The 57,025-nt window shown below is 72.6% G+C and carries 51 protein-coding genes and 1 riboswitch (1 of these 52 cut by a window edge); of the genes, 12 read left to right on the plus strand and 39 right to left on the minus strand.

Translation table 11 applies throughout. From position 1 onward, the window contains the following. Positions 1 to 172: 172 nt before the first annotated feature. Positions 173 to 1,144, minus strand: coding sequence for a 16S rRNA (cytosine(1402)-N(4))-methyltransferase RsmH (gene rsmH / locus ACFO60_RS31425; RefSeq protein WP_380847586.1), 972 nt, complete (start codon positions 1,142 to 1,144; stop codon positions 173 to 175). Positions 1,145 to 1,443: 299 nt separating this feature from the next. Further along, a complete protein-coding gene (mraZ, locus tag ACFO60_RS31430) occupies positions 1,444 to 1,875 on the minus strand; it encodes a division/cell wall cluster transcriptional repressor MraZ (protein WP_380847824.1) in 432 nt (143 codons plus the stop codon). A gap of 650 nt (positions 1,876 to 2,525) precedes the next feature. Here mraZ and ACFO60_RS31435 point away from each other — a divergent pair. Genes ACFO60_RS31435 through ACFO60_RS31445 form a run of 3 tightly spaced genes read left to right on the plus strand, consistent with a single transcriptional unit; the run spans position 2,526 to position 7,305 of the window. Further along, on the plus strand, positions 2,526 to 3,530 hold the full coding sequence (locus ACFO60_RS31435; RefSeq protein WP_380847589.1) for an AAA family ATPase: 1,005 nt from the start codon (positions 2,526 to 2,528) through the stop codon (positions 3,528 to 3,530). Then, positions 3,530 to 4,810, plus strand: a complete 1,281-nt coding sequence (locus ACFO60_RS31440; protein ID WP_380847827.1) for a DUF58 domain-containing protein — start codon at positions 3,530 to 3,532, stop codon at positions 4,808 to 4,810. The genes ACFO60_RS31435 and ACFO60_RS31440 overlap by 1 nt, the downstream gene beginning before the upstream one ends. Continuing rightward, on the plus strand, positions 4,807 to 7,305 hold the full coding sequence (locus tag ACFO60_RS31445) for a transglutaminase TgpA family protein (RefSeq protein WP_380847592.1): 2,499 nt from the start codon (positions 4,807 to 4,809) through the stop codon (positions 7,303 to 7,305). The genes ACFO60_RS31440 and ACFO60_RS31445 overlap by 4 nt, the downstream gene beginning before the upstream one ends. Before the next feature lie 185 nt (positions 7,306 to 7,490). Here ACFO60_RS31445 and ACFO60_RS31450 read toward each other — a convergent pair whose 3' ends face one another. From ACFO60_RS31450 to ACFO60_RS31505, 12 genes are all read right to left on the minus strand, one after another. Continuing rightward, entirely contained in the window at positions 7,491 to 7,880 is a 390-nt protein-coding gene (locus ACFO60_RS31450) for a DUF3040 domain-containing protein (RefSeq protein WP_380847595.1), read from the minus strand. Positions 7,881 to 8,027: 147 nt separating this feature from the next. Next, entirely contained in the window at positions 8,028 to 9,284 is a 1,257-nt protein-coding gene (dinB, locus tag ACFO60_RS31455) for a DNA polymerase IV (protein WP_380847598.1), read from the minus strand. 63 nt (positions 9,285 to 9,347) lie between these two features. After that, on the minus strand, positions 9,348 to 10,133 hold the full coding sequence (locus ACFO60_RS31460) for a methyltransferase domain-containing protein (protein ID WP_380847601.1): 786 nt from the start codon (positions 10,131 to 10,133) through the stop codon (positions 9,348 to 9,350). A gap of 43 nt (positions 10,134 to 10,176) precedes the next feature. Then, positions 10,177 to 10,587 carry a transcription antitermination factor NusB gene (gene nusB, locus ACFO60_RS31465; protein ID WP_380847604.1) on the minus strand — a complete coding sequence of 137 codons (411 nt, stop codon included), beginning with the start codon at positions 10,585 to 10,587 and terminating at the stop codon, positions 10,177 to 10,179. A gap of 1 nt (position 10,588) precedes the next feature. Further along, positions 10,589 to 11,149: an elongation factor P gene (gene efp / locus ACFO60_RS31470; RefSeq protein WP_380847607.1), complete on the minus strand. Its 561-nt coding sequence runs from the start codon at positions 11,147 to 11,149 to the stop codon at positions 10,589 to 10,591. Positions 11,150 to 11,196: 47 nt separating this feature from the next. Further along, positions 11,197 to 12,246 carry a M24 family metallopeptidase gene (locus tag ACFO60_RS31475; RefSeq protein ID WP_380847610.1) on the minus strand — a complete coding sequence of 350 codons (1,050 nt, stop codon included), beginning with the start codon at positions 12,244 to 12,246 and terminating at the stop codon, positions 11,197 to 11,199. 115 nt (positions 12,247 to 12,361) lie between these two features. After that, positions 12,362 to 13,402 (minus strand): LLM class F420-dependent oxidoreductase, encoded by a 1,041-nt coding sequence (locus ACFO60_RS31480; RefSeq protein ID WP_380847613.1) that lies wholly within the window; start codon positions 13,400 to 13,402, stop codon positions 12,362 to 12,364. Positions 13,403 to 13,432: 30 nt separating this feature from the next. Continuing rightward, positions 13,433 to 14,278: an SAM-dependent methyltransferase gene (locus ACFO60_RS31485; protein ID WP_380847616.1), complete on the minus strand. Its 846-nt coding sequence runs from the start codon at positions 14,276 to 14,278 to the stop codon at positions 13,433 to 13,435. Positions 14,279 to 14,385: 107 nt separating this feature from the next. After that, positions 14,386 to 14,979, minus strand: coding sequence for a nucleotidyltransferase family protein (locus tag ACFO60_RS31490; RefSeq protein ID WP_380847619.1), 594 nt, complete (start codon positions 14,977 to 14,979; stop codon positions 14,386 to 14,388). Further along, positions 14,976 to 16,091, minus strand: a complete 1,116-nt coding sequence (locus ACFO60_RS31495; protein ID WP_380847622.1) for an XdhC family protein — start codon at positions 16,089 to 16,091, stop codon at positions 14,976 to 14,978. The genes ACFO60_RS31490 and ACFO60_RS31495 overlap by 4 nt, the downstream gene beginning before the upstream one ends. Further along, the gene (locus tag ACFO60_RS31500; RefSeq protein ID WP_380847625.1) at positions 16,084 to 17,211 is read right to left on the minus strand and encodes a vWA domain-containing protein; all 1,128 of its coding nucleotides are present in this window, start codon (positions 17,209 to 17,211) and stop codon (positions 16,084 to 16,086) included. The genes ACFO60_RS31495 and ACFO60_RS31500 overlap by 8 nt, the downstream gene beginning before the upstream one ends. Beyond that, a complete protein-coding gene (locus ACFO60_RS31505; RefSeq protein ID WP_380847830.1) occupies positions 17,204 to 18,058 on the minus strand; it encodes an AAA family ATPase in 855 nt (284 codons plus the stop codon). The genes ACFO60_RS31500 and ACFO60_RS31505 overlap by 8 nt, the downstream gene beginning before the upstream one ends. Positions 18,059 to 18,245: 187 nt before the next feature. Between ACFO60_RS31505 and ACFO60_RS31510 the strand changes: the two genes are divergently transcribed. From ACFO60_RS31510 to ACFO60_RS31525, 4 genes are read left to right on the plus strand one after another with little or no spacing between them, the layout of a single operon-like run. Then, positions 18,246 to 19,109 (plus strand): ABC transporter permease, encoded by an 864-nt coding sequence (locus ACFO60_RS31510; RefSeq protein WP_380847628.1) that lies wholly within the window; start codon positions 18,246 to 18,248, stop codon positions 19,107 to 19,109. Next, entirely contained in the window at positions 19,082 to 19,834 is a 753-nt protein-coding gene (locus ACFO60_RS31515; RefSeq protein ID WP_380847631.1) for an ABC transporter ATP-binding protein, read from the plus strand. Before ACFO60_RS31510 ends, ACFO60_RS31515 begins: the two co-directional genes overlap by 28 nt. Continuing rightward, positions 19,831 to 20,868 (plus strand): ABC transporter substrate-binding protein, encoded by a 1,038-nt coding sequence (locus tag ACFO60_RS31520; protein ID WP_380847634.1) that lies wholly within the window; start codon positions 19,831 to 19,833, stop codon positions 20,866 to 20,868. Before ACFO60_RS31515 ends, ACFO60_RS31520 begins: the two co-directional genes overlap by 4 nt. A 4-nt stretch (positions 20,869 to 20,872) precedes the next feature. Continuing rightward, the gene (locus ACFO60_RS31525) at positions 20,873 to 22,018 is read left to right on the plus strand and encodes an LLM class flavin-dependent oxidoreductase (RefSeq protein ID WP_380847637.1); all 1,146 of its coding nucleotides are present in this window, start codon (positions 20,873 to 20,875) and stop codon (positions 22,016 to 22,018) included. A 158-nt stretch (positions 22,019 to 22,176) separates the two neighbouring features. On the opposite strand, the gene ACFO60_RS31530 is transcribed toward ACFO60_RS31525, so the two are convergent. The 6 genes from ACFO60_RS31530 to ACFO60_RS31555 form a co-directional block, all read right to left on the minus strand. Next, positions 22,177 to 22,632, minus strand: a complete 456-nt coding sequence (locus tag ACFO60_RS31530; RefSeq protein ID WP_380847640.1) for a PH domain-containing protein — start codon at positions 22,630 to 22,632, stop codon at positions 22,177 to 22,179. Between the two features lie 49 nt (positions 22,633 to 22,681). Next, positions 22,682 to 23,152 (minus strand): 6,7-dimethyl-8-ribityllumazine synthase, encoded by a 471-nt coding sequence (gene ribH / locus ACFO60_RS31535; RefSeq protein WP_380847643.1) that lies wholly within the window; start codon positions 23,150 to 23,152, stop codon positions 22,682 to 22,684. A 61-nt stretch (positions 23,153 to 23,213) separates the two neighbouring features. After that, positions 23,214 to 24,431 carry a bifunctional 3,4-dihydroxy-2-butanone-4-phosphate synthase/GTP cyclohydrolase II gene (locus ACFO60_RS31540; RefSeq protein ID WP_380847646.1) on the minus strand — a complete coding sequence of 406 codons (1,218 nt, stop codon included), beginning with the start codon at positions 24,429 to 24,431 and terminating at the stop codon, positions 23,214 to 23,216. Beyond that, positions 24,428 to 25,048 (minus strand): nicotinamide mononucleotide transporter family protein, encoded by a 621-nt coding sequence (locus ACFO60_RS31545; protein ID WP_380847649.1) that lies wholly within the window; start codon positions 25,046 to 25,048, stop codon positions 24,428 to 24,430. Before ACFO60_RS31545 ends, ACFO60_RS31540 begins: the two co-directional genes overlap by 4 nt. Continuing rightward, complete coding sequence (locus tag ACFO60_RS31550) at positions 25,045 to 25,653, minus strand: riboflavin synthase (protein ID WP_380847652.1); 609 nt, start codon at positions 25,651 to 25,653, stop codon at positions 25,045 to 25,047. The genes ACFO60_RS31545 and ACFO60_RS31550 overlap by 4 nt, the downstream gene beginning before the upstream one ends. 296 nt (positions 25,654 to 25,949) lie before the next feature. Then, positions 25,950 to 26,080, minus strand: a riboswitch (FMN riboswitch). Between the two features lie 173 nt (positions 26,081 to 26,253). After that, the gene (locus tag ACFO60_RS31555) at positions 26,254 to 27,063 is read right to left on the minus strand and encodes an oxygenase MpaB family protein (RefSeq protein ID WP_380847655.1); all 810 of its coding nucleotides are present in this window, start codon (positions 27,061 to 27,063) and stop codon (positions 26,254 to 26,256) included. A 401-nt stretch (positions 27,064 to 27,464) separates the two neighbouring features. Between ACFO60_RS31555 and ACFO60_RS31560 the strand changes: the two genes are divergently transcribed. The 5 genes from ACFO60_RS31560 (at position 27,465) to ACFO60_RS31580 (ending at position 33,463) form a co-directional block, all read left to right on the plus strand. Then, on the plus strand, positions 27,465 to 28,448 hold the full coding sequence (locus ACFO60_RS31560) for an ABC transporter permease (protein ID WP_380847658.1): 984 nt from the start codon (positions 27,465 to 27,467) through the stop codon (positions 28,446 to 28,448). A 41-nt stretch (positions 28,449 to 28,489) separates the two neighbouring features. Next, on the plus strand, positions 28,490 to 30,280 hold the full coding sequence (locus ACFO60_RS31565; protein WP_380847661.1) for an ABC transporter substrate-binding protein: 1,791 nt from the start codon (positions 28,490 to 28,492) through the stop codon (positions 30,278 to 30,280). A gap of 69 nt (positions 30,281 to 30,349) precedes the next feature. Continuing rightward, positions 30,350 to 31,330, plus strand: coding sequence for an ABC transporter permease (locus ACFO60_RS31570; protein ID WP_380847664.1), 981 nt, complete (start codon positions 30,350 to 30,352; stop codon positions 31,328 to 31,330). A 37-nt stretch (positions 31,331 to 31,367) separates the two neighbouring features. Further along, complete coding sequence (locus ACFO60_RS31575; protein WP_380847667.1) at positions 31,368 to 32,426, plus strand: ABC transporter ATP-binding protein; 1,059 nt, start codon at positions 31,368 to 31,370, stop codon at positions 32,424 to 32,426. A gap of 47 nt (positions 32,427 to 32,473) precedes the next feature. Then, a complete protein-coding gene (locus ACFO60_RS31580) occupies positions 32,474 to 33,463 on the plus strand; it encodes an ABC transporter ATP-binding protein (protein ID WP_465269893.1) in 990 nt (329 codons plus the stop codon). A gap of 81 nt (positions 33,464 to 33,544) precedes the next feature. Here the strand turns inward: ACFO60_RS31580 and ACFO60_RS31585 are convergent, their stop codons facing one another. The 19 genes from ACFO60_RS31585 to ACFO60_RS31675 form a co-directional block, all read right to left on the minus strand. After that, positions 33,545 to 33,922, minus strand: a complete 378-nt coding sequence (locus ACFO60_RS31585) for a GntR family transcriptional regulator (protein ID WP_380847673.1) — start codon at positions 33,920 to 33,922, stop codon at positions 33,545 to 33,547. Next, positions 33,919 to 34,752 carry a hypothetical protein gene (locus ACFO60_RS31590; protein ID WP_380847676.1) on the minus strand — a complete coding sequence of 278 codons (834 nt, stop codon included), beginning with the start codon at positions 34,750 to 34,752 and terminating at the stop codon, positions 33,919 to 33,921. The genes ACFO60_RS31585 and ACFO60_RS31590 overlap by 4 nt, the downstream gene beginning before the upstream one ends. Before the next feature lie 100 nt (positions 34,753 to 34,852). Continuing rightward, the gene (rpe, locus tag ACFO60_RS31595; RefSeq protein ID WP_380847679.1) at positions 34,853 to 35,518 is read right to left on the minus strand and encodes a ribulose-phosphate 3-epimerase; all 666 of its coding nucleotides are present in this window, start codon (positions 35,516 to 35,518) and stop codon (positions 34,853 to 34,855) included. Positions 35,519 to 35,665: 147 nt separating this feature from the next. Then, positions 35,666 to 37,765 carry an NACHT domain-containing protein gene (locus ACFO60_RS31600; protein WP_380847682.1) on the minus strand — a complete coding sequence of 700 codons (2,100 nt, stop codon included), beginning with the start codon at positions 37,763 to 37,765 and terminating at the stop codon, positions 35,666 to 35,668. Positions 37,766 to 38,066: 301 nt separating this feature from the next. Next, positions 38,067 to 38,675 (minus strand): Uma2 family endonuclease, encoded by a 609-nt coding sequence (locus tag ACFO60_RS31605; protein ID WP_380847685.1) that lies wholly within the window; start codon positions 38,673 to 38,675, stop codon positions 38,067 to 38,069. 91 nt (positions 38,676 to 38,766) lie between these two features. Beyond that, complete coding sequence (locus tag ACFO60_RS31610; RefSeq protein ID WP_380847688.1) at positions 38,767 to 39,390, minus strand: response regulator transcription factor; 624 nt, start codon at positions 39,388 to 39,390, stop codon at positions 38,767 to 38,769. After that, positions 39,387 to 40,517, minus strand: a complete 1,131-nt coding sequence (locus ACFO60_RS31615; protein ID WP_380847691.1) for a sensor histidine kinase — start codon at positions 40,515 to 40,517, stop codon at positions 39,387 to 39,389. Before ACFO60_RS31615 ends, ACFO60_RS31610 begins: the two co-directional genes overlap by 4 nt. A gap of 67 nt (positions 40,518 to 40,584) precedes the next feature. After that, a complete protein-coding gene (locus ACFO60_RS31620; protein ID WP_380847694.1) occupies positions 40,585 to 41,223 on the minus strand; it encodes a response regulator transcription factor in 639 nt (212 codons plus the stop codon). Then, positions 41,220 to 42,428: a sensor histidine kinase gene (locus tag ACFO60_RS31625; protein WP_380847697.1), complete on the minus strand. Its 1,209-nt coding sequence runs from the start codon at positions 42,426 to 42,428 to the stop codon at positions 41,220 to 41,222. The genes ACFO60_RS31620 and ACFO60_RS31625 overlap by 4 nt, the downstream gene beginning before the upstream one ends. Then, positions 42,407 to 43,210 (minus strand): ABC transporter permease, encoded by an 804-nt coding sequence (locus ACFO60_RS31630; protein WP_380847700.1) that lies wholly within the window; start codon positions 43,208 to 43,210, stop codon positions 42,407 to 42,409. The genes ACFO60_RS31625 and ACFO60_RS31630 overlap by 22 nt, the downstream gene beginning before the upstream one ends. Beyond that, on the minus strand, positions 43,207 to 44,112 hold the full coding sequence (locus ACFO60_RS31635) for an ABC transporter ATP-binding protein (protein ID WP_380847703.1): 906 nt from the start codon (positions 44,110 to 44,112) through the stop codon (positions 43,207 to 43,209). The genes ACFO60_RS31630 and ACFO60_RS31635 overlap by 4 nt, the downstream gene beginning before the upstream one ends. Before the next feature lie 8 nt (positions 44,113 to 44,120). Next, positions 44,121 to 44,435 (minus strand): hypothetical protein, encoded by a 315-nt coding sequence (locus ACFO60_RS31640; protein ID WP_380847706.1) that lies wholly within the window; start codon positions 44,433 to 44,435, stop codon positions 44,121 to 44,123. A 106-nt stretch (positions 44,436 to 44,541) separates the two neighbouring features. Next, complete coding sequence (locus tag ACFO60_RS31645) at positions 44,542 to 45,909, minus strand: SagB/ThcOx family dehydrogenase (protein WP_380847709.1); 1,368 nt, start codon at positions 45,907 to 45,909, stop codon at positions 44,542 to 44,544. Then, positions 45,906 to 48,158: a TOMM precursor leader peptide-binding protein gene (locus tag ACFO60_RS31650; RefSeq protein WP_380847712.1), complete on the minus strand. Its 2,253-nt coding sequence runs from the start codon at positions 48,156 to 48,158 to the stop codon at positions 45,906 to 45,908. Before ACFO60_RS31650 ends, ACFO60_RS31645 begins: the two co-directional genes overlap by 4 nt. A 15-nt stretch (positions 48,159 to 48,173) precedes the next feature. Next, positions 48,174 to 51,356: a type 2 lanthipeptide synthetase LanM gene (gene lanM, locus ACFO60_RS31655; protein ID WP_380847715.1), complete on the minus strand. Its 3,183-nt coding sequence runs from the start codon at positions 51,354 to 51,356 to the stop codon at positions 48,174 to 48,176. A gap of 1 nt (position 51,357) precedes the next feature. Then, a complete protein-coding gene (locus ACFO60_RS31660; RefSeq protein ID WP_380847718.1) occupies positions 51,358 to 54,105 on the minus strand; it encodes an ATP-binding cassette domain-containing protein in 2,748 nt (915 codons plus the stop codon). Beyond that, positions 54,102 to 56,273, minus strand: coding sequence for a cysteine peptidase family C39 domain-containing protein (locus ACFO60_RS31665; RefSeq protein ID WP_380847721.1), 2,172 nt, complete (start codon positions 56,271 to 56,273; stop codon positions 54,102 to 54,104). Before ACFO60_RS31665 ends, ACFO60_RS31660 begins: the two co-directional genes overlap by 4 nt. Next, the gene (locus ACFO60_RS31670; RefSeq protein WP_380847724.1) at positions 56,266 to 56,997 is read right to left on the minus strand and encodes a hypothetical protein; all 732 of its coding nucleotides are present in this window, start codon (positions 56,995 to 56,997) and stop codon (positions 56,266 to 56,268) included. The genes ACFO60_RS31665 and ACFO60_RS31670 overlap by 8 nt, the downstream gene beginning before the upstream one ends. Then, positions 56,994 to 57,025, minus strand: the 3' end of a protein-coding gene (locus ACFO60_RS31675) for a hypothetical protein (protein WP_380847727.1). 265 nt of this gene lie beyond the right edge of the window; only the last 32 of its 297 coding nucleotides appear in the window; the start codon falls outside the window, past its right edge; it ends in the stop codon at positions 56,994 to 56,996. Before ACFO60_RS31675 ends, ACFO60_RS31670 begins: the two co-directional genes overlap by 4 nt.

The following is a 57,025-nucleotide window of genomic DNA, read 5'->3' on the forward strand; positions in this document are numbered from 1 at the left end:
GGCGCGGCCTCGGGCGCCGGGCCGCCGGGCGGCGCCGTGCGCCGCACGGTCCGGTCGGGCCTCGGCGGCGCGGGGACCGCACGGGTGCCGCGCGCCGCGCGCACGGGCCTTTCGCCGACGGCGGTCGCCGCCTGGCCGCTGCCGGTCTCTTGCCTTGTCTCCTTGTCGATGCTCATTCCGGCTCCCGGATCCTCTCTGCCGCCCGCAACCTGGCCGAGGCGGCGCGCGGGTTGCGCGCCACCTCCTCCTCGTCTGGGAGCTCGGCTCCCCTCGTCACCAGACGGAACCGCGGCTGGTGGGCCGGCAGCGGGACGGGCAGCCCCTGAGGGCTGGTGTCCCTGGTTCGCGCCGTCAGGACCTGCTTGCTCAGCCGGTCCTCAAGTGAGTGGTAGGAGAGCACGACCACGCGCCCTCCGACCTTCAGTGCGTCGAGTGCCGCGGGGAGCGCCCGTTCGAGAGCGGTCAACTCCCCGTTCACCTCGATGCGTAACGCCTGGAACGTTCTTTTCGCGGGATTCCCCCCGGTGCGGCGGGTGGCGGCGGGGATCGCCTCGCGGACGATCTCGGCCAGCCGCTTGGTGGAGGTGATCGGCTCGGCCGCCCGCTCACGGACGAGGAACCGCGCGACGCGGGAGGCGAAACGCTCCTCGCCGTAGTCGCGCAGGATGCGGGTCAACTCCCCCTCGGAGTAGGTGTTGACCACGCCGCCGGCCGTGAGCTCCTGCTCGGGGTCCATCCGCATGTCCAGCGGGGCGTCATAGGAGTAGGCGAACCCCCGCTCGGCCTCGTCGAGCTGCGGGGAGGACACGCCGAGATCGAACAGCACGCCGTCGACGCGGGGATGGCCGACCTGCGACAGCACCTCGGTGAGCTCGTCGGAGACCGCCCGCACGAGGGTGGTGCGCGCCGCGAACGGCGCGAGACGAGCGGTGGAGCGCTCGATGGCGGTCGGGTCGCGGTCGATGCCCACCAGGTGGAGTTCCGGGTGCGCGGCCAGCAACGCCTCGGCGTGACCGCCCAGGCCGAGGTTGGCGTCGACCAGTACGGGGCTCGGACCGGACAGCGCGGGAGCCAGAAGCTCAAGGACGCGCTCAAGCATCACCGGAACGTGCCCGCCCGGCTCCGCATGATCATGGACATGCATGGTCAAACCCCCTTTGCCGCCTCGGTCGTGTCCATCGATTCCCCCCGGACACTTCCCCTGCTCGCGGATTTCGCGGCCTTGCGTATTTCGGCCTTCTCACCGGTGGGCTCCGCCCCCGCGCCATGTGAACGGCTCGTCCGGCCAGGTCCCCATCCGCGTCCCCTCTTCGCGCCCCGCCACCTGACACCGGGGAAGGTGCATCAGCTGACGGCGGCGCGGCGGTGACCGGAAGCTGCCCGGCACCATGGGAGCGGGTGGAGACCTCGCCGAACGACGTTTTCACCGACGAGTCGACCTGTTCAAAGAACTCCTGGCAGCACCTCCTCCGATAGCTCGGAGAACGCCTGCTCTTGGTCGGCCAGATAGGTGTCCCAGGCCTTCGCGTCCCAGATCTCCAGCCGGGTGTTGGCCCCGATGACTACACAGTCTCGGCGGAGGCCGGCGTACTCGCGCAGGCCCTGGGGGATGGTGATACGCCCTTGTTTGTCGGGCGTCTCGTCTGAAGCGCTGGCGAAGAAGACGCGACTGTAATCGCGGACGGCCTTGGCTGTCACGGGGGCGGTGCGCAGCGCCTCGGTGATGCGCTGGAACTCCTCTACAGGAAAGACGTAGAGGCACCGCTCCTGGCCCTTGGTGATCACAAGACCCTCCGCCAGCTCCTCACGGTACTTCGCCGGCAGGAACAGTCGTCCTTTCTCGTCCAGACGCGGTTGATGGGTGCCGAGGAACACCGGCCCCACCTCCCGTGCCATGTGGAAAGACTGGTCGCTACTACCCCAGCCCCTCCACTGCGCACCACCATACTCCACTTCTCCCCACCGTCAACTGATTCAAAGCGTGTCGCGTCGATATGGCGACCGCGTTTCCGCAGGTCAGCGCCGGTGGAGCGAAGTGGAGCGCCCCGAGTCGCACCACACCCCTACGGGCGTGTCGAACGCCCCTTATCGCCACTTCCGCGAACCGCCGCCGCGCGGCCCGCGGCGCCGCCGCCGAAGGACGAGAGCGGAAGCGCCCGGCGGCCGGCCTCGCGGTGGAGGAAAGTGGAGTGGCCGGCGGCGCGCGGAAATGGAACGGGGCGGACAGAGGGAAGCGGGGTGCACGGCCGCACGGCGGGGAGGAGGAAAGCCGTGACCTGGACGCCCGCACGGCGGGACGGGGAAAGCGGTGCGCCCGGAGCGGCGCGCGTGTCACGGGATTCGCACATCGGCGGGACATGAACGCGACCACGGAGAAGAACACTGGGGCTGTTCATCCTGAATATGACGGAAAGTCGCCCTGGAACCCACGGCACCGTAGTGTCGGTACGCACAATGGAAAAGGAAAGCAAAGCCCCCCGCAAAACGAACCCGGCGCGGGGCTGCCACACCCTCATGGAGGCCCGGTGGGAATAACCCACGATGTCGGACAGGAGCTGGAAGGTCTGGTCGCCACGGCGCACCGGATCCGTGAGGCGATCGAATCTGTCATCGAGGGCAAGGACGACGTCGTCCGGCTGACCCTCACAGTTCTCCTCGCCGAAGGGCACCTGCTCATCGAGGACGTGCCGGGCGTCGGCAAGACCATGCTCGCCAAGGCGCTGGCCCGGTCGATCGACTGCCCCGTACGCCGCGTCCAGTTCACCCCCGACCTGCTTCCCAGCGACATCACGGGCGTCAGCGCCTTCAACCAGCAGTCCCGCGAGTTCGAGTTCAAGCCCGGCCCCGTCTTCGCCAACATCGTCGTCGGCGACGAGATCAACCGCGCCTCCCCCAAGACCCAGTCCGCGCTGCTCGAGTGCATGGAGGAGCACCAGGTCACGGTGGACGGCACCACCTACCGCCTCGAGACGCCGTTCATGGTCATCGCGACCCAGAACCCGATCGAGATGGAGGGCACCTATCCCCTCCCCGAGGCCCAGCGCGACCGCTTCACCGCGCGCATCGCGATGGGCTACCCCGAGCCCGCCGCCGAGCTGCAGATGCTCGACGTCCACGGCGCCTCCTCGCCGCTGGACAAGCTGGAGCCGGTCGCCACCACCGCCGAGGTCAAGGCCCTGATCGACGCCGTGCGGACCGTCTACGTCTCACAGCCGGTGAAGAAGTACGCCATCGACATGGTGTCCGCCACCCGCCAGTCCCCGGACCTCAGGCTGGGCGCCTCCCCGCGCGCCACCCTCCACCTGGTGCGCGCCGCCCGCGCCCACGCCGCGATCGCCGGGCGCGACTACGTCATCCCCGACGACCTGCAGGAGCTGGCCGTCCCGGTGCTGGCCCACCGCCTGCTGCCGAGCCTTGAGGCCCAGGGCCGCCGCCGCCGTCCCGAACACGTCCTGGCCGAGCTGGTACGCCGCGTCCCGGTGCCGGACAGCCGGGAGAGGGGGTTCGACGGGGAGGGATCGCAGCGGTGATGGCCGGGCTCCGGGCGCTCACCTCGCGCGGCCGCTCGTTCCTCGCCTCGGGCTTCGCCGCCCTGCTGTGCGCGTTCTTCCTCGGCGAGCACGACCTGCTGCGGGTGAGCGTGCTGATCATCGCCCTGCCGCTGCTCGCCGCCCTGGTCGTGGCCCGCACCCGTTACCGGCTGAGCTGCGCGCGGCGGCTGGACCCCGCCAGGGTGAAGGTCGGCTCCGACAGCACGGTCACCGTGCGGCTGGAGAACGTCACGCGCCTGCCCACCGGGCTGCTCCTGGTCGAGGACACCGTCCCCTACGCCGTCGGCACCCGCCCCCGGTTCGTCCTGGACCGGGTGGAGTCGCGCGGCATCCGCGAGATCGACTACAAGGTCCGCTCGGACCTGCGGGGCCGGTTCCCCATCGGGCCGCTGTCGGTGCGCATCGCCGACCCGTTCGGCCTGGTCGAGCTCACCCGCGCGTTCACGGCCACCGACACGCTGATGGTGCTCCCGGAGGTCGTGCCGCTCCCCCACGTGCGCCTGTCGGGCGAGCTGACCGGCGGCGGCGACAGCCGCAGCACCAGCGTGGCGGCGGCCGGCGACGACGACATCGGCCCGCGCGAGTACCGGCAGGGCGACGACCTGCGCCGGGTGCACTGGCGGTCCACCGCGCGGTACGGCGAGCTGATGGTGCGCCGCGAGGAGCAGCAGTGGCAGAGCCGGGGGGCGCTGCTGCTGGACACCCGCAGGCACGCCCACCGCGGCGAGGGCCCGCGCTCGTCGTTCGAGGTCGGCGTCTCCGCGGCCGCCTCGATCGGGATGCAGCTCGCCCGCGAGGGCCTCGGCCTGCGGCTGGTCACCGACCAGGGGGCCCAGCTCCTGCCCGACACCGGAAGCGGGCACTCCCTGCTGGACGCGCTCGCCGTCGTGCGGCAGAGCACGGCCCGCTCGCTGGAGTCTGGCGTCACGGCGCTGCGCCAGGGCGGCGGGGACGGCCTGATCGTCGCCGTCCTCGGCGACCTCGACGCCGAGGAGGCCCACACGCTCGCCCGGCTGCGCACCGGCGGCGTCACCGGCGTCGCCGTCATGCTGGACGTGCGCGGCTGGCAGCAGACCCCCGCCCACCACCCGGAGGTCGACGAGTCCTTCGAGCTCGCGCGGGCCGTGCTGGCCGGGGCGGGCTGGCGCGTCGTGCGGCTGCCCGCGGGCACCTCTCTGGCGGCCGTCTGGCAGGACGCCGGCCAGAGCAGCCGGTACGCCGGCCCGCCGGACACGATCACGGCAGGAGACGCCGCATGAGACTCCCGATCGCGGCGGGGCTCGCCACGGCCGCGGCCTCGCTCACCCTCTACCCGCTGTTTCGGGGGGGCACCTGGTTCTGGGCCGGCATGGGCGCGATCATCGTGGTCGCCACCGTGTCCGTCCTCACCGCCCGCCACACCACCCCGCGATGGCTCGGCCCCCCGGCCGAGCTGTTCGCGCTCTTCGTCTACCTGACCGTCGTGTTCACCCTCGACGACAACTGGGCCTGGGTGGTGCCCACCAAGGAATCGGTCCTCGCCATGGCCGGCCTGCTGGGAGACGGCTTCAAGGACATCCAGCGCTTCGCCGCCCCGGTGCCGGACAACCCGCCGATCGCGCTGCTCGCCGTCGGCGGCATCGGGCTGATCGCCGTGCTCGTCGACCTGCTGGCCGTACGAATGCGCCGCGCGGCGCTGGCCGGGCTGCCGTTGCTGGCCCTGTTCACCGTCCCGGCGGCGGTGCTGCCCGACCCGATCGGCTGGCCGGCGTTCATCATCGGCGCGCTCGGGTACGTGGGGCTGCTCACCGCCGACGGGCGCGAGCGCGTGAGCCACTGGGGCCGCGCCGTGCTGGTGCGCCGATCGCGCGGCGTCGGCGCCGGCGCCCGCATGCAGGCCGACACCGCCCCGCTGTCGCTGACCGGCAAGCGCATCGGCTTCGCCGCGATCGCCCTGGCCATCACGCTGCCGGCGCTGCTGCCGACGCTGGAGCCGAGCCCGCTGTTCGGCTTCGGCGTGGGGTCCGGCGACGGCAGGGGCGGCAACACGATCACCATCCCGAACCCGATCGCCAGCCTGCGCGGCCAGCTCACCCAGCCGCGGAACGCCACGGTGCTGACCTACGGCAACACCGACAACGTCCCGCGCTACCTGCGCATGTACGCGCTGGACACCTTCGACGGCGAGCAGTGGACGATGTCGCAGCCCAAGGGGCGGCCCGAGGACCGCGTCTCGGAGGGGCCGATGCCGCCGCCGCCGGGACTGTCCACGCTCGTGCCGCTCAGGCCGATCCGCACGGTGGTCACAGTGAGCGACGACGTGGAAGGGCTCAGTTTCCTGCCGCTGCCCTATCCGTCGTCGTCAGTGGAGGTGGAGGGCGACTGGCGCGCCGACCGAAGCTCGCTCATGGTGTTCTCCACGCGGGAGACCGCCGGCGGGCAGACCTACAGAGTCACCGGGCAGGAGCCGCAGCCGTCGGCCGAGGCGTTGCGGACGATGCCCTCCGCCACCGACGACCGCGAGATCCTGACGCGCTACCTCGCCCTTCCTCCCGACCTGCCGCGGCAGATCCGCGTGATCGCCCACGAACGGGTGGCGAGCACCGACACGCCCTACGAGATGGCGGTCAAGCTCCAGTCGTGGTTCACCGGCGGCGACTTCGTCTACAGCCTGGCCACCCAGGGCAACGGAAGCGACGCGCTGGCCGACTTCCTGCGCAACCGCACCGGCTACTGCGAGCAGTTCGCCGCGGCCATGGCGGTGATGGCCCGCGTCCTCGGCATCCCCGCCCGCGTGGGCATCGGCTACACCGGCGGCGCCTTCATCGGCGGGTCGTGGCAGGTTCGCACGCACGACCTGCACGCCTGGCCCGAGCTGTACTTCCAGGGCGCCGGATGGCTGCGGTTCGAGCCGACCCCGGCGGGCGGCCTCGGCCAGGCCACGGCCCGCGTTCCCGACTACAGCCGCCCGGTGGCCGCCACCAGCGCGCCCGGGGACGGCCCGAGCGCGAGGCCGAGCGGCGGGACGGACGCCACCGACCCGGCCGACACGCTGGGGCCGCGCGCGCGTGACCCCCGCGACCCCGACGCCGGCCTGGCCGCCGGCACGCTGGGCGTGGACGCGGGCATGCCGCTGCCCGTCAAGATCGGCATCGGCGTGGGCGCCCTGCTGCTGATCGGGCTCATCCCCGCCGCCGCGCGGGCGGTGGTGCGCTATCGGCGCCGCCGCGCCTGGACGCAGGTGGGCGCCGCGGATCCGGGTGTCGCCGGCGCCCAGCTGCAGCCCCGCGCGCCTGAGCGGTCACGGGCGCCGGCGGCGCACCTCGGGAACGCGGTGCACGCGTCGTGGCATGAGCTGATCGACACGCTGTACGACCTGAACCTCGGCCACGAGGCCAGCGAGAGCCCGCGCGCCCTCGCCGCGAGGGTCGTGCGGCAGTGCGAGCTGGACGAGGCCACCGCCGCCTCGATCACCGCGATCGCCTCGGCCGAGGAGCGGATGCGCTACGCGCGCACGCCTGGACGGGTCCAGGCGCTGGAGGGCGAGCTGAGGCGCGTGCGGGACGCGCTGTACGCCGGCGTGACGCGCGGCAGGAGGCTGCGGGCCCGGCTGCTGCCGCCCTCCACTCTGCGCAGGCTGAAGGAGGCCGGCGAGAAGGTGCTCGACGGGTTCGACAGGCTGGAGACGCTGCGCCTGTGGCCACGACGCCGCGACGCCGAACCCATCGGTGACGAGCCCGCGAAGGAGCACGCGCTGACCGGCACGCGCCACTGAGCGCACCGCCCCGCATCGCCGAAGGCCCGCAGAGATCTGCGGGCCTTCGGTGTCGGCGAACCGACAGCGCTCGCGTGCCGTGCGTACGGAAGAGGCCTTACCGCCGTGCAGGAGGGACCATCCTGCCGATCACCGGGTGCGGGCCGTCCACCGAGGGGATCGCGATGGGGGCCCGCCGCGGCGGATCAGCGTTCTTCGCCCCGGCGGCGCCAGCGCTCTTCCATGCGCTCCATGAAACTCGGCTTCGCGGCACGCCGGCGTTCGGGCTTGCCGGTCGCTCCCGGCCTCGCCTCACCGCCGAACCCGTTCATGCGTTTCCAGCTGGACAGGCCCCACAGACACGCCGCGAGCATGACCACAAAGCCGCCGACACCGAGTGGGATGATCGGTGCCACGACGCCGACCATCAACAGCACGACACCCAGGACGAAGCCGATCGAGGCTTTCACCAGGCGACGCTTGTAATGGTTGCGCGGATCACTGATCCGAACGGTATTGGCCCACTTCGGGTCCTCGGCGTAGAGGGCCTGCTCGATCTGGTCGAGCAAGCGCTGCTCGTGCTCAGAGAGCGGCACGGCGCCTCCCAAGGACGGCCCCTTGTCGGGGAAGACGGCAACGGGCACCACAGGGTGTCCGGACCTCGCGGTCGGTTATCCCCAGAATACGAGGCTGTAGACGTAGGCGAAAGAAAACGTCCAACGTAGACCAAACCGGAGGTGACGTCATAGATCCATTCCATCAAACCTAGGGCGAACAAGCGAGGCCGGGCGGACCGCCTCGGGACCGAACCTCCGCGTGGCCTTGTCCATCGCCATTTCGGCCTCCCGCCAGCCCGTTTCTCGTTCGCCGAGGCCGAGCTGGCGGGTCGCCGTGCCCGCGGGGCGCAGATTTTCGACCCGCACGCCGACCAGACGGAGCCGCACGCGGTCGAGCCCGGCGGCCCCGTAGAGCTCACAGGCAGTGGCATATATCTCTTTCGCCACATCGGTCGCCTCGCGGAGCGTGCGGGCCCGGGTGATCGTCGTGAAGTCGGAACGGCGGAGTTTGACGCTCACCGTGCGGCCGATGTGACCCCCGGCGCGCAGCCGGGCGGCGACCCGCTCGGACAGCCGCAGCAACTCGCGCCGGATGGCGTCTGGATCGTCCACGTCGGAGGAGAAGGTCTCTTCGGCGCCGATGCTCTTGTCGGGGACGTGCGGGGTGACCCTGCGCTCGTCGCGTCCCCAGGCGAGCGCGGCCAGGTGGGCGCCGACCGCGCCGAACTCGCGCTGGAGGGTCGAGGCGGGCACGTGGGCCAGATCGCCCACGCTCTTGATGCCGAGCCGCACCAGGGCCTGCTCGGTGCGCTCGCCCACGCCCCACAGGGCGGCGACCGGGAGCGGGTGGAGGAACTCGACCACCCCGTCGGCGGGGATCACCAGCAGGCCGTCGGGCTTGCACTGCCGGGAGGCGAGCTTGGCGACGAACTTGCTGCTCGCCACGCCCACCGAGCAGGTGATGCCGTGGCGCTCGGCGACCTGGGCGCGGATCAGCGCGGCGATCTCGGCCGGGGACCCGAGCCTGCGCACGGCGCCGCGCACGTCGAGGAACGCCTCGTCGGAGGCGATCGGCTCGACCTCGGGGGTGATCGCGTGGAAGATCTCCATGACGCCCTTGGAGACCTCGGAGTATTTGCCGTGGCTGGGCGGGATGACCACGGCCCGCGGGCACAGGCGGCGGGCGCGGGTCATCGGCATCGCCGAGTGCACCCCGAACCGCCGGGCCTCGTAGGTGGCGCTCAGCACGACGCCGCGGGCCCCCGTGGCGCCGATGATCACCGGGGTGCCCTTCAGCTCGGGACGTTCGAGCAGCTCGACACTGGCGAAGAAGGCGTCCATGTCGACGTGCAGGATCGGGCAGCCGGTGTCGTCGGCCAGCGGGGCCCGCGCCGAGCCGGGGCGCAACCCCGCCTCGGACCGCAGAACCTGCTTGCGCGACACAGGATCATCCTACCCGAACAGGCGTTCTACCGGCGAGGGGCGCCGACCGGCCGGCCGGGACCCTCATCGGTGCCCGAGGAAGTGGAGCTGGGTGGCGATGTCGCGCAGCACCGGGTGGGCGGCGGCGGCCTGTTCGAGCGCGATGAGCGCCCGCGCGGCCCCCGGCTCGCCGTCCAGCAGCCGGCCGGGCACCAGATCGGCGAAGACGCGCACGCCCCTGGCCTCGCCGGGGGTGAACCCCGCCGCCGACAGCAGGCCTGCGACCGCCTCGCCGCTGAAGCGCCGGGGCGTGGGATCTTGATCGCCCCATCTGCCGGACGGATCGGCGAGAGCGTGGCGGGCCTCGTCGAAGTGGCCCGAGAGCGAGCGGTGGATCGCGGTGGCGACCGGGTTCGCCGCCAGAACGCTGACCACCCCGCCAGGCCTGAGCACCGCCGCGACCGCGTCGAGGGCGCTCGCGGGGTCCTCGACGTATTCGAGGACGCTGTGGCACAGCACCAGGTCGGCGCAGCCGGGCTCGAGCAGCTCGCGCAGGTCGGAGGCGTCGCCCTGGATGCCCTTGACGCTCACCCCGGCCTCGGCCGCCCGTCGTTCGAGGGCGGCCAGGGAGTCGGGGCTGGGGTCGACCACGGTGACCGCGTGGCCCCGCTCGGCGAGCGGGACGGCGAACCCGCCCGTGCCGCCGCCGGCGTCGACGATGTCGAGCCGCTCACGCCCCGTGGCGCCGACCCGGCCGGCCAGCGCGGCCAGCAGGGCGTCCCACACCACGGCGGTGCGCACCGCCGGAGAGGTGGCCGCCTGGCGTGCGGCGCCTTCGGTGCGCAACTTCAGCTCGCCTCCTAAAAGCATGTCGGTCGTCCCCAGCCTACGCCGTGCGGGCGGCTCGCCCGCCTCAGAGGGCGAGGGACGGCTTGAGCTGCTTGAACCGGGCGAGCAACCCGTTGACGAACTGCGGCGACTCGTCGGTGGAGAGCTCGGAGGCCAGGTGAACCCACTCGCTGATCACCACCGCCTCGGGAACGTCCGTGATCCACAGCAGCTCATAGGTGCCGGCCCTGAGCAGGTTGCGGTCGACGGCGGGCATGCGGTCGAGGGTCCACCCCTCGGCGTAGGTCGAGATCAGCTCGTCGATGCGCGGCCGGTGCCGGCTCACGCCCTCGACCAGTGTCGCGGTGTATTCGTTGACCGGCGGCTCCGCCCGTTCCATCCGTTCCGCGAGCACGCCGACCGGCGGCTCGCCGCGCAGCTCGGCCTCGAAGAGGATGTCCAGTGCGCGCCTGCGAGCCTTTCCCCGAGCCGACACCTCAGGCCCGGCCGAGGTACTCGCCGGTGCGAGTGTCGACCTTGACCTTCTCACCCGTGGTGATGAACAGCGGGACCTTGATCTCGGCGCCGGTCTCGAGCGTCGCGGGCTTGGTGCCGCCGGTCGAGCGGTCGCCCTGCAGGCCGGGCTCGGTCTGGGCGATGTTCAGCTCGACGGCCGCCGGGAGCTCGACGTACAGGACGTTGCCCTCGTTGACGGCCACCGTGGCCAGGGTGTTCTCCAGCAGGTAGTTGGCCGCGTCGCCGACGGTGACGCGCGGGACGTTCAGCATGTCGTAGGTCTCGGTGTCCATGAAGACGAAGTCGTCGCCGTCGAGGTAGGAGAACTGCATCTCGCGCCGGTCGACCTGAGCGACCTCGACCTTGACGCCGGCGTTGAACGTCTTGTCGACGACCTTGCCCGAGAGCACGTTCTTGAGCTTGGTGCGGACGAACGCACCGCCCTTGCCCGGCTTGACGTGCTGAAAGTCCACCACGCTCCAGAGGTCACCGCCTTCGAGCTTGAGCACCAGGCCGGTCTTGAGGTCGTTGGTCGTCGCCACTCGTTACTCTCCTGCGTCGTCATGGTCGCGCTGAGCGCCGTCCTGCCTCACAGGACCAGCAGCTCCTTGGTGGTGCGGGTGAGGAGCTCCGGGCCGCCGGCACGCGTCACGAGAGTGTCCTCGATCCGGACGCCGCCCCTGCCTGGCAGGTAGACGCCGGGCTCGACGGTGATCGGAACCCGATCCTCAAGTCTACCGGCACCCGCGGGACGCAGGAACGGATCCTCGTGGATCTCAAGGCCGACGCCGTGGCCCAGGCCGTGCCCGAAGTGCGCGGCGTGCCCGGCGGCGGAGATGACGTCGCGCGCGGCGGCGTCCACCTCGGCCGCGGCGGCTCCGGGCGCGAGCGCGTGCCGCCCGGCGCGTTGCGCGGCCCGGACCAGATCGTACAGCTCCCGCTGCCAGCCGGACACGGCGCCGACGGCGACGGTCCTGGTCATGTCGGCGTGGTAGCCGCCGTACAGCGCGCCGAAGTCCATGGTGACCAGGTCTCCGCGCTCGATCGGGCGGTCGCCGGGGACGTGGTGCGGGACGGCGCCGTTCGGCCCGCTCGCCACGATGGTGTCGAAGGCCGGCTTGTCGGCGCCGAGCTCGACCATGCGGGCCTCGAGCGCGCGGGCGATCCGCCGTTCCGTCATGCCCGGCGCGATCGTCGCGACCACGTCGGCGAAGGCCCGGTCGGTGAGGTCGCAGGCGGTGCGCAGCGCCTCGATCTCCGGCTCGTCCTTCACGACGCGCACGGACTCCACCAGGCCCTCGACCGGCGGGAGGTCGCCGCCGAGCCGCCGGTAGCGGGCCACCGACATGTCGTGGGCCTCGATGGCGGGCCGGCCCGCCCGGTCCACCAGGCCGCGCGTCACGTCGCGTTCTTGGACGACCTCCATACCGGAGCAGTCGCGGCGCGCCGTCTCGATGTAGCGGGAGTCGGTGGCGAGGACCGCGGAGGCGTCCTCGCGCACCAGCACGGCGGCGTTCGAGCTGACCAGGCCGGTCAGGTAGCGGACGTTGACGCCGCGGGTGACCAGGAGGGCGCCGAGGCCGTGCTCGGCGAGCAGGGCGGCGACCCTGGCCCGCCGCGATTGGTACATGTCGGTCATGTAGCGAACTTTACGGTCAGCGGGCGGACGTGCGACGCGGCCGGTGGCCGGCAGGTGCGCGACGCCGGCGAAGATCGGCGGCGGTCTCGCGACGGGAGACGTCGCGCCCCTGCGGTCAGGCGGCCAGATCCCTGATCTTCTCGATCAGCGCGAGGCGCTCCTTGTGCGAGCCGGCGATCGGGGTGACGTTGATCGTGGTGACCCCCGACTCCCTCAGGGCGGCGACGCGGTCGCGGACGAAACCCTCGGAGCCGATCAGCGACATCTTCTCCAGAAGCTCCATGGGCACGAGCGCGGCCGCCTCGTCCTTCTTGCCTTCCAGGTAGAGGTCCTGGATGCGCTCGGCCTCCCGCTCGTAGCCGTAGCGGCGGGCCAGGTCGTTGTAGAAGTTCTTGCCCTTCGCGCCCATGCCGCCGATGTACAGCGCCGCCATGGGCCTGCCGAACTCCAGGTAGCCGGAGACGTCGTCGCCGATCGCCAGCGAGGCCTGGGCGATGACGTCCAGCTCGCCGAGCGCGGGGTCGCGCTCGGCCCGGCCCGCCGCCAGGGAGGCGCCCCACACGTCGGCGGCCTTCTCAGGGACGTAGAAGATCGGCTCCCAGCCTTCGGCCAGCTCGGCGGTCAGCTCGACGTTCTTCGGGCCGATGGCCGCGATCACGATCGGGATGCGCGGCCGGACGGGGTGGTTGATCAGCTTCAGCGGCTTGCCGAGGCCGGTGCCCTGCCCCGCGGGCAGCGGCATCGTGTAGTGCCTGCCCTCGTGGGTGAGCCGCTCGCGCCGCCACACCTTGCGGCAGATCTCGATCACCTCGCGGGTGCGGGCCAGCGGCGCGGTGTACGGCACGCCGTGGAAGCCCTCGATCACCTGCGGGCCCGACGCGCCGATGCCCAGCACGAAGCGGCCGTCGGAGACGTAGTCCATGCCCGCCGCGGTCATGGCGAGCAGCGTGGGGGTGCGCGAGTAGATCGGCAGGATGCCCGAGGCGATCTGCAGCCGCTCGGTCTTGGCGGCGATGTAGCCCATCTGGCTCACCGCGTCGAAGCTGTAGGCCTCGGCGACGAAGACGATGTCGAGCCCGGCGCTCTCGTAGTCGGCCAGCTCGGCGACGGTCTCCTTGAATCCCCCGGCGTAGTTCAGTGCCATGCCGATGCGCATCCCGCGACCTCCTACTGATTGGTAACCGAACTATATTCTCTCGGTTCGGTCACCAAGGCCAGCCGGCGGCGCCGTCCGGACCACCTGGCCCACGCCTCCCAGCACCGGCAGAAACTCCGCGCGCAGCGGCAGGGCGTCGGGATCGGGCCGCCACTCGTTGAGCGGGACGACGCCCGGCGCCGCCACCCGCAGCCCGTCGAACAGCCGCCGGATGGACTCGCCGGTGCGGGCCTCGAAGGAGGCGTTGGCATCCTTGTACGCGTCGCGGCCCCGGGCCATCACCTCAGGGAGCGAGTCGGAGCTGACGTGGGAGATGACGATGTGGCTGCCGGCCGGCAGCGCCCGGGCGTACGCGGCGACCAGGCCCCAGGGGTCCTCCTCGTCGGGGACGAAGTGGAGGCACGCCACCATGAGCAGGCCGACCGGCCGGTCGAGGGTGAAGGCCTCGGGCAGCGCGGAGATGATCTCGCCGGGGCGCCGCAGGTCGGCCTCCAGGAAGGAGACCTCCGGGGTCGTGACGAGCAGCGCCCTGCCGTGGGCGGCCACCACCGGGTCGTTGTCGACGTAGACGACCCGGGCGTCCGGCGCCGCCGCCAGCGCGGCCTCGTGCACGTTGCCCTTGGTGGGCAGGCCGGCGCCGAGGTCGAGGAACCGCCGGACGCCGTGCTCGTTCGCCAGATACCTGACCGCCCGGCCGAGGAAGTCGCGGTTCTCGCGCACGGCCTCCCGCACGCGGCCGCCGGAGATCTCGATGACCTTCTCGGCGGCGGCGCGGTCGGCCGGCAGGTGGTTCTTGCCGCCGAGGTAGTAGTCGTACATCCGGGCGACGTTGGGACGGTTCACGTCCAGCTCCCGGGGGGGACGCTCGTCGTCCACCGTGTCCTCCTCCACCGCTAGACCTGGATGATCATAGTGCCCCGGACGGCATGCGGGGAAGGCGACGAGCGCGCCATCACCTGCCGGGACGCTCGCGCTCCCGCCGGTCAGGAGCGGCCGAGGGCGTCCAGGTCGCCGAGGGTGTCCAGGTCGCCGGGGGTGTCGACGTCGGCGGGGTCGCCCGCGTCGTCGCAGGGCACCATGGTCACCAGCTCGGGGTGGGCGCGCAGGAACGGGCGCGCCCCGACGTCGCCCTCGGCCAGCGCCCGCACGCTGTGGAAGTGCTCGCGCGCGATCAGCACGGGGTTGCGCGGCGCGCCGCCGTAGGAGGCGACCGCGACGGCGGCCCCCGCGCGGTAGGCGGCCACCAGGCGGCGCACGGCCTCCGGGCGGATCAGCGGCTGGTCCACCAGCGCGATCACCACCGCGCCGGCCTCCCGCGGCACCGCCGACAGGCCGGCCCGCAGGGACGACCCCATGCCCGTCGCCCAGTCGGGGTTGTGCACCGCCAGGGCGCCGGGGACGCCGGCGCGCGCGGCGCCCAGCACCACCACGACCGGGTCGCACCCGCCGTCCCGCAGCAGCCGAACCCCGCGATCGGCGAGCCGCTCCCCCGCGTACTCCACCAGCGCCTTCGGCGCGCCGAACCGCCTGCCGCCGCCGGCGGCCAGCAGCAGGCCCGCCACCCCGGGCGCGGTCATGCCCCCTCGCCGGCGGGCTCGCGGCCGTGGATGCGGCCGCTGGTGTCGGTCAGCGCGCGCCCCGAGCCGCCCCAGCGCAGCTGGATGAGCTCGGCGGCGATCGACACGGCCGTCTCCTCCGGGGTCCGGGCGCCGAGGTCCAGACCGATCGGGGAGCGGAGGCGCGCCACCTCATCCTCCGTCAGGCCGGCCTCGCGCAGCCGCGCCAGGCGGTCCTCATGAGTGCGGCGCGAGCCCATGGCGCCCACGTATCCGGCGGAGGTCCGCAGGGCGACCTCCAGCAGCGGGACGTCGAACTTCGGGTCGTGGGTGAGCACGCAGATGACGGTGCGCCCGTCGATGTGCGCGGTGGACAGATAGTCGTGCGGCCACTTCACCACCACCTCGTCGGCCTCGGGGAAGCGCTTGGCGGTGGCGAACACCGGGCGGGCGTCGCAGACCACGACGTGGTAGCCGAGGAACTTGCCGATGCGCGCGACGGCGGCGGCGAAGTCGATGGCGCCGAACACGAGCATGCGCGGCGGCGGCGCGAAGGAGTGGACGAACACCGCGAGGTCGTCCAGCCGCCGCTCCCCTTCGGCGCCGTACCTGCGCACGCCCGTGAGGCCCTGGGCGAGCATGCCGCGCGCGTCGTCGTCCACGGCGGCGTCCAGCCGGGCCGGGCCGAGCGACCCCGACGCCCTGGCGGGCCAGGTGACCCGGCGCGCGCCCACCCGCCCGGGACCGGACATGACGGTCGCGACCGCGACCGGCTCCTGCCGCCGCACCGACGCGGCGATCTCGCCCAGTTCGGGGAAGGCCTGCCTGGACACCGGCTCGACGAGGACGTCGATGATGCCGCCGCAGGTGAGCCCGACCGAGAAGGCGTCGTCGTCGCTCACCCCGTAGCGCTGCAGCACCGGGCGGCCGGTGGCGACGACCTCCCGGGCCAGCTCGTACACCGCGCCCTCGACGCAGCCGCCGGACACGCTGCCGACGACCTCCTCCCCGAGGACGGCCATGGAGGCTCCCGGGGGCCGCGGCGCGCTGCGGAAGGTGCCGACGACCGTCGCCAGGCCGAAGCGTTCCCCGGCCTCCCACCACCGCAGGATCTGCGACAGCACGTCACGCATGCGACAGCCTTTCCGCGAGTTCCTCGAAGGCCGCCAGGCTGTGCCCCGCGACGAACGCGCCGACGTGGGGCAGGGCGGCGCGCATGCCGCCGGTCAGCGGCCGGTAGCCCTCGCGGCCCTTGTGCGGGTTGACCCACACCACCCGGCGGGCGAGGCGGGACAGCCGCGCCATCTGCTGCCCGAGCAGGGAGGGGTCTCCGCGTTCCCAGCCGTCGGAGGCGATCACCACGACCGCGCCCCGCGCGCAGGACCAGCGGTCGAGGAACTCCTTCAGCTCCTCCCCGAGCCGGGTGCCGCCGCTCCAGTCGGGGATGGCCGCCGAGACCCGGAGCATCGCCGTGCCGGCCTCGCGATGGCGCAGCTCGGAGGTGAGGCGGGTGAGCCGGGTGCCGACGCTGAACACCTCGGTGGCGCGCGGTTCGCACCGCACCAGCGCGTGGGCGAAGCGCAGCAGCGTGTCGGCGTAGGGGGCCATCGACCCGCTGACGTCGACGAGCAGTACGACGCGGCGCGGTCGCGAGCGGCGCGCGCGGCGCCGCAGGCGGGCGGTCTCGCCTCCCCTGCGCAGGGTCTCGCGCATCGTGCGGCGGGGGTCCAGGCGGCCGCGGGCGGCCGGGGCGTACCGCCGGGAACGGCGCTGCTCGCGCCGGGCGCGCAGCATCGCGAGCAGGCGGTGGATCTCCTCGCGCTCGGCGGCGGTCATGCGGGCGACGTCGCGCCGCCTGAGCACCTCGGTGGCGCTGGCGGTCGCCGCGAGGGCCTGCCGCTCGGCGGGCTCGCGCGTCCCGGCGCCGTCGGTCGCGGCCGTGTGCCGGACGACGGTCACGACCGGCGGGGCCGTGCGGCCCGCGCGGGCGCGGTCGCCGCCGAAGTAGGCCGCGAAGCACCGGTCGTAGCGGGGAAGGTCGTCGGGGCCGGCGCACAGGGTCAGGCGGCCGGCCCAGTAGACGGCGTCCGGGTCGGCGGCGCCGAGGTGGCCCGCGGCGCGGACGAACGCCTGGGTGCGCTCGTGATCGGCGGGGACGCCCGCCGCCCGCAGCGTGCGGGCGAACCCCGTCATGGTCGCGGTGACCTCCCCCATGGCCTGCGCGTCACGCCCCAAGGCCTTCGCGTCACGCATGGCGCAGCAGGCCGTTCGCCAGGGCGGCCTCCTGGTCCTCGCGGTACTTCAGCACCGCGCCGAGGGTCGCGGCGGCGAGCCCGGGATCGAGGTCGCGGGCGCCGAGGGTGAGCAGGGCCTCGGTCCAGTCGAGGGTCTCGGCGACGCCGGGCGGCTTGAGCAGCCCGGCGCCGCGCAGCCGCCCCGCGGCGGCGGCCACCTGGCCGGCGAGGGTCTCGGTGCACGCGGGCAGCCGCCGGCGCAGGATGGCGACCTCGCGGTCGAAGGCCGGGTGCTCCAGCCAGTGGTACAGGCAGCGGCGCTTGAGCGCGTCGTGCACGTCGCGGGTGCGGTTGGAGGTCACGACGACGACCGGGGGCGTCGCGGCGCTGATCGTGCCGAGCTCGGGGATGGAGATGGTGAAGTCGGACAGCACCTCCAGCAGGAACGCCTCGAACTCGTCGTCGGCCCGGTCGATCTCGTCGACCAGCAGCACGCTGGGCTGGGTCTCGAGCGCCCGCAGCAGCGGGCGGGCGATCAGGAAGCGCCGGTCGTACAGCTCGCCCTCCAGGCGGGCGGCCTCGCCCGCGCCGGTCGCCCCGGTCGCCTCGGCGGCCTTGAGGTGCAGGAGCTGCCGGGCGAAGTCCCAGTCGTAGAGGGCCTGGGCGGCGTCGAGGCCCTCGTAGCACTGCAGGCGGATGAGCGGCGCGCCCAGCACGGCGGCGAGCGTCTTGGCCAACTCGGTCTTGCCGACCCCCGCCTCCCCTTCCAGGAAGAGGGGGCGGCCCATCTTGAGCGCGAGGAAGCACGCGGTCGCGAGCCCCTCGTCGGCGATATAGGCCCGCTCGTCGAGCAGTTCGGCGAGCATGGCGGGGTTCTCGACGTCGGACGCCCGGAGTGTCTCGTGCCGCACTCCCTCAGATTACGCGTCCCGGCGCCGGCGGGCGCCGCGGCGGGACGGGTGATCGCGCGGCGAAATACCTATTGACTTGGTAGGAATTGAAGGCAACTATGGGGGGACGGACGCCCCACGCGACGACTTTGCGAGGTCCCCCATGTCCACCCCCGCACTGGATGCCCAGCCGGTACGCGGGCCGGTCCCCGCCCCCCTGGTGACGGCCCGCCGGCCGCTCCGCACCCGGCCGGCCGCCGCGCCCGGCCGGACCAGGGCATGGCGACGGTGGGTCAGCCCCCTGGCCGCCGTGGCCCTCTGGCAGGCGGCCAGCGCCACAGGGCTGCTGCCCGAACGCCTGCTCGCCTCCCCCACCACGATCGCCGTCACCGCCGCCGACCTGGTCACCAGCGGCACGCTCCCCGAGGCCATCGCCGTCTCGCTCCAGCGAGTCGTCGCCGGGTTCCTGCTCGGCGGCGCCTTCGGCGTGCTGCTCGCCCTGGTCGCCGGGCTCAGCAGGGCGGGCGAGAACGCCGTCGACCCGCTCATGCAGATGCTCCGCGCGCTGCCGTTCTTCGGCCTCATCCCGCTGTTCATCCTGTGGTTCGGCATCGGCGAGACCCCCAAGGTCGCCCTCGTGGCGCTCGCCGTCTCCTTCCCCCTTTACCTCAACACCTTCGCGGGCATCCGCGGCGTCGACGGCAAGCTCGCCGAACTGGCGCGGACGCTGAAGCTCGGCCGCGCCGCGCTCATCAGGCACATCGTGCTCCCCGGCGCGCTGCCGCAGACGCTGGTCGGGCTGCGCCAGAGCCTCGGCGTCGCCTGGCTCGCGCTCATCGTGGCCGAGCAGGTCAACGCGGACGCCGGCCTCGGCTTCATGATCAACAACGCGCGGGAGTTCCTGCGCACCGACGTCATCCTCGTCGGCCTGCTCGTCTACAGCGCGCTCGGCCTGCTCACCGACGCGGCCGTGCGGCTCATGGAAAGGAGGGCCCTGACATGGCGACGCGGGTTCCTGGGCGAGTAGCCGTCATCCGGGGCCTGACCCGGCGGTTCGGCGAGCGCGCCGTGCTGGACGGGCTCGACCTCGACATCGCTCCCGGCGAGTTCATCGCCCTGCTGGGACGCAGCGGCTCGGGCAAGTCCACGCTGCTGAGGGCGCTGGCCGGCCTGGACGGCGGCGCCGAGGGCGAGCTGGAGGTGACCGGCTCGGTGGCCGTCGCCTTCCAGGAGCCGCGCCTGGTGCCGTGGAAGCGGGTGCTGGCCAACGTGGCGCTGGGCCTGGCCGCCCCCGACGCCGCGCAGCGCGCGCGGCGGGCCCTCGCGGAGGTCGGGCTGACCGAGCGGGCCGGCGCCTGGCCCCTGACGCTGTCCGGCGGCGAGTCCCAGCGCGCCAGCCTGGCGCGCGCGCTGGTCAGGGAGCCCGGCCTGCTGCTGCTCGACGAGCCGTTCAGCGCCCTGGACGCGCTGACCCGCATCACCGTCCACCAGCTCGTCCTTCGGCTGTGGGAGGCGCACCGGCCCGCCGTCCTGCTGGTCACCCACGACGTGGACGAGGCCCTCATCCTCGCCGACCGGGTGCTGGTGCTCCAGGACGGCAAGATCGCTCACGAGGAGCTCATCGGCGCGGCCCGCCCTCGGCACCGCGACCATCCCGACCTTGTCTCCATGCGCGACCGCCTGCTCACCGCCCTCGGCGTCGGCTCCGAGGCCGGCACCGCCCACCAGACCGTCCCCGGAGGCCGGCGATGACCGCCCTGCCCCGCGTCTCCACGAAAAGGAACACGATGATCACCAAGGCCGTACGGCTGCTGACGGCCCTGGGCCTGGCGGCGGCGCTCACCGCCTGCGCGGGCTCGAAGCCGGACGCCACCACCGGCGGCGCGGCGGAGGCCGGCTCGTCGGAGGTCACTCTCAAGATCGGCGACCAGAAGGCCGGCTCCCAGGTGCTCCTCACCGCGGCAGGAGAGCTGAGCGGATTGCCGTACAAGATCACCTGGGCGCAGTTCACCTCCGGGCCGCCCCTGCTGGAGGCCGTCAACGCCGGAGGCGTCGACCTCGGCGGGGTCGGCAACACCCCGCCGATCTTCGCGGCGGCCGCCCGCTCGAAGATCGCCGTGGTGGCGGCCGAGAGGCAGAACGTCACCGGGCAGGCCGTCCTGGTGCCCTCCGGGTCGGCCATCACCTCCCCCGCCCAGCTCAAGGGCAAGCGCGTCGCCGTCGCCAAGGGGAGCTCCGCCCACTACCACCTGCTCGCCGTGCTGAAGAAGGAGAACCTGTCCTTCAAGGACATCACGGTGAGCTACCTGCAGCCCGCCGACGCGCTGGCCGCCTTCACCTCCGGGCGCATCGACGCCTGGGCCGTCTGGGACCCCTACACCTCGCAGGCGCGCATCGGCAACGGCGCCAAGGTGCTCATCGACGGTAACGGCTACGTCAACGGCTACGCCTTCCAGGTCGCCGGGCGGGCCGCGCTCTCCGACGCGGCCAAGGCCGGGGCCATCCGCGACTACCTCGCCCGGCTGCAGCGGGCGAAGGTCTGGGCCAACACCCACCAGGCCGAGTGGGCGAAGGTCTGGGCCAAGGAGACGGGCCTGCCGCTTCCGGTCACGACGGCCGCCGCCGCCAACCGCACCACCACGCCGGTGCCGGTCGACGACACCGTGATCGCCTCCGAGCAGGAGATGGCCGACGCCTTCACCGCCGAAGGGCTGATCCCGGGCAAGGTCGCCTTCGCCGACTACACCGACCGCCGTTTCAACGACATCGTCACGAAGGACGCCTAGAGTCATGACGCTGAAATTCCACTGGTTCCTGCCCACCTCCGGCGACAGCAGGGCGATCATCGGCGGCGGCCACGGGCTCTCGCGCGGGCACGGCCGCACCGCGGCGAGCGCGTACCGGCCGCCGTCCATCGACTACCTGGGGCAGATCGCCCGGTCCGCCGAGCAACTCGGGTTCGAGGCGGTGCTCACCCCGACCGGCACCTGGTGCGAGGACGCCTGGCTGGTCACCGCGGCGCTCACCCAGCAGACCACGCGGCTGAAGTTCCTGGTCGCCTTCCGGCCCGGCTTCCTGTCCCCCACCCTGGCCGCCCAGATGGCCGCCACCTACCAGCGCATCTCCGCCGGGCGGCTGCTGCTCAACATCGTGACCGGCGGCGAGGGCGCCGAGCAGCGCCGGTTCGGCGACCACGCCTCCAAGGACGAAAGGTACGCGCGCACCGACGAGTTCCTGTCGGTGGTGCGCGGGGCGTGGAGCGGCACCCCCTTCGACTTCGCCGGCGCCCACTACCGGGTGGAGGGCGCGACGGTGGCCGAGGTCCCGGACCCGGTGCCCGAGCTGTACTTCGGCGGATCCTCCGCGGCGGCGGGCGGCGTCGCCGCGCGGCACGTGCAGACCTACCTCACCTGGGGCGAACCGCCCGCCCAGGTCGCCGAGAAGATCGCCTGGGTGCGCGGCCTCGCCGCCGAACAGGGGCGCACGCTGCGGTTCGGCGTCCGGCTGCACGTGATCACCCGGGACACCTCCGAGGAGGCGTGGGCGGAGGCCGGCCGCCTGCTGTCGCGCATCGACCCCGCCGACGTCCGCACCGCGCAGCAGACGCTGGCCCGCAGCGAGTCCGTCGGGCAGAAGCGCATGCTCTCGCTGCACGAGGACTACCGGCGCGACGGCGGCGGCGTCCACGACCTGGAGGTGTACCCGAACCTGTGGGCCGGCGTCGGCCTGGTGCGCGGCGGCGCGGGCACCGCGCTGGTCGGCAGCCACTCCGAGGTCGCCGACCTCATCGAGGAGTACGCCGCCCAGGGCATCACCGAGTTCGTCCTGTCGGGCTACCCGCACCTGGAGGAGGCCTACTGGTTCGGCGAGGGCGTCCTGCCCGAGCTCCAGCGCCGCGGCGCCCTGGACCGCGCCCTCGTCCCCGTCACCGCCTGACCCACCCGCCTTCCCACTCCGGGGCGCCCGCCCACTCTGTGAGGTTCGTCCCTCCGGGAGCTGAAGGTCGTACCCGTGGATGCGCCCGTCCCCGGTGGCCCGGGCCGGTCGTTCGCGTCCGGCCTGGGCCACCGGCATGGCGCCCCGGCGCGAGGAGTTCAGCCGCGGTCGGGGGCCTCGCCGTAGGCGTGGATGAGGGCGCGCAGTTCGGCGACGGCCTTGCGGGAGCGGGCCTTCTCGGCGCCCTGGATGCCCATGGCGCCGACGCTGGAGCCGTCGGCGAGGTCGAGCTTGGGCCACGGCTCGCCCTCGGGCATGGTGACGCCGAGCACCTCGGGCCACTCGTACCGGTGGGTGCGGACGGCGTTGACGACGGTGACGCCGCAGTCGTCGGCCTCCACCCGCAGCCGGCCGAGCAGGTGGAGGATGAAGGCGACCAGGCACCCGAAGGCCACCACGCCGATCTTGTCGGGCAGCTGGAACGGGTGGGGCAGCAGCACTGCCAGCACGATGGACCCCAGCACCATCACCGTGGCGATGCCGTACGCCAGGACCATGGCGCGCCGCGGGCGCCAGGTCACCGGCAGGGGCGGCGGAAGCTCGCTGTCAGGCACGGCGGCCCGTCCTGTGGCGGCGGCGGGTGGATCGGCGCGGCAATTTCGCTCATCCCTTCAGGTCACGCAACACCATCGCTGTCTCGATCGCCGCGACCGTGGCCTCGTACCCCTTGTCCTCATGGCTGCCGGGGAGGCCCGCCCGGTCGACGACCTGATCAAGGTTGTCACATGTCAGCACCCCGTTGCCCACCGGAGTCGACTCGTCCAGGGACACCCGGGTCAGTCCCGATGTGACCGAGTCGCAGACGTACTGGAAGTGGGCGGTCTCACCCCGGATGACCACGCCGAGCGCGACGACGGCGTCGCACCGCCGGGCCAGGGCCTGGGCCACGACGGGGACCTCCAGCGAGCCGGCCACCCGGACGGTGACCCATTCGGCCCCGCAGTCCTCGGCGGCCCGCTCGGCGCGGGTCACCAGCTGGTCGGTGATCTCCTGGTGCCAGCGGGCCGCGACGATGCCGACCCTCATCCCCTCGGCGACGACGGGGGCGGCCTTGGGCCGTCCGGTACCGCTCACCGGTCCTCCTCTCCTGCCGCGCCGCGCGCGGATCCGCCGGCGGCGCCGGCCCGCGTGCGGCTCATCGGACTCCTTCGATCTGGTGGCCGAGGCGGTCGCGCTTGGCCGTCAGGTACTTGATGTTGTGCTCGTTGGCCGCGACGGGCATGGGCACGCGGCCGAGCACCTTGATGCCGTACCCGTCCAGCCCGCGCAGTTTGGCCGGGTTGTTGGTCAGCACGCGCACCGACTTCACGCCGAGGTCGGCCAGCATCTGGCCGGCGTTCGAGAACTCCCGGGCGTCCACCGGCAGGCCGAGCTCGAGGTTGGCGTCGACGGTGTCGCTGCCGTTGTCCTGGAGGCTGTAGGCCTTCAGCTTGGCCAGCAGCCCGATGCCGCGCCCCTCGTGCCCGCGCAGGTAGACGATCACTCCCTGGCCCTCGGCGGCGACGGCGCGCATGGCGTGGTCGAGCTGCACCCCGCAGTCGCAGCGCAGCGAGCCGAGCACGTCGCCGGTCAGGCACTCGCTGTGCGCGCGCACCAGGACGTCCTCCCCGTCGCCGAGGTCCCCGTACACCAGGGCCAGGTGCTCGCCGCCGTCGATGCCGCTGGCGAAGCCGTACGCCCGCCACACGCCGTACTTGTTGGGGATCTCGGTGACGGCGACCCGCTGCACGACCCGTTCGGTGCGGCGGCGGTACTCGGCGAGCTGCTCGATGGACACCAGCGCGAGGTTGTGCTCGTCGGCGAACACCCGCAGCTCGGGCAGGCGCGCCATCGTCCCGTCGTCGTTGACGATCTCGGCGAGCACCCCGGCGGGGGTGAGCCCGGCCAGGCGGGCGAGGTCGATCGCCGCCTCGGTGTGGCCGCGCCGGGCGAGCACCCCGCCCTCGTGGTAGCGCAGCGGGAAGATGTGGCCGGGGCGCGCCAGCTCGAACGGCTCGGTGGCCGAGTCGGCCAGGGTGCGGATGGTCTGGGCGCGGTCGGCCGCGGAGATGCCGGTGCTCACCCCGTCGCGGGCGTCCACGCTGATCGTGTACGCCGTGCGCAGCCGCTCGCGGTTCTGGTGGACCATGAGCGGCAGGCCGAGGCGGTCCAGGTCCCGGCCGAGCATGGGGACGCAGATCACGCCGCTGGTGTAGCGGATCGTGAAGGCCAGCAGCTCCGGGGTGGCCTTGGAGGCGGCGAAGATGATGTCGCCCTCGTTCTCCCGGTTCTCGTCGTCGACGACGAGAACCGGCCTGCCTTCGCGGATGTCGTCGATCGCCCGCTCTATCGGGTCCAGCGTGATGTCGCTCATGCCGTTGCCACCTCCAGCCGGCGGCCGTACTGCCGCCGCCATTCACGAATGCCGAGCAGGACCATGACGAAGAAGATCCCGTACACCACGCCGGAGACGACGAGGCCGGAGTTGAACGCCAGGGGGACGCCCACCAGGTCGACGGCGATCCAGATCCACCAGAAGTCGATCAGGGCCTTGCCCTGGGCGTAGGTCGCGATGGCGCTGCCGACGAAGATGTAGGCGTCCGGGAGCGGCGCCCACGACCAGCCGGTGTAGGAGAAGAACAGGGCGACGAGCGCCGTGGCCGCGACCATGACGGCGACCAGCGTGAGGCGCTCGCCGGCGCGGCCGGGGCGCACGGCCAGCGCTTCGCCGTGCTTGGTGCCGCGTATCCAGCGGATCCAGCCGTACACCGCGAGCAGGCCGAACATCGCCTGCTTGAGCGCGTTGCCGGTGATGTGCGCCTGCACCGAGGCGACGAACAGCAGCACCGAGCCGACGAGCTGCACCGGCCAGGTCCAGATGGTGCGCTTCATGGCGAGCAGGACGGTCGACAGGGCGCAGATGTTGCCGATCAGGTCGGTCCACAGCAGGTGCTGGCCGAACAGGTCGAACCCGGCCTTGGTCCAGTTCACGACGCCACGCCCTGCCCGCGGGCGGCGACGAGCTTCTCGATGTACTTGGCGATCACGTCGACCTCGAGGTTGACCGGGTCGCCGGGCTTCTTGCGGCCGAGGGTGGTGAGCTGCAGGGTCGTCGGGATCAGGCTGACGGCGAACTCGCCGGGCGGCACGCCGGTGACGGTGAGACTGATGCCGTCGACGGCGATCGAGCCCTTCTCGACGACGTACCGGTCGAGCTCGGCGGGCAGGGACACCCGCACGACCTCCCAGTGCTCGGCGGGCTCGCGCGAGAGCACGACGCCGGTGCCGTCCACGTGACCCTGCACGATGTGGCCGCCGAGGCGCTGGTCGGCGCGCACGGCGCGTTCGAGGTTGACCGGGTCGCCGGGCACGAGGGAACCGAGCGAGCTGCGGACGAGTGTCTCTTTCATCACATCCGCCGTGAAGACGTCCCCGCGGGCCTCGACGACGGTCAGGCAGACGCCGTTGACCGCGATCGACTCTCCGTGGAGGGCTCCGGGGGCGACGGCCGGGCCGCGGATGGCGAAGCGCGCCGCGTCGGGCAGCGCCTCCACGGCGGCTATCTCGCCGAGTTCCTCGACGATTCCAGTGAACATCAGATCTCCTTGTGCGACGCGGCCGGCGCCAGGCCGGAGCGCGGGCCGATCGGTGACGTGCATGAGGAGGCAACTCGCCGGGACGTGTGCGTCTTCCGCGGAGCACGGGAGATCCACGCCGGGACTGTCACGGCGGGTGACGGCGCGGCGCGCTCGACGGCGCGGCACGCGCGAACTAACGATCGGCCCACCCGGTCCCCTCCTACTCGCCAGTAGCTTTCTTGCCACGGCGGGCCCCGGGGTGATCGGGTGCGACATGCACCACAGAGGCGTGCGGCGACGGATCGCCGGACGCATCGCGCGCTTCCTCCCATCCGGACTTTAACCGTCGGTCCTGGAGTTCCACCAGGTCAACCGGCCGATGGACTCGGCCGGGTCGCGGACTGTCACCGCCGGTTCGGAATTTCACCGACCCCGGAGCACGCTGCTCAGCTATCAGTGTGCCACGCCCGGCAAAGCGGACGTAACCCGCGATGACCCCTACGGCAAGCAAGCACTTGCTACATGGGGTACCCCCAGCTCTCGCCAGGTCCAGGCCCCGTCAGGCGCCGACATGAGGCCTGGACGCCGTCAGGCGGCCGGCATCGGGCCCCGCCGCCGTCAGGCGGCCGACATCAGCCGCCGGGCCCGCCTGGCGTCCGGGCCGTAGCGAAGGCCCTCTGGGATGACCCGGGTGCCGCGGTACAGCGCCTTGAGCGAAGCGCCGGCCCACAGGTCCTCGAGCGGCGTCGCCGGCAGCCCGTACAGCCTGCGCGCCCAGCGCGGCAGCGTCGCGAACGCGAGCAGGGTGATCATCGGGACGGCCGCCCTGAGCGCGGCGAGCCGCAGGGGCACCGGCGCGTTCAGCGACAGCAGCAGCGGGTGGGACGCCTCGGGGACGAAGTACAGGCCGGGGCGCTCGGCCTCGATGTAGGCGCGCATCTCGGCCACCGAGCCGGGGACGTCGCCCGCGCGCAGTCCGACGAGCCGGGCCGAGCGCCGCTGCTCGGCCACGAACCGGTCGGCGTCCTCGCCGCTGAGCGCCACGCCGGCGCGCCGGGCCACGGTCAGGTAGGAGTCGACCTCGCCCACGTGCACCCAGCGCAGCGCGCCGGGGTCGTCGAGCCGGAAGTCCTCGCCGGTGTCGGGGTCGTGCGCGGTGAGCGAGGCGTGGATCCTGCGGACCCTCGCGCCGGCCCTTTCGGCCTCGGCGCGGGTGCCGTAGGTGCGGACCCGGACGAACTCGGTGGTGCGCAGGAAGCGCGCCCACGCCTCGTGGGGGTCCAGGAGGGCGGAGTTCTGCACCAGGCCGCGCATCGCGCGGGGATGCAGGCCCTGCATGAGGAGCGCGCGGAAGCCGCCGACGAACTGGACGGGCTCCCCCATCACCCGCCACGTCACCGACCGCGGACCGAAGAGGCCGTAGTCCATCGCGCGCCACCCCCGCCGAACCTGTAAGTGATGCCTTACCCCGCAATCCGCCGCACACACGGGGGATGCGGCGGACGGGGAGCCTTTGGTCAAGGCGGCTATGCGGGCGGTCGTGTCATGACCGCGTCTTGGTCGTGTCACAGAATCGTGACACAGCGAATGATGGAGGTGAAGTAGTCTGTCGTACGGCATCGCCGCAGGTCAATGGGGTAGCGGACACAACCTGATTGATATTGCACAACGAACGTCGAAAAGGCGTCTCAAAAGCGTCCCGGAGATTGACCAACGGGTCATTCATTGCCAAAGTTCCCTCTAGTAACGATTTACTGCGATCCGATCTCTGGGGTGGCACCCGCACAATGGCTCTCCCCTCTCCGGCCGGGACGGGCGTTTCCGATCCCGTGGACACCGTTCAGGCCGCGACCGCCGGCACCGGCGAGACCTCCCTGGTGGGCCGTTCCCCGGCCCAGCTCATGTGGCGGCGTTTCCGCCGCGACAAGACAGGCATGGTCTCCGCCGTCATCGTGCTGTTCTTCATCCTGGTGGCCCTCGCGGCGCCGCTGATCTCGGCGGTGTACGGCAAGGACCCCTACACCACCTACGGGCTGGACGACCCCGGGCTGCTCAACGCCTACGGCTTCCCGATCCTGCCGAACGGCGGCATCAGCTCGCAGTTCTGGTTCGGCATCGAGCCCGGTCTCGGCCGGGACGTGTTCACGCAACTGGTGTACGGCATCCGCACCTCGCTGCTGATCGCACTGGCCGCCACGGCCATCACGACGGTCCTCGGCATCGTGGTCGGCATCGTCGCCGGATACGTGGGAGGGCGCACCGACTACTTCATCGGCCGCGCCATCGACGTCCTGCTGTCCTTCCCCTCGACGCTGTTCATCATCGCGTTCATGCCGGTGCTGGAGAACCTCCTGGTCAAGCCCGAGGAGGAGACCCCGGTCTGGCTGCGCGCCGCCGCGCTCATCGTCTTTCTGACCGTGTTCGGCTGGGCGGGGCTCGCCCGGCTGCTGCGCGGCAACGTGCTGTCGCTGCGCGAACGGGAGTTCGTCGAGGCCGCGAAGGTCACCGGAGCGTCGCCGGCCAGGATCATCTTCAAGGAGCTGCTGCCGAACCTGTGGACCCCGATCCTCATCCAGTCGACGCTGCTGCTGCCGGCGTTGGTGACCTCCGAGGCGGCGCTGTCGTTCCTCGGCGTCGGGATGATCGAGCCGGTGCCCGACTGGGGGCGCATGTTCCTGCGCGGGACCGAGGTCTACCAGACCGACATCACCTACCTGATGTTCCCCGGTGTCGCGCTCCTCATCTTCGTCGTCGCCTTCAACCTCCTGGGTGACTCGGTCCGGGACGCCTTCGACCCCAAGATCAGACATTGACCCGGCCACGCACCCTGCACACATCTATGACCAGGAGAGAAATGTCAGCACGAACGCGGTCCGCTCTGGCCGTCGTCGCCATCGGATCCCTCGCGCTCACCGCGGCGTGCTCCCAGGGCAACGCCGGCGCGCCAGCCACGAGTTCCGGCCCCTCCGCGTCCGCGTCCGCGACCAACCTCACGGATCTGTTCGCCCCGCCGAAGGTCTCCATCGGCACCGCGGACGACTCCAAGGGCCCCGCCATCCCGCCGGAGGGCGTGGTCAAGGGCGGCACGGTCAACATGATCGACCGTGACGACTACCCGCACCTCGACCCGGGCCGGGTCTACGACAACGTCACCGCCAACTTCCACGAGATGATCACCCGCCAGCTGACCGGCTACAAGCGCGTGGCGACGGGCGAGTACAAGGTCGTCGGCGACCTCGCCACCGATGCCGGCCAGGCGTCCGACGGCGGCAAGACCTGGAAGTTCACCCTGAAGGACGGGGTGAAGTGGCAGGACGGGTCCCCGATCACCTCCGGTGACGTCAAGTGGACCATCGAGCGGCTGTTCGCCCCCTTCATCACCGAAGGCCCGCCCTACATCCAGCAGTGGCTGACGGAAGAGGACTACAAGAAGGCCTACGGGGGGCCCTACAGCGGCAAGGAACTCGACACCATCGAGACCCCCGACGACAAGACGGTCGTCTTCCACTTCACCTCGCCGCACGCGGACGCCAACTACGCGCTGGCCATGACCGGATACGGCATCGTGCCCAAGGCGAAGGACACCAAGGAGAAGTACGACCAGGAGCCCGTCTCCAGCGGTCCGTACATCATCGCCAAGCACACCGTCGACAAGTCGATGGACCTGGAGCGCAACCCCAACTGGGACCCGGCCAGCGACCCGCTCCGCGGCGCCTACCCCGACAAGTGGCACCTGGAGTTCGGCTTCCAGGCGCTGCAGGTGACCGACCGGTTCATCGCCGACACCGGCGACGACAAGAAGACCCTCAGCTTCTACGGCCACGTCGCCGCCGAGCGCACCCAGCAGGTCGTCCAGGACGCGAAGCTGCAGGAGCGCCTGCTCAAGCAGCCCTCGCCGTACGGGGACTACTACTACTTCAACCTTGACCGGGTGAAGGACATCAAGATCCGCCAGGCGATCAACTACGCCTGGCCGACCCAGCAGATCATGCAGATCAGCGGCGGCCCCGCCAGCTCGGTGATCAACACCACGATCCTCAACCCGAGCGTGTCCGGGTGGCAGGACTACGACGCGTTCGGCATGAAGCAGCACCCCCAGGGCGACATCGCCAAGGCCAAGGAACTGCTGGCCCAGTCGAGCGACCCGACGCCGACCATCGTCTACGGGTTCAACGACACCCCGACCGAGCAGCGCATCACGGTCGCCATCAAGAACCAGCTCGCCAAGGCCGGCATCAAGGTCGTCTCCAAGCCGATGAACACCAAGACCTGGTACGACGCGACCGGCAAGGTGGACAACGGCCTGGACATGTACTGGGGCGGCTGGGGCGCCGACTGGCCCACCGCGGCCACCGTCTTCCCGGTGATCTTCGGCCCGGTCCACGACGGCGGCTACAACCAGTCGCACCTGAAGGACCCGGCCATCACCGCGGAGATCAAGCGCATCGAGGGCCTGTCCGACGCCACCGAGGCCAACCAGGCATGGGGCGCGCTCGACAAGAAGATCATGGAGACGGTCACCCCGCTGGTGCCGGCGCTGAACAACGTCGGCCTCCAGCTGCACGGATCGCTGGTGGGCGGCGCCGAGATCGACCCGATCAGCTGGGTCATCTCGCCGAACACCATCTTCGTGAAGTCCTCGTAGCAGTAGCACCTCCCGGCTCCGGGGCGCCCGCGCGGCGCCCCGGAGCGCCTCAACTGAGATCGACAGGCCATGCTCAGATTCCTGACTCGCCGGACCCTCGGCGCAGCGGTCATCCTCGTGATCATCGCCGCAGTGACGTTCTTCCTCTTCTTCGCCGTACCCGCCGACCCCGCGCGGCTGGCCTGCGGAAAGGTGTGCCCGCCCGAGTCGCTCGCGCAGGCGCGGCACAATCTGGGCATGGACCAGCCGATCTTCGTCCAGTTCGTCACCTGGCTGGCCGGCATCTTCGTCGGGCGGGACTACGAGGGCCTCGGGCACTGTCCCGCGCCGTGCCTTGGATACTCGTTCGTCAACCACGCCCCGGTCTTCGCCACGATCATCGACCGGATGCCGGTCACGATCTCCCTGACCCTGGGCTCCGCCGCCATCTTCCTGGTCTTCGGCGTGGGCGCGGGCATCATCGCGGCCCTGAACCAGGGCAAGCCGCTCGACAAGATCGCCAGTGTCGCGTCGCTCATCGGCGCCTCGGTGCAGATCTACTTCGTCGGCACGCTCGCCATGTACTTCCTGGTCTTCCAGTGGCACATCATCGAACGCCCGCAGTACGTGCCGTTCACCGACAACCCCCTCCAGTGGGCGTACGGGCTGCTGCTGCCCTGGATCGTGCTCGCGATCATCTTCACCGCCAACTACACCCGCATGGCCCGCTCCACGATGGTGGAGCAGCTGTCTGAGGACTACGTCCGCACGGCGCGGGCCAAGGGCATGCCGGCCCGCACGGTGATCCTGCGCTTCGCGCTCCGCGGCACGCTCACCCCCATCGCCACGATCTTCGGCATCGACGTCGCCACCCTCATCGGAGGCGCGATCATCACCGAGACGACGTTCAGCCTCCAGGGCATCGGGCGGCTGTCCATCCAGGCCGTCCTCAACTCCGACCTGCCCATGCTCATGGCGACGGTCCTGCTCGCCGCGGCCGCGATCGTCGTGTTCAACGTCATCGTGGACGCGCTCTACGCCGTCATCGACCCGCGCGTCCGCCTCAGCTAGGTGTCACCCGCTAGACCGCTCGACTAGGAGCCACCGCTTGACCGCCGTCACACTCTCCGACGCAAGCCCCGGCCGACGGGGCGACTCCTTCCTGTCCGTGCAGGACCTGCGCGTCTCCTTCCAGACCGAGGACGGCGTGGTGAGAGCCGTCAACGGGCTGTCCTTCGAGGTGGAGAAGGGCACGACGCTCGGCATCGTGGGCGAGTCCGGCTCGGGAAAGTCGGTGACCAACCTGGCCATCCTGGGCCTGCACGACACCGAGCGCACCGAGCTCCACGGCGAGATCTGGTTCGAGGACCAGGAGCTGATCGGCGCGAGCCGCACGGCCATGGAGCGGCTGCGCGGCAACCGCATCGCCATGATCTTCCAGGACCCGCTGACCTCGCTGTCGCCCTACCACACCGTGGGCCGCCAGATCTCCGAGGTGTACCGCAAGCACAAGGGCGCGAGCAAGAAGGAGGCCCGCGACCGGGCGATCGAGATGCTGGAACGCGTCGGCATCCCGCACGCCAGGACCCGGGTGGACGACTACCCGCACCACTTCTCCGGCGGCATGCGGCAGCGCGTCATGATCGCCATGGCGCTGGTGTGCGACCCTGACCTGCTGATCGCCGACGAGCCGACCACCGCGCTGGACGTCACCGTCCAGGCGCAGGTGCTCGACCTGCTCAAGGACCTGCAGCAGCAGATGGGCACCGCGATCATCCTGATCACCCATGACCTCGGCGTGATCGCCAGGACCGCGCACCAGGTGCTGGTCATGTACGCGGGCCGGGCCGCCGAGCGGGGCACCGTCCGCGAGGTGCTGACCGAGCCCCGCCACCCGTACACCTGGGGGCTGCTCTCGTCCATCCCCCGGCTCGGAGCCTCGGTGGACGTGCCGCTCACGCCGATCAGGGGAACCCCTCCGAGCATGCTCGCCCCGCCGCCCGGGTGCCCGTTCCACCCGCGATGCGACTACGTCAAGGCCGCCGGGCCGGAGCTGTGCACCGGCGAGCGGCCCGACCTGTCGCCCGCCACCGGGCACGGGGACGCGTGCTACCTGACGATCGCGCAGAAGCAGGAATTCCTCGGACAGATCAAGGGACGACCGTGACGACGCCGCTGCTGGAACTCGAAGGGCTGACCAAGTACTTCCCGGTCATGGGCGGCTTCGTCCTGAAGCACCAGGTCGGCAAGGTGCACGCCGTCGACGGCGTCGACCTCGCGGTGAACGCCGGCGAGACGGTGGGGCTGGTCGGCGAGTCAGGGTGCGGCAAGTCCACCCTGGGCAGACTGGTCGCCCGGCTGCACGAGCCGACCGACGGCAAGATCCTCTACCAGGGGAACGACATCGCGCGCAGCTCGCGCCGCGAGCTCAAGCCCATCCGCCGCGACATCCAGATGATCTTCCAGGATCCCTACAGCTCGCTCAACCCGCGCCAGACCGTGGGCGCGATCGTCGGCGGCCCCATGGAGATCAACGACGTCCGGCCGGAAGGCGGCGTCCAGAAGCGCGTCCAGGAGCTGCTGGAGATCGTCGGCCTCAACCCCGAGCACTACAACCGGTTCCCGCACGAGTTCTCCGGCGGCCAGCGGCAGCGCATCGGCATCGCCCGCGCGCTCTCCCTGTCCCCCAAGCTGATCGTCGCCGACGAGCCGGTGTCCGCGCTGGACGTGTCCATCCAGGCCCAGGTGGTCAACCTGCTGCAGCAGCTGCAGCGGGACCTCGGCATCGCGTTCCTGTTCATCGCCCACGACCTCGCGGTGGTCCGCCACGTCTCCCAGCGGGTGGCCGTGATGTACCTCGGCAAGATCGTCGAGGTGGGCGACCGGCGATCGATCTACGAGCGTCCGCGCCACCCGTACACCCACGCCCTGCTGTCGGCCGTCCCCGAGGTGGAGCTGCCCGAGGAGGGCGCCCAGCCGACCGAGCGGATCCGGCTGGCCGGCGACGTCCCCTCGCCGATCGACCCGCCGTCGGGCTGCCGGTTCCGCACGCGCTGCTGGAAGGCCAAGGAGAAGTGCGCCGCCGAGGCGCCTCCGCTGCTGCAGATCAGCGGCAACCGCGACGGCCACCTCACCGCCTGCCACTTCCCCGAGGAGCCCACCGTCCACGGCCACGACGTCGTCCTCGACCCCGCCCTCGCCTGACCCGCGCCTGACCCGCGCCTGACCCGGCGTGAGGCCGCTCACGGGGAGGCGGGTCACGAGGAGGCCGGTCAGGGAGGCCGGTCACGAGGAGGCGGGCGCCGCCAGGCCGGGGGTCAGGGCCGCCCGGACGATGCGGATCGCCTCCTCCGGGTCGATGCCGACGCTGGACACCACGGCCGCGTACTCGGCGGCGGCGCGGCGCGCGCGCTCGCGCCCCTGCTCGCCGGCGGCCGCCACGAACGTGCCCGCCCGCCCGCGGGTCTCGATCAGTCCCGCCTCCTCCAGCTCCCGGTAAGCCCTGCCCACCGTGTTGACGGCCAGGCCGAGATCGGCCGCGAGGTTGCGGATCGTCGGCAGCCGGGACCCCACGGCCAGCGTGCGGTCCTGGATCTGCCTGGCGAACTGGGCGCGCAGCTGCTCGAACGGCGGCACGGGCGAGGACCCGTCGATGACGATCATCGGGCGCTCATGGCTCGCCGTGCCGCCGTCGCGCTCGGAGGAGTCTTCGCGTGGAGCACCGCGAGCGCGACGACGCCCAGGAGCACGGCGGCGATCGAGGCGGCGCTCAACCATCCGGGCGAGGTGCCGAACAGCAGCACCACGGGCAGCGACCATGGCACCCCCGGCGCGGTGATCTCGCGCGCGTCTTCGATCCGCATGATGACGTCGGCCATCAGAGACACCTCGTCCTCGGCCACGACCGGGCGGGCCAGCAGATCGCGCAGCCGCAGGGCGGCGCCGGCGGCGACGCCCGCCAGGCCGATCAGCAGGACCAGGGCCGCGTACCGCACGGCGGAGTCCTGGACCGTCAGGGCGCTCACGGCCAGCGCCATCGCGACGGCGTACGTGGCCACCGCGAAGGCCGCGAACGGCCGGCCGAGCACGGCCCGCCATCCGGGCTGGACCGCGTGGGCCGCCCGTCGCGACAAGGCGGCGCCGGCACGCCGGTCGACGCTCCGCACCCACCGGTCGAGCAGCCACCGGACCACCAGCAGTCCGGCGATCAGCGCCGTCAGGATCAGCAACGGCGCCGGCTGGCGCGGCTTCGCGCCGATGAGCGCGGCGGTGGAAAGCCCGCCGTAGGCCTGTGTGAGCGCGGCGGCGATGATCAACACGGCCAGCGTGACGCTGTCGGCGATGCGCGCGCGTCGCCGCACCACCAGACGCGCGGCCAGCAACGGCGTCGGCCGGGCGTCCGCCAGACCATGCCGCGCCAGCCAGTCGCCCGCCTCCCGGAGATCGTCTGGACGTTCCTGCGGGGCGGCCCCCGATAACGGTCCGCTCGTCATGGACCCTCCCTTTGTCGCAATGCTTGTCGCAACATAGTGCGTCATACCTTGCGACAAAGTCAACCGACCGGTCGGCGGGCGCGTGGGGCGGGGGCGCGTGTCAGGCTCCGGCGCGTTCGGCCTGGGCGCGCAGGTCTCGGACGGTCTGGGCCGGGTCGTCGGAGCCGTAGACCGCGTTGCCGGCGACGAAGACGTCGGCCCCGGCCTCGGCGCAGCGTTCGATGGTCGTGGAGGAGACCCCGCCGTCGACCTGCAGCCAGATCTCGCCGCCGTGCTTGCGGATCAGCTCACGAGCCTTGCGGATCTTGGGAAGCATGATGTCGAGGAACGACTGCCCGCCGAAACCGGGCTCCACCGTCATCACCAGCAGCATGTCGATCTCACCGAGCAGGTCCTCGTAGTCCTGCACGGCGGTCGCCGGGTTGAGCGCGAACCCCGCGCGGGCCCCGGCCTTGCGGATCTCGCGCAGCGTGCGCACCGGAGCCCTGGCCGCCTCGGCGTGGATCGTGACGCTGCCCGCCCCGGCCTCGGCGTAGCCGGGCGCCCAGCGGTCGGGGTTCTCGATCATCAGATGGCAGTCGAGCGGCAGGTCGGTCGCCTTGACCAGGGACTCCACCACCGGCAGCCCGATGGTGAGGTTCGGCACGAAGTGGTTGTCCATGACGTCGACGTGCAGCCAGTCGGCGGCGCCCGCGACCTTCGCGGCCACGTCCGCCAGCCGGGCGAAGTCGGCGGTCAGGATGCTGGGTGAGATCTGTACGGCCATGATGCCGCAGTCTAGAACCCCGGCTCCCCGGCCCGGCACACCCCCGGCGGCGCGGGCGGGCAGGGCCGCCGGTCACGCGCCCTGGCACCGCCGGTCATGCGCCCCTGGCACCGCCGGTCGCGCGCCGGGCGCCGGCGCGCCGTCCGGTCAGGCCTTGTGGCCGGCCGCCCGGGTGGCGATGGCGTCCAGGTGAGCGGGATCGATCCGGCCCAGCCCGTCGGTGAGCGAGGCGAAGAACTCCATCAGGGACCGGTGGACGAAGATGTACCCTTCGCCGACCGAACGCAGGAACAGGCACTGCACGGCGTGGTCGAGGAACGGCCTGCTCGGCAGGGGGAACAGGCCCTCCCGGCGGAGTACCCGGCGGACCCTGGCCTGCTGGAGTGCCGCCCAGCCGCCCAGCAGGCCGACTCCGTACAGCGTGACCGCGAAGACGACCAGCCCGGCGAACGCCAGACCGTGATCCACGCCCGCCGTAGTCGTCACGACCAGACCGGCGAACGCCCCGCAGGCGGCGCCGAGAGCGAGAGCCGCCCGTGAGCCGGCCGCCAGCACCGACCACACCATCGGGCTCGGCACCTCGCTCCACCGGGCCTGAGGCTCGGCGCGGCGCACCGGGCCGGCGAACTGCCGTACCGCGGCCGCGGCCACCGCCGTGACGACGGCCGTGGCCGCCGCGTATCCCGCCATCGCCACCCCGCCCTGCCCGAGGCCGAACAGCGGGCCCACCGCCGCTCCCAGCCCGAAGGCGACGAGATGCGGCCGCCAACGCCGGCCCCCCCGCCCGTAGAAACTGACCGGCAGGTGTCTCTCGATCCCGATGTACCACCCGAAATCATGCCTGAGCTCCATGAAGGCGTACCTCCAAGCGGAGCGGACGGACCCGCCCCGCCCATCGGGCCGCCGCGCCATGTCCTGTTCGACGGAGAGACTGAGCAGGTCCAGCGGTAACGGGGCGAACGTGTCCCGGCGCTCCCGGCCGAACAGCGCCCCGAGGAAGGCGGCGGCGAGCGCCCCGGGCCAGCCGGACACGACGAAGGCGGGGATCACCAGGGCCAGGCTCCCGGCGAAGCCCAGAATCTGCGCTTTCATGAAGCGGATGTCCCCACCCGCGCCCCACAGGTGGTCGACCCGGTCGGGGGTGAAGAGCACCTGCGCGTCAGCGCGCATCCGGTTCGCCAGGTACGCCAGCCAGGTCACCGTCTGGTGGACGCTGAACCGAGGGCTGCTCCGGTGACGCAGCATGGTGACCGTGTAGGCGGAGAAGAGCGTGGCCAGACGCTGCTCGTCGCTGAGCGGCCCGGTGTCCGTCGCGGGCGCGCCGTCGCGATAGGCCAGCGCCATGACGCTCAGCAGCAGCGGCGAGTCCAGCATCCGCCACAGCCCGGGGTCGACGTCCAGCGCCGCCCGCATCCCGGCCAGCCCTACGCCCGCGCGGACCAGGAAGTCCTCGACCGCGGCACGTTCCAGAGGCAGGATCGTGAGCGTGCCGTACAGCTCCAGGGTCGCGTTCAGCTTCTGGTGGTCGGAGGTGCGGCAGCAGACGACGAGCGGCGTGAAGCCGTGCTCGCGCCGGAACCCGTTGATCTCCCGGACGCACTCGTCGCGGTGCTCGGCCGCCACCTCGTCCAGGCCGTCCAGCAGCACCGCCAGCCGGTCGTCCGCGACCCACGCCTCGGCGTAGCGCAGCGGGATGTCGTAGCGGGAGCCGATCTCCCGGGCCACCCACGCGGCGAAGGGCTCACGCGTCACGGCCCAGCCGGGCAGTTGCAGGACGACCGGTATCGGCTCACGGTCGTCGGCGGCGGCCCGGCCGAGCAGCTCGCGCAGCAGCTCCAGCAGCAGGGTGCTCTTGCCGGCGCCGGGCGCGCCGAGGATCAGCATGACCTTGCCGAGCTCGTCGTACACCTTGGGGACGGCACCGGCCGACCACGGCCCGTGATCCCGTCCGGAGCGCGAGGCGGTCGTCCGCCAGGGGTGCGGCAGGTCGGCGGACACTTTCAGCCCGAGCTCGACCCGCGCCTCCTGGTAGAGGGAGTGGTCGAGCACGCCGTCGATCCAGCTCCGCCGCATGCGCTCCAGCAACGCGGCTCTGCCCTGCGCGTGGTCCCCGGTGTACCCGGTGGCGGGCGTCCCGGTGAGGCCGAGAATGATCAGGCCGGCCGCCAGCAGCAGGAACCACGCCGGCCACACCACCCATCCGGACAGCCCGAGCGAGTCCAGCAGGCTCGAGGCGAGATTGGTCACCAGACCGAAGATCCCGCTGACCAGAAGGGCCGCGACGGCCAGCAGGACCGGTTTGGGACCGGTCCACCTCCGGAGGCGTCGCCGGATCACTGCGGATAATCGGGGCCGGACCACCGGGGCAGCCTCCAGGACAGACGCTCCGACAAATGAACCGCCCGATGCTACCGCGCCCCCATTCCCCACACCGCCCGAACGACAACTCACCTCGTCCCGGACATCGGAGCGGCCGGTTGTGGCCCGGACCCTCCATCCAGCAGGGCTCGACCGCCACGGCGGCTCGCACCGGCCGTACGGCACCGGGTCAGACGCGTTCGAGGTCGGCGAACGACGTCTCGATCTTCATTCCTTCGGGAAGCTCGGTGACCAGCGTCCCTCTGTGCACGGCGGCCAGCTGATAGTTGCGGTTGCTCCAATCGAGGCGATACTCCTCGACAGAGCCGACCCGGTCGCCGTCCATGACGACGATGAGATAGACCGGTATGCCCTGGGCGGCGTACTCGGCGCGTTTGTCGTTGAAGTCGACCTCGTCATCGGAGGATGTGATCTCGACGGCGACCAGGACGTCGCCGGACCACAGACGCTCGCCGGGATCCAGGCAGTGGAGGACGCTGATGTCCGGTCTCCGGAAGGTGAATCTCTTCCCGGCTTGGGTGACATGCGGGTTGCGATGGCGGTAGCGCATGTCGGTGTCCTGGAGGACGTCGATGCAGGGATGCGAGGGGCGAGCCGCCAAGAGCGCGAAGGTCAGATTGCGGGAGACGCGCTGGTGCCCCGGTGTCGGCGACTCACAGAACACCACGCGGCCGTCCACGACCTCGATCGTCTTGCAGATCTCCTCCGGCAGCGCCTCATACTCCTCCTCCGTGATGAGCAGGCTGGACGGATCGGTGGCCCAGGCTGGGAGGGGCATGTGAGACTCCTTCGGAAGGGCCGGGCTCCGCCGAGGTCGATCCTAGTGTCCCATCGGACGCACGCCCCGGCGTTCGACCTCGCCTGGGGTGTCAGTTGTGGCGGGGGCCTTCCATCCAGCCGGACTCGACGGCGATGCGGACGGCGTCGGTCCTGTTCCTGGCGCCGGTCTTGGTGATGACGCTGGAGATGTAGTTGCGCACCGTCGCCGCCGACAGGTGCAGTTCGGCGGCGATCTCCCCGGTCGTGGCGCCGGACCCGACCAGGCCCAGCACGGCGGCCTCGCGGTCGGTGAGCGGGGTGGCCGTGGCGCTCATCGCGGCCAGGGCCATGGAGGCGTCGATCACCCGCTCGCCCTGGTCGATCCTGCGGATGCTCTCGGCCAGCCGCTCGGTGGGGGCGTCCTTGAGCAGGAAGCCGCTCGCGCCCGCCTCCATCGCCCGCTTGAGCAGCCCGGAGTGGGCGAGCGCCGTGAGGATGAGCACGCGGCAGGCGGGCATCGCCCGCTTCAGGCGGACGGTCGCCTCGATGCCGTCGATGCCCGGCATCTCGATGTCGATGACGGCCACGTCGGGGGCGGTGACGAGGGCGTGGGGGACGACCTTGTCGCCCCTGTCGATCTCGGCCACGACCTCGATGTCGCCCGTCAGGTTCAGCAGGGCGGTCAGGGCGCCTCTGACGACGCCGTGGTCCTCGGCCAGCAGGACGCGAATCATCGGTGACCACTCTCCCGATCGTGTACGGCGGGCAGCCACACCCGCACCTCGAACTCGCCTTCCCCCGTGCCGCCCGCCTCCAGGGCCCCGCCCAGTCTGCCCACCCTCTGACGCAGCCCGGCGAGCCCGGATCCGCGTCGCGGGCCCGCTTCGCGGCGGGCGCCGTCGTTGCGCACCAGCAGGTGGACACGCCCGCCGGACTCGTCCAGCTCGATCACGCAGTGCCGGGCGTCGCTGTGCCTGACGATGTTGGTGGCCGCCTCGCGCACCATCCAGCCGAGCGCGTCGCCCGTCTCCTCGTCGATCTTCTTGATCCCCAGACGCAGGTCGCAGCTCGCGCCGGTCAGCTCGATCAGCGCGACGGCCGCCGACAGCTCGGCGCCGAGGTCGAGCGAGCGCCGGGCCGCCACGACGTCGCCGATCTCCTCGCGCGCCTCGCTGGCGATGGCGATGGTGGCCTCGACCTCGCCCGCGGCGCGCTTCCTGTCCACGTCGGCGAGGGCCAGGGCCAGCTCCGTCTTGAGGGTGATCGACGCGAGCGTCTGGCCGAGCAGGTCGTGCAGCTCCCCCGCCATGCGGATGCGGTCCTGGTCCACGGCCACCTCGGCCAGGGCGACCCGCAGCTCGCGCAGCTCGCGCACGAACCTGGCGTAGTGCACGATGCCGGCGGCGACCACCGAGGCGACGAGCACTCCGGCGCTCCTCTGCAGGGCGGGCACGGGCACAGGGGCCCACCCCGCGAGCGTCAGGGGGTACTCGGCGGCGGCCACGGCGAGCAGGACGCCGACGCCGTACCGGAAGCGCAGCAGGAGCAGCCCGGCGGTGGCGACGATGAGCGGAGTGTAGATCCAGACCGACCCCAGGAACGGGATCGCGCCGTAGACGACGACCGCGAACAGCAGGAAGATCCGCGCCCGGTGCGGTCCTTGGCTCGTTCCCGCGATGTGCCTGGCGACGATCCGCGCGTACACCACGAGCAGCCCGCCGAGCAGCACGACCGCCAGCAGGGCCCGGCCCGGGTCGCCGACGAGCAGGAAGGCGAGCGGGGTGAGCGCCCACAGCGCCCCGGTCGCCGCGACGACGCCCGTGGTCAGCCACTTGACCTGTGCTTCGCTCTCCTGGCCCACAGGCGGTCTCCCTATGCCCGGAAGCATCATGACTGGTACTGATCGTGACGCCTTCCGGGGCCGCGAATCAACCGCCGGGCGCGATCGGTCTTTCCTCCAGCCACCCGTTGACCCGCGCGATGCGCACGGCCTCCTCGTCACTGCGGGCGCCGGTCTTCAGCCTGGCCGCGGCGAGGTAGTTCCTGATCGTGTGGACCGACAGCCCCAAGCTGCTGCGCAGGTCGCTGCCCCGCTCGCCGGCCGCGACCGCCGCCAGCACGGTGACCTCCCGCGCGGTCAGCGGGTTGGCGTCGATCTCCTGCCCGGCGCCGTCGGAGGCCACGTCGAGATCGATGTAACGTTCCCCTCTGGCCACCACGCGGATGGCGTCGGTGAGCCGGTGGGCGGGAGCGTCCTTGACCAAAAAGCCGCGCACTCCCGCCGCCATGGCCCGCTCGAAGTTCCCCGGCGTTCCGACGCTGGTGAGGATCAGCACCGGCGGCGGCTTGTCCAGTTGCTTGATCAGGCCCGCCGCCTCCAGGCCGTCGATGCCCGGCAGCCCGATGTCGAGTAGGGCCACGTCGGGCCTGGAACCGACGACGGCGGGCACGATCTCGTCGCCCCTGGACACCTCCTCGACCACGCGGATGTCCTGCTCCTCCGACAGCAGCGCGATCAGCGCTCCTCTGATGAGATCGTGGTCCTCCGCGATCAGAACTTTGATCATTTCCCGTCTCCCGTAGCAGAGGTCAGTGCGGCCGCCATGGCGCGGCCGGGAACGTCCAGCGACAGCGTGAACCAGCCGTCTTCGATGTGCCGCCCGCTGCTCCCGCCGACCTGCGCGAGCCGCTCGTCGAGTCCGGCGAGGCCGCTCCCGCCGACGGTCGACTCGGCCGCGGCGTCGGCCCCGAAGGCCGCCCCGGGCGCGGTGACGCCGTTCCCGGGACGTACGCCGTCGTTGGCGACGGTGATCGTGACGCGGTCGCCGTCGGTCTCGACGCCGAGCAGGCAGACGGTGGCGTCGCTGTGCCGCAGCAGGTTGGTCGCCGCCTCGCGCACCGCCCAGGCCAGCGCCACGCGGACCTCCGGCGTCAGCGACGGCGGCAGCTCGGCGAAGTCGCACCGCACACCGGCGGTCTCCAGCACCCGGCGCACCCCGCTCAGCTCCCTCTCCAGCGACATCTCGCGGTAGCCCTTGACCACGGCCCGCACGTCGTGCAGCGAGCGCCGGGCGATGTCGTGGATCTCCGTGAGCTCGCCGCGCAGCCGCGCGATCTGCTCGGCCGGGATCCGCGTGGACAGCTCGGTCCGCATCGCGATGACCGAGAGGTTGTGCCCGAGCACGTCGTGCAGCTCGCGGGCGAACCTGAGCCGCTCCTCGGTGATGGCGAGCTTGGCCGCCTCCTCCCGGGTGCGCTGCAGCTCGCCGAGCAGCGTCGCGAAGATGGTCAGCCCCGCGAGCGCGCCGGCCGTCAGCAGGTTCTGCAGGGAGCCGAACAGCACCCAGCTCATCTCGTGGGACGCCGACAGCGCGACGCCGGCGACGAGCGCGGCGAAGAACCCCGCCGCCGCCCACCAGCCCCGCAGCGTGACCCCGAACGCGAGCGGCAGCATGAATCCCACGCTCACCCAGGTGGGGCCGGCCGCGAACGGCACGGCCACCGCGAGCGCGGACATGCCGCCCAGCACCGCGATGTCCCACCGTCCGCCGCGGTCGAGCACGGCCCGCACGGCCAGCCACAGGTAGCAGCCGGTGAGGCCGGTGATGAGCACCACCGCGGTCGCCGCCCTGACGGGGGGATACGCGCCGAGCGCCTCCGCCAGCGGCACGGCGGCGAAGGCCGCCATGCCGGCGAGGAAGGCCCCGGCGCCCGCGCGGGCCAGCCGCACCGTGCCGGGCCCGACGCCCCTCAGCCTCTGCGAGGCTCCCACCTGAACCACCTCTTCGCGGCGAGCAGGGAGAGGACGAGCCAGGCGGCGAGCACGAGCCACGCCGGCCACATGACCAGGAAGCCTTGAAGGACGCCCACCTCGGGCGGCACACCGGACCCCGCGTGGCCCACGTAGTCCCGCCCGAGGTAGGCGGTGCTGATCCCCTCGGCCACCCGCCCGAACGGCAGGAGGGAGGACACGGTGCGCAGCCAGCCGGGGAAGGCGGAGACCGGGTAGGCGAACCCGGACAGTCCGATGGCGAGCAGCAGGAACGGCAGGCTCACCACGACCGTGGAGCCCTGGGCGGGGATCCTGCCGCTCACCGCGATGGCCATCGCGGCGAACACCGCGAGCCCTGAGAGCACCGTCACCACCAGCAGGGCGGGGTCGGCCGGAAGGGGGACGCCGTGCACGGCGTTCGCCAGGCCGACGATCAGCGCGAGCTGGAGCAGGCCCACCGAGAGCACGGTCAGGATCTCCCCGCCGAAGACGGCCAGGTCGGGCATCTCCGTCCCGCGCAGCCTCTTGAGTATCAGCAGCTGCCGCTTCATGACGAAGGACTCCACCAGCGTCATGAAGCCCAGGGTGGCCATGCCCATCACGATGACGCCGGTCATGATGGCGACGTCGACGGGCGCCCCGCCCCTCTGCCCGCTTGGCAGCATCAGCGGCATCAGCCCGCCGAACAGGACGGGGAAGCACAGGGCGACGCCGACCGACACGGGCGTGCGCCAGAAGAGCGTCTGGGTCAGCCTGAAGTGCGAGAGCGTGTAGGCGGTCACGTCCTGACCTCCTGTCCCCGCGCGGCGGCGATGTCGAGGAAGACCTCCTCGAGCGTGGCCTGGCGCACGTCCAGGCCGCTGAGCCGCACTCCCCGGCCGTGCGCCCACCCGAGCACCGAGTGCGCGACCGACTCGGGCTCGGCGGTGACGATGACGCACCGCCGCCCGGTCACGGTGAGCGCGTCCCGCTCGCCCACCGGCAGGCCTTCGGGGCTCGCGCCGGCGGGCAGCTCGAAGGCGACCCGGCCCGAGCCCCGCCCGAGCACCTCCGACATCGTGCCCTGGGTGACGATCCGGCCCTTGTCCATGATGGCGACCCGTCCGGCGAGCTCCTGGGCCTCCTCCAGGTAGTGGGTGGTGAGCAGCACCGTCATCCCCCGCGCGGCGAGATCCTTGACCAGGTCGCGGACCCTGCGCCGCGCCTCGGGGTCCAGGCCCGTCGTCGGCTCGTCGAGGAACAGCAGCGCCGGGCTGCCGAGCGTGGCCAGCGCGATGTCGAGCTTGCGCCGCTCCCCTCCGGACATGCGCTTGACCCGGGTCGAGGCCTGGCCGGACAGCCCCACCAGTTCCAGCGCCTCGGCGACGGGCCTGGCGCCCGAGGTGAACCTGGCCCAGGCGGTCACCGTCTCGGCCGCCGACAGGTCGCCGAACAGGCCGGACTCCTGCAGCACCAGGCCGATCCTGGACCGCAGGGCGCCGCGGTCGGCGGGGTCGCGGCCGAAGACCCGCACCGTGCCGCCCGAGGGGCGCAGGTAGCCCTCCAGGATCTCGATCGTGGTGGTCTTGCCCGCCCCGTTGGTGCCGAGGAGCGCGAACACCTCGCCCTCGGAGACCTCGAAGGAGACGCCGTCCACGGCGGTGAAGTTCCCATAGCGCTTGTGCAGCCCCAGGACCTCGATCACCGGCCCGTTCACAGCGGATCGCCCACCGTGGAGGGGACGCTGGGTCCGCACATCGAGGTGAGCGTGGCGACGGTGCTGACCGAGCCGGGCGCGGACGTGCCGGCGGCCGTGTCCAGGTCGGCGATGTCGAACTCGCCGTCCGGTCTGGGCGGCAGCGGCGGGGTGGGCACTCCGGCGGGGTAGGCGATGCCGTACTGGCTCAGCACGGCCCTCGGCGCGGTCTCGTAGCGGCCCCGCAGGTCGCCGTCCTCCCACGCCGCCGCCACCAGCCTGGCGAACTTCTTGCGGTCCTCTCCCCCGAGGATGTAGATGCTCTCGGCCATCAGAGGGCTCCTGTTCTGTGCGGCGGCCGGGTCTCTCCCCTGCCACGATCCCGGTTGCGGGCGAGGGCGGGCAGATGCAGACGACACCGGCCGTCCATGACGGACATCACGGACCGGACCCGGCGGGGGCGCCGCCGATGAGGAAGTCCCCGACCGAGGACTCGGTGGCCCAGTCGAGCCCGAAGGCGCGCGCGGCCAGGTCGGCGTCGCCGCTGCCGAGCGCGCACGGCGCCATCCCCATCGCGGTGGCCACCAGGTAGAAGGTCTGGTAGAGCACGCCGACGTTCTTGAGCGTGGCGGCGTAGGCGAGGCCGGAGTACTTCCACGACACGCGCCTGAAGCGCGAGGTGACGGTGATCAGCACGTCGGGGTCGGCGAGGCCGCCGGTCGCCAGCCGCGCCACGGCCAGCATCGCCCGCGTGTCCTCGGGCCTGGCGGGCAGGGTGACGAGCCTGTGGCCGAGCGGGTCGTAGTAGTAGACGCCGCCGTCCAGGCCCTCGCACCGGGCGACGGTGAGGTACAGCTCCAGCTCGTAGGCGGCGCCACCGCCCGGGTAGGGCCTGCTGCTGGCCTCGTACGGCCTGCCGGGCACGGGCCCGTGGACGTCCTTCACCCTGGCCGCCCGGTAGAGCAGCTCGCCGAGCTGCCTGAGGGTCGGCGGCGCGGCGTACTCGCGCACCGATCTGCGCGACTCCAGCACGGTCGTGAACGGCGGGTCGGCGACGGCGGCCTCCTCCAGGGAGGGGGCGTACAGCTCCACCGCGGCGCCCTCGGGAGGCCGCTTGACCGCCGGCTCCGGCGGCAGCTCGTCCGCGAAGCGGAAGGTGGCGCCGAACGGCTGGTCGTGCCGCCCCGACCTGCTCCTCGAGTGGAAGAGCAGGTCGTGGAAGTCCCACGCCCGCAGCGCGGGGTCGCGTTCCTCGGCGTCACCGGCGAACGCCATGCCGGCGGCGACGAGATGGGCGAGCGCCTCGGGCGCCTCCTTCACCAGGACCGGGCGGGCGAGCGCCGCGAGCAGCGGCATGGCGTCCTCGGTGAGGGTGACGCGGTGCCGGGACATCGGGGACTCAAGGACGAGCCCCTGTTCGGACCTGCGGACGAACGCGAACCTCGACAGGCTCACGGTGTCCTGGGGGGTGAGGGCGGGCAGGCGGAACCCGGCGTCGCGGGCGATGGGCGCCACCCGCAGCAGCGGCTCGACCGCGTGGACGAGCACCGGGTGCAGCCGCGACAGCGTCAGGTACAGCACGGCGGCCTCCTGACTCGTCCCGCCGGCCGCCAGCAGCCGTTCGGCCAGGTCGTCCTCGCCGGCCAGCGTGCCGGGCAGCTCGCGCAGCAGCGACTCGACGGCCCGCGGGACGCCGCGCAGGGTGACCGCGCCGAAGGGCTGGGTGATGGTCACCACGCCGTCCGCCGCGTCGACGACGGCGTCCTCGCGCAGGCCCACCATGGGCATGGGCGCCGGGCCGGTCACAGGAACATCGTGATGGGGTTCATCCGCTCCTCCGGGGTGGGCTCGGCGAGCCAGCCGAGCCGGACGGGCACGTCGTAGAGGCGGCCGGGAGCGAGCCGGCGCCAGAAGTGGCGCATTCCCGGCACGATCACCTTGACGACCGGCAGGCCGATGTCGGGCCGGGTCTGGTCGAGCACGAGCATCTCCATGCCGCGCTCCTCGACCAGCGCGCGGGCCGCCTCGACGTCGTCGAGCAGGTCGGCGGTGGCGGGCCGGGCGTAGGCGGACGCGGGCACGGCGGGCATGGTCGGCGACAGGTAGGGATGGTCGGCGACGCGCGCGTTCGTCCACCAGTCGATCTGGTCGGGGTCGGGGAACCGGTAACGGGTGACGCCGTCCGGGCCCACGTCGATGACCGCGGGGATGAACTGGTTCAGCTCGGCCAGGGCGCGCTGGACGGCGATGCGCGCGTCGAAGTGGGCGCCGAAGGCCATGATGATGTCCTCGGTCGGCCCGTGGAGTCGGCGGCTGACCGCGGCGGCCACCGGGACGCCGAGGTCGTTGGTGAGGTCGAGCACGTGAAGGTCGCGGCCGAGGCCGGCGTAGACCTCCTGGAACTCGTCCATCCACGGGTCGGCGAAGGTGGCGAGGTCGAAGGCGGGCCTGCGCAGGCGGTTGTACCACCAGACGGCCACCGCGTCCCGCTCGGCGAGCTCCATGAAGCCCTGCAGGACGGCGTCCTCCAGGGAGGAGCCGGCGGCGTTGCCGTTGGAGTCGGCCCAGGCGTAGAGCGGGCCGGTCGCCTGGCCGTCGTTGTAGTAGTAGTACAGGTAGCCGGTGGGCAGGTACTTGTGCCGCCGCTCGGTCAGCGACCACACGGGCGTCCACTCGATCGCGGCGTCCTCGTCGAGAGGGTCGTTGACGAAGGAGTAGCTGGAGGTCCCGCCGGCCTCGTGGCGGGTGCGGTACTGGGTGTCGCTGTACAGCGAGCAGGCGTTCGGGTGGACGGCGTCGGCGCCGAGCTCCCGCAGGCTCGCCCGCCGCCTGGCCTCGTCGCCCTGGAAGATGCCCGAGTAGCGTTCCATGGCCTCGCACATGGCGCTGACCTTCGCCTGCAGGTCGGTCATGCCCTTGCCGGCGCTCTGGCTGCGCAGGCCCTTGCGCAGCGACCCGAGGTCGCGGACCTGCCGGGCGAAGTTGTGCCCCGCCATGTACGTCTTGACGAACGGCGTTCCGGTCTCCAGTTTGGCGAGCTCCCGGACGACGCCGGTGACGGGGCTGACGAGGTGGACGTACCGTTCGGCGGTCTCCTCGGGGTGGCGCGCGCGGTGGCCGCCGTCGGCGGTGAAGGTCTTGGGCCGCGGGCCCAGCTCGACCGGCGACCCGGCGATCGCGGTCATCATGCCCGCGTCGCCGCACTCGGGGCACTGCGGCCTGCGGCGCAGCTCATGGCGGGTGGCGCCGAGCTGCATGGTGTCGAAGGTGATCACATCTCGCTGCGCGGCGTTCCTCGTCCCCGCCAGCCATTTCACCGCCTCGGCCGCGACCAGGCGGACGCCCGCGCCGCGGGTGAGCGGCAGGTCGGCGGCGGGCAGCGCCAGCGGCTTGCTGCGCAGCCTGTCCTCCAGGTACGCCAGCGCCTGCCTGTGCCCTTCCAGCCGCTGCGACAGGCACCGCCAGCAGCCTCCGCCGGTCCCCGGCTGGAAGACGGGCCCGATCCACAGGACGGGGCCCACCGTGCGGGCCGGCAGCCACGGCCGCCCGTCCGCCAGGTGCGTCCTGTTGATCTCCGCCAGTTCAGGGCGCAGGTAGTCGTCGGTCAGCACGACGGTCAGCGCCGCCCCCTCCCCCGGGCCGGTGACGCGCACCCCCTCCTCCGCCAGCAGCCGCCGGAGCTCCTCGCCCGGCACGTCGCCGATGGTCAGCACCTCGGCCCGCGCGGCCCGCACCGCGGCCACCGCCTCCTGCCCGTCGCGCCCCGCCATCTCCCAGAAGGCGGCCGTCCCCCGGTCCAGGTCCTCGGTGACGTCGACCACGAGACCGCGCTGCCGGAGCGTCTGCAGCACGTAGTAGACGTTCTCCGGCGGGACGTCCGGCTCCACCGCGACCAGGATGTCGTGGACGGTGTGCTTGCCGTCGAGCAGACCCGCCACCGCCTCGATCGACCGGCCGGTGAGGACGTGGGTGTCGCGCTCGGAGATCAGGAAGACCCCTTCTCCCTCGATGACCTCCACCCTGAAGTGGCGGCGAAAAGCTGGTCGGGCGTCCATGGCGTTCCCTTCGGATCAGTGCACGAGGCGGAGCGAGGCGACCTGGTCGTCGGCCAGCCGCAGGAGGGTGAGCCCCGCCGCGGCGAGCCCGTTGACGGCGGACAGCGCGAGGCGGTCGGCGCGCCGCCGGTCGGCGAACCAGCGGCCGGTGTGGTCCCTGCGGCGCAGCAGCTCGGCGGCCAGCCCCCGCGCGGACCGCTCCAGGGCCTCCTCTCCGGTGAGGCGGGCGGTGTGCAGCGCCACCTCGGCGTCCACCACGAGCCGCGCGCACGAGCGTCCGGCGTCGGGCGCGCAGTACCTGGCCACCCGCTCCCGCAGGGCGCCGGGGACCTCGCCGGTGACCAGGTGGGCCGTGGCGACGGCGGCCAGCAGCGAGCCGGGCGTGCCGAGGCCGAACCGGTGCGCCAGCAGCGGGCCGGAGGCGGCGCCGGTCCTGCCGAGCGCGGCCGCGCTGACGGCCAGCGACCACACCAGCCCGTCCTGCCCGGTCGGCAGCCCTTCGAGCGCGAGCACCCCCGGCGGGTAGGGCGGGCGAGCCGCGACGCCCGAGGCCAGTTCGGCCAGCAGTTCCTCGTGCAGCCGCCCGGCGAGGGCTTCGGCCGCGGGGACCGCCGTGGGCGAGGCCTCGCGCAGCTTGTGCAGGGCCAGCAGCAGCCCGGCCCTGCCGAGGACGGGCTCGGCCGACGTGGGGCGGGAGAGCTCGGCCTCGGCGAGCGGCACCAGCTCGGCCGCCCGTTCGACCAGCCTGGGGTCGGCCAGTGTGGCGCCGCAGCGGCTCAGCGCGTAGATCGCCGAGCCGATCCCCACGAAGGCCCCGACGGGAGCGAGCGCCCCGCACATCCTGCGGTAGACGGCCGAGCGGGTGGACAGCGTCGCGAACTCGGCCGAGGCGTCCAGCGCGTCCTGCGCGGCCGTCCAGTGGCGGGGGGCGCCGGTGGTGGCGTACAGCTCGGCGAGGAAGACGGCCAGGCCCGCGGTGCCGGTCAGCAGGTCGCCGTGCAGGGGTTCGATCTGGTCCAGCCCGTGCGCGGGGTAGGTGACCACGCCGATCCAGCCCGACCGCTCGCCGGCGGGCCCGCCCGCGGGCGAGCCGAGCGGGACGGCGGTGGCGAGCACCTGGTCGGCCAGCTCGCCCGCGCGGGCGAGCAGCACCTCGCCCTGCGGCTCCTCCCGGCGGCCCGACAGCTCGTACAGGTGCAGGCCGATCTCGCGCACCGTGCGGGGCCGGGGCCCGGCGCCGGGGAATGACGCGGGCAGCTCGCCGGCGCCGGTGAAGTCAAGGCAGGTCTCCAGAACGGCGAGGTGCTCGTCCACGGGGAACCCCGCCAGGTCGGCGAGACGGTCCTGGAGCCGCTGCCAGGCCGTGCCGGAGAAGTGGCCGGGGATCTCGACGTCGTCGGGGGTGAACACCGAGTCCGACCCGGGTTTGGAGACGAACAGCGGGACGTCCATCCGGCGGAACGCGTCGATCTCCTGCTCGACGATCTCCAGGATGTCCTCGCGCCCCGGGTCACGCCGCAGCGTCTCCCTGGCGCTGCGGAACAGGTGGGCCAGGGCGACCTCTCTGGCCATCCCGTCGATCAGCGCCCCGGGGCTCAGGCTCATGCCGAGCAGGTCGACGCAGTCGAAGGTGCTGCGCCAGATGTAGCGGACCGGGGCGTCCTTCAGCAGCGCCAGCGGGCCGCGCGCGTCTGCCAGCAGCTCCTGGTTGCGCGCGAGGCAGGCCTGCATCAGCCGGTAGCCCTCGGCCACCTCGTCGGCGTAGCGGCTGGGGTCGGCCAGCTCACCCGCGCCCCAGGTGGGCCGGTACGGGGGCGCCTCCCAGCCGAGCGGGTACCCCGTGGAGTTCCGCGCGATCTGCTCCTGCAGCCCTGCCATGCAGCCGATGTCCTGCGCCTGGACGCCGCCCGCGATCACCCGGGGGAAGCTGATGACGGCGGTCTTGGCCACCGTCTCCTCGACCTTCCCCCACAGGGACCGGATGCGGTCGCCGATGAGGGACGGCTTGCTGATGCGGGCCTGCAGGACGTTCTCCAGGTCGATGAAGACCGGCGTGTCCCCCTTGGCGACCAGGTTGTCCGCCCACAGGTCGCGGCACTCCAGGAACTGCGCCAGCCTGGCCAGCATGCCGAGGCGCGTGTAGTAGCGGCGGACGCCGTCCTCGTCGGCGGCGGGCTCGGCGGTGACGTACTCCTCCCAGCCGTAGGCGCCGCGCAGGACGACCTTGCGGGTGTGCAGGGCGAGCGGCAGCCCGTGGTTGTTCAGCAGGGCGCACACGTCCATCAGGCCGACCACCGAGCGCAGGTCCTTGGGCTTGTAGACCACCCGCTCGCCCGAGGCGAAGGTGAGCAGCGTGACCACCCTGCCGTGGTCGTGCGGGTCGCCGGAGTCGCCGGAGTACCCGGTGACCGGGCCGGGAGCGGCCCACCCCCACAGCGTCCTGCGCAGCTCCGGCAGGTCGGCGTTCAGCCGGTCGAACAGCTCGTGGACCACGCGCCTCCACTGCAGGCAGGTCGTGCCCATGACGTAGGCGAGGCCGGGCAGGGTCTCCAGCCGGTCGAGCCAGCCCGCCTGGCTGACGTCCAGGCCCGGGCTCTGCAGCCAGGCGGACACGTCGTTGGCGGTGCCGGCGAGCTGCGCCTCGAACGCGAAGCCCGAGAAGCAGACCTGCGTCAGGCGCTCGACGAGCTGTCCCGCGATGTCCTCGCACGCCTCGGCGGTGACGGGCACGCCGCGCACCGTCCCGTCCTTGATGTCGACCAGCCGGTTCACCGCCCGCCTGAACGCGACGAACGGGGAGCCGGGCCGGCCGGACGCGGGGTCGGCCGCGGCGGTGGGCGGCTGGGCGAGCAGGAAGTCCACCAGGGCGTACCCCCAGTCGGGGAGCCTGCGCGGGTCGGCGAGCCGTACGTCGACGAGCCCGGCGCCGAGGTCGCGGCCGGAGCGCCTGCGGTGGTGCAGCAGCGCCCGCTTGGCGTCCTCGTCGTCGCCGACGGCGGCCTTGAGCCAGCGTCTGGTGCGCTCGGAGGCCTGCCGCGGGCTGCGCCCGGCGACGGGGACGAAGAACTTCCCCGACACGCGTTCGGGGAAGGGCGCGGCCGCGGCCAGCACGGCTATCAGCCGTTCGTCCCCGCCCGGCACGGCGAGCAGGCCCTCGCCCTGCGCTTCGGCGTACCCGGGGTGAACCGAGACCGTCATCTCAGACCTCCTGTCGGCGGACCATTCGGGCGAAGAGCGGGTTCTGGTCCATCAGCTCCTCGAAGGGGCCGTCGGCGACGACCCTGCCCTGGTCGAGTACGTAGATCCGATCCGCCGACCTGATGGTGCTCAGCCGGTGCGCGATCACGATGCGGGTGATGTCCAGCTCGGCGATCCTCCGGCTGACCAGCGCCTGCGTGTGGTTGTCCAGGGCGCTCGTCGCCTCGTCGAGGATGAGGATCCGCGGGCGCTTGACCAGCGCCCTGGCGATGAGCAGCCGCTGGAGCTGGCCTCCGGAGAAGGACGCGTTGTCCTCCCCGACGACCGTGTGCATGCCCATGGGCATCGCGGCGATGTCGCCGTCGAGGTCGGCCAGGCGGGCCGCCCGCCAGGCGTCCTCCTCCACCGCGCCGGGCACGTCGCCGATGATGTTCTCCATGATCGAGCCCCGCAGCACTCTGGCCTGCTGCATCACCACGCCCACCTGGGTGCGCACCCGGCGCAGGTCGAGGTCGCGCACGTCGCCGCCGTCGTAGAGCACCTGGCCGGTGCGGGGAGGCTCGAAGCCGAGCAGCAGCCGCACCAGCGTGGACTTGCCCGCGCCCGACGGGCCGGCGACGGCGACGAACTCACCCGGCCGGAACACCATCGAGACGTCGTCGAGGATCCGCATCGCGGTGCCCGGGTAGGCGAAGGAGACCCCGGCGAGCCTTACCAGGCCGGTCAGCTCGCCCGGGTCCTTGGCGCCCGGCGGCGTCTCGGCCGCCCGCTCCAGCACCGGCCGCAGCCGCTCGAACCTCGGCAGCAGGGCGAAGCCCGCCTCCACGGCCCTGTTCATCTGGCCGAGCGCGAGCACGAACTGGCCGAGCGCCACGGCGGCGATGACGAAGGACGCCGCGGGCACGCCCAGGGCCAGCCCCGTGACCGCCAGCAGGAGCAGCAGCGCGGGCTGCGCCGAGGCGCCGATCGCCGCCGAGACCGCCCGCTCGCGCTGGGCCGCCGCGGCGGCGCGCTGCTGGGTGGCGAACAGCCGCGACCACAGCCCGAACACCTGGGCCTCGCGGCCCGCCACGTGGATCTTGTCGATCGCGCCGAGGCACGCGTACAGCAGGGAGTAGATCTTCCCGTACTGCTCGTGCATGACCAGCTCGTGCCGCTGCTGGCGGACCGCGCGCCCGGCCAGCACGGCGAGCAGCGCCGCCACCCCTCCCAGCGCGACCAGGGCCAGCCGCCAGTCCACGGCGACCAGCACCAGCAGGCCGAGCAGCGAGAACATGCCGCCGAGCAGCGAGTTGACCGCGGCCTCGCCGAGCGACTTTCGCATGTCGGAGACGGCGTTGGCCCGCTGGACCAGCTCGCCTGTGGAGTAGCGGTTGAAGAACGGCAGGTCCAGGGAGATGAGGTGGCTCCAGACGGCGGGTTCGAGCCGTTCCTGCAGGCGGCCGTGCACGCGGACGAGCAGCGAGTTGCGCAGCGCGAGCAGCAGGGCCCCCGCGCACACCATCCCCGCGATGATCACCGCGATCCAGGCCATCGCCGGCCGGTCGGCCGGGTCGGCCGCCGACCGCAGCAGCGTGAAGGTGAACAGGGGGACTCCGAGCGCGAGCAGCGCGGCGCCGCCGCCGGCCGCGACCAGCCAGCCCAGCTCGCGGCCCGCGCCGCGCAGGCCGAACCTGAGCAGGGCGAGAGGCGAGGCGAGGCCCTCGCCGAGGGGCGGGTAGACCTGCCAGGCGTCCGGGGCGAGGCCCGCGGCCACGGCCTCGGTCACCCGGCACGGCTCCGAGGCGGGGTCCGCGGCGCGGTAGCCGCCCCGGTGCGGCAGCAGCGCCACCGGCCGCCCGCCCTCCCGGGTGAAGCCGACCATGGGGACGGTCGCCGTACGCCACCACCGCCCTTCCAGCCGCACCCGGCGGTGCCTGACCCTGGCGGCGTCCAGCGCCGCGCCGAGCGGATCCCCGGACGCTGGGCCTGCGTCCGGGGCCGCCCCCAGCGGGTCGCCGGACGCAGGACCGAAGTCCCGCGCCGCGAACCCGCAGTGGTCACCGAGCGCCTTGACGACCTTCACGGCGTGCTCGGCGCCGGTCCGCGGCCGGTCAGGAGAGGGTGGCGCGCCGGCGGCGACGCCGACGTCCACGAAGGACCGCCGCAGCGTCTCGCCGGTGGCCGCCACCCTGGCCGCGCGCCAGTTGTCCCTGTCGGCCTCCTCGGCCTCGGCCAGCAGCAGCACCTGCGCCAGCGCCCCGCGGTGCAGCGCGCGCAGCTCGCGGTGGCCCGGCGGGTCCTGCGCGGCGCCGGGGCGGCGGGGGCCGCCCGCGCCGTCCGGGCCCGCCTGCGCCAGGCGGTGGGTCCAGGCCGACAGCGCGCCCGCGTCCCTGCGGACGCGGCGCACCGACGTCCCCTCGGCCGGGGAGGCCGTGACCGTGTAGCCGCGCGGCGGGTCGGTCGCCGCGAACCCGTGCATGACCTGCCCGGTCTCCACCCGCACGACGCGGCGCCGCGGCCCCTGGCCGTCCGCGGGCGCCAGCAGCACGTCGACCGAGCCGCTGACCACCAGCCAGCAGGCGTAGGGGTCGATCAGCTCGATCTCGCTGACGGGGTAGCCGGCCATGCGGCCGTCGCCGCGTGCGCCCCCGCCCGTCATGGCGTCGCCGCCGGGACGGCCGTCCCCGCCGGCGTCGCGCGGGGAAGGCCGGTCGTCGCCGCGGGTGTGCCCGTTCGCGCCGTTGTCACTGAGGGGGTGTCCGTTCATGCGGCTTCCTCGACGAGCGTGCGATAAGGGCCGGGCTCGGCGATCAGCTCGGCGTGGGTGCCGCGCTGGACGACCTTGCCGCGGTCGAGCACGAGGATCAGATCGCTGTCGCGCACGGTGCTGAGCCGGTGGGCGATCACCACGCACGTGCAGCCTCTGGCCTTGAGGTTGGCGTCCACCATGGCCTCGGTCTCGGCGTCCAGCGCGCTGGTGGCCTCGTCCAGCACCATCACCGACGGGGACAGCGCGAGCGCCCGGGCGATCTCCAGGCGCTGCCGCTCGCCGCCCGACAGGTTGCGTCCCCGCTCCTCCACCCAGCCGCCCGACAGCCCGCCCCTGCGGTGGACCACCTCGGCCAGGCACGCGTCGCCGACCGCCCTGCGCAGCCGGTACGCCGGGACCGTCGGGTCCCAGAGCGTGAGGTTGTCGGCCACCGTGCCCTCGAACACCTGCAGGTTCTGCTCGACGTAGCCGATCGAGGTGCTGAGCGTCTCCCGGGGCGTCTGTTCCCGCGGCACACCGTCGAACCTGATCTGCCCCGACCACGGCGTGACCGCCCCGGTGAGCAGGCGGGCGACCGTGGACTTGCCACTGCCGGTGCGGCCGACGATGGCGATGCGCCGTCCGGGCTCGGCGCGCCACGACAGCCCCTCGATCACCGGGCCGTGCTGGCGGTCGTAGCCGAAGGTGACCTCGTCGAACTCCACCAGGCCGCGCAGGCCGCCGGCGCCCTCGGGGGCGCGGGGCGGCTCGGCGTGCCGGGGGTCGGGCTCGGCGCAGAGCGCGTCGTCGAGCATGCTGGTCTGCGCGACCACGACCTGCGCCTCCGCGCCGACCCCCACCAGCGAGGACATCGGCACGAGGAAGGCGCCGACGAGCAGTTGCGCCGCGATGACGGTCTCCATGGTGACCTCGCCGCGGGCCATCAGCACCGCCCCGGTGATCACCATGGTGGCCCCGGCGAGCGAGCCGAGCGCGGCGGGCACCACCATCAGCCCTTGCGTGACCCGCATCAGCTCCTGGGTCGCCGACATGGTCCGCGCCGACAGCCCCGCCCACTTGGCGAAGAACCAGCCCTCGGCGCCGTCGGCCTTCAGCGACTCGGCCATCGAGACGCCGTTGAAGGCCATCCCGTCCCTGCGGTGCTCGTCGAAGATCAGCCGTTGCTGGTGCGGGGCGGTGCGGCGGCTGACCGCGCGCATCGCCACCAGGTTGACCGCCGCCAGCAGCGCGGCGACCGCCGCGAAGGCCGGGTGGAAGGCGAACAGGATCGAGGAGTGCACCACCATGGTGAGCAGCGCCGCGATCGCGGCCGCGACCCGGTCCGACAGCAGCAGGGCGAGGCCCGCGCCGAAGGACGTCCTGGTGACCAGGCCCCCGGTCGTCCGCCGGTGGAAGTGGTCGCCGGGCAGCCTCAGCATCCGCCACACGTAGCGGCCGGAAAGGTCGGCCGCCATCGCCATCTGCACGGCCGCGAGCAGCCGCTGCTGCGCCCACACGCCGGCCAGGGTGAAGCCGACGCAGCCGAGCAGCCCCAGCAGCACGGGCGCCGACCAGGCGGCGTCGCCCGCCATCAGCACCTTGCCGAGCAGCAGCCGGGTGAGCAGCGCGGTGACCGCCGCGGGCAGGGCCAGCATGAAGGCCATGACGGCGACGGCCAGGAGCGCGGACAAATACGGCCGCACTTTCGCCAGCGCCGAGCGGGCCATGGGGAAGCGCGCCCCTCCTGGGGTGAAGCCCTCGCCCGGGCGCGGAACCAGCACGATTCCGCTGAATCGCCGCCGGAACTCCTCCCTGCTCAGCCGGATCCTGCCCACGGCGGGGTCATTGAGGTAGGCCCACCGCTTGCGCATGCCTTCCAGCACCACGTAGTGCCGCTGGTCGACGAAGATCATTGATGGGACGGGAAAGGTCTCCAGCTCGTCGGCCTCCACCCGCCAGCCGCCGATGGTGAAGCCGTACTCCTCGGCCGCCGCCTTGAGCCCGGCCCCGGTGAGCCCGTCCCTGCCCACGCCGCAGCGCTCCCTGATCTGGTGCAGGGGGACGCGCAGGCCGTGGTGGGCGAAGATCGTGCTGAGGCAGGCGGGCCCGCAGTCGGCGTCCTCCATCTGCGGCCGGCGCTCGGTGCGCACGGGCCTTCGCCTGGTCGTCGCCGGGCGCTCACCCACGACGGCCTCCGTTGAACAGGGCGTCCACCGGCCGGACGACGGCGACGGTGATCTCGCCGGACACCGGGGTGAGCGTCGCGCCCGGCCAGGCCTGCCCGTCGACGTCGACGGTCACCAGGTACCGCCCGTCCGCCCGCAGCGCCTCGCCGAACAGCGGGCGCAGCAGTTCGCCCGAGGCGGGGTAGGGATCGACGGCGCTGACCCGGCCCCGCAACGCGCCCGCGCCCGCGCCGTCGCCGGCGAAGGCGACCGGCTGGCCGGGGGCGAGCGCGCCGAGCCTTTCCCTGCCGACGAGCAGCAGTGCCCGCAGGGGTCCGGCGGCCGGATCGACGGCCGCGACGGCGCCGCCCGCCGCCAGGGGGGTGCCGGGGGCGGCCGTGCGCAGCACCCGGCCGCTCGCCGTGCCGGTCACGACGTGCCTGCGTCCCCGCGCGTCGGCGAGCACGGCCAGCGGCGTCGTGGGGGTCACCTCCTGGCCCGGACGCACCAGGACCTCGGCGAGGCTGCCGGACACCGATGCGGTCACCGGCACGGGCCCGCCCCCCACGACGAGCACGCCCGTGCCGGTCACCACGTCTCGCACCTGCCCGAACCAGGCCCAGCTCGCCGCGCAGGCCGCCACCAGGATGAGCGCGACCGCGGCGAGCCACGCCTTGGTCCGCACCGTGGAGACGAGCTGGTCGATGCGCTCGCCTCCGGGCGCCTCCACCGCGGTCATGGTCATCGGGGATCTCTCCCAGGGGAGTACTGCA

The organism is Sphaerisporangium dianthi, from assembly GCF_042654065.1.
Classification (GTDB): domain Bacteria; phylum Actinomycetota; class Actinomycetes; order Streptosporangiales; family Streptosporangiaceae; genus Sphaerisporangium; species Sphaerisporangium dianthi.

What these genes read in the sequence shown, in the direction of transcription:
- ACFO60_RS31515 (WP_380847631.1), top strand. Translation starts at nt 19,082, where the DNA reads ATGGCGACGCGGGTTCCTGGGCGAGTAGCCGTCATCCGGGGCCTGACC.
- ACFO60_RS31440 (WP_380847827.1), top strand. Translation starts at nt 3,530, where the DNA reads ATGGCCGGGCTCCGGGCGCTCACCTCGCGCGGCCGCTCGTTCCTCGCC.
- ACFO60_RS31610 (WP_380847688.1), bottom strand. Translation starts at nt 39,390, where the DNA reads ATGATTCGCGTCCTGCTGGCCGAGGACCACGGCGTCGTCAGAGGCGCC.
- ACFO60_RS31475 (WP_380847610.1), bottom strand. Translation starts at nt 12,246, where the DNA reads ATGACCGACATGTACCAATCGCGGCGGGCCAGGGTCGCCGCCCTGCTC.
- ACFO60_RS31510 (WP_380847628.1), top strand. Translation starts at nt 18,246, where the DNA reads ATGTCCACCCCCGCACTGGATGCCCAGCCGGTACGCGGGCCGGTCCCC.
- ACFO60_RS31555 (WP_380847655.1), bottom strand. Translation starts at nt 27,063, where the DNA reads ATGGACTACGGCCTCTTCGGTCCGCGGTCGGTGACGTGGCGGGTGATG.
- ACFO60_RS31620 (WP_380847694.1), bottom strand. Translation starts at nt 41,223, where the DNA reads ATGATCAAAGTTCTGATCGCGGAGGACCACGATCTCATCAGAGGAGCG.
- ACFO60_RS31640 (WP_380847706.1), bottom strand. Translation starts at nt 44,435, where the DNA reads ATGGCCGAGAGCATCTACATCCTCGGGGGAGAGGACCGCAAGAAGTTC.
- ACFO60_RS31480 (WP_380847613.1), bottom strand. Translation starts at nt 13,402, where the DNA reads ATGCGCATCGGCATGGCACTGAACTACGCCGGGGGATTCAAGGAGACC.
- ACFO60_RS31670 (WP_380847724.1), bottom strand. Translation starts at nt 56,997, where the DNA reads ATGACCATGACCGCGGTGGAGGCGCCCGGAGGCGAGCGCATCGACCAG.
- ACFO60_RS31520 (WP_380847634.1), top strand. Translation starts at nt 19,831, where the DNA reads ATGACCGCCCTGCCCCGCGTCTCCACGAAAAGGAACACGATGATCACC.
- ACFO60_RS31650 (WP_380847712.1), bottom strand. Translation starts at nt 48,158, where the DNA reads ATGGACGCCCGACCAGCTTTTCGCCGCCACTTCAGGGTGGAGGTCATC.
- ACFO60_RS31525 (WP_380847637.1), top strand. Translation starts at nt 20,873, where the DNA reads ATGACGCTGAAATTCCACTGGTTCCTGCCCACCTCCGGCGACAGCAGG.
- ACFO60_RS31445 (WP_380847592.1), top strand. Translation starts at nt 4,807, where the DNA reads ATGAGACTCCCGATCGCGGCGGGGCTCGCCACGGCCGCGGCCTCGCTC.
- rpe (WP_380847679.1), bottom strand. Translation starts at nt 35,518, where the DNA reads ATGGCCGTACAGATCTCACCCAGCATCCTGACCGCCGACTTCGCCCGG.
- ACFO60_RS31500 (WP_380847625.1), bottom strand. Translation starts at nt 17,211, where the DNA reads ATGCGTGACGCGAAGGCCTTGGGGCGTGACGCGCAGGCCATGGGGGAG.
- ACFO60_RS31565 (WP_380847661.1), top strand. Translation starts at nt 28,490, where the DNA reads ATGTCAGCACGAACGCGGTCCGCTCTGGCCGTCGTCGCCATCGGATCC.
- rsmH (WP_380847586.1), bottom strand. Translation starts at nt 1,144, where the DNA reads ATGCATGTCCATGATCATGCGGAGCCGGGCGGGCACGTTCCGGTGATG.
- ACFO60_RS31580 (WP_465269893.1), top strand. Translation starts at nt 32,474, where the DNA reads ATGGGCGGCTTCGTCCTGAAGCACCAGGTCGGCAAGGTGCACGCCGTC.
- ACFO60_RS31660 (WP_380847718.1), bottom strand. Translation starts at nt 54,105, where the DNA reads ATGAACGGACACCCCCTCAGTGACAACGGCGCGAACGGGCACACCCGC.
- ACFO60_RS31590 (WP_380847676.1), bottom strand. Translation starts at nt 34,752, where the DNA reads ATGACGAGCGGACCGTTATCGGGGGCCGCCCCGCAGGAACGTCCAGAC.
- ACFO60_RS31540 (WP_380847646.1), bottom strand. Translation starts at nt 24,431, where the DNA reads ATGAGCGACATCACGCTGGACCCGATAGAGCGGGCGATCGACGACATC.
- ACFO60_RS31490 (WP_380847619.1), bottom strand. Translation starts at nt 14,979, where the DNA reads ATGACCGCGCCCGGGGTGGCGGGCCTGCTGCTGGCCGCCGGCGGCGGC.
- ACFO60_RS31605 (WP_380847685.1), bottom strand. Translation starts at nt 38,675, where the DNA reads ATGCCCCTCCCAGCCTGGGCCACCGATCCGTCCAGCCTGCTCATCACG.
- ACFO60_RS31505 (WP_380847830.1), bottom strand. Translation starts at nt 18,058, where the DNA reads ATGCTCGCCGAACTGCTCGACGAGCGGGCCTATATCGCCGACGAGGGG.
- ACFO60_RS31495 (WP_380847622.1), bottom strand. Translation starts at nt 16,091, where the DNA reads ATGCGTGACGTGCTGTCGCAGATCCTGCGGTGGTGGGAGGCCGGGGAA.
- ACFO60_RS31550 (WP_380847652.1), bottom strand. Translation starts at nt 25,653, where the DNA reads ATGTTCACTGGAATCGTCGAGGAACTCGGCGAGATAGCCGCCGTGGAG.
- ACFO60_RS31460 (WP_380847601.1), bottom strand. Translation starts at nt 10,133, where the DNA reads ATGCTTTTAGGAGGCGAGCTGAAGTTGCGCACCGAAGGCGCCGCACGC.
- ACFO60_RS31570 (WP_380847664.1), top strand. Translation starts at nt 30,350, where the DNA reads ATGCTCAGATTCCTGACTCGCCGGACCCTCGGCGCAGCGGTCATCCTC.
- lanM (WP_380847715.1), bottom strand. Translation starts at nt 51,356, where the DNA reads ATGACGGTCTCGGTTCACCCCGGGTACGCCGAAGCGCAGGGCGAGGGC.
- ACFO60_RS31585 (WP_380847673.1), bottom strand. Translation starts at nt 33,922, where the DNA reads ATGATCGTCATCGACGGGTCCTCGCCCGTGCCGCCGTTCGAGCAGCTG.